The 57671-nt window shown below is 36.6% G+C and carries 44 protein-coding genes (2 of these 44 cut by a window edge); 29 read left to right on the plus strand and 15 right to left on the minus strand.

Features of this window, described 5'->3' with window-relative positions; translation table 11 throughout:
* The 6 genes from IPJ83_05810 to ftsZ all read left to right on the plus strand — a co-directional run.
* A protein-coding gene (locus tag IPJ83_05810; protein MBK7880059.1) for an FtsW/RodA/SpoVE family cell cycle protein crosses the window boundary here: on the plus strand, positions 1–897 show its 3' portion. Its footprint begins 291 nt before the window's first position; only the last 897 of its 1188 coding nucleotides appear in the window; its start codon lies off the left edge, out of view; it ends in the stop codon at positions 895–897.
* Positions 890–1981, plus strand: a complete 1092-nt coding sequence (gene murG / locus IPJ83_05815) for an undecaprenyldiphospho-muramoylpentapeptide beta-N-acetylglucosaminyltransferase (GenBank protein MBK7880060.1) — start codon at positions 890–892, stop codon at positions 1979–1981. The genes IPJ83_05810 and murG overlap by 8 nt, the downstream gene beginning before the upstream one ends.
* A 10-nt stretch (positions 1982–1991) precedes the next feature.
* Complete coding sequence (locus tag IPJ83_05820; GenBank protein ID MBK7880061.1) at positions 1992–3341, plus strand: UDP-N-acetylmuramate--L-alanine ligase; 1350 nt, start codon at positions 1992–1994, stop codon at positions 3339–3341.
* A gap of 1 nt (position 3342) precedes the next feature.
* On the plus strand, positions 3343–4134 hold the full coding sequence (locus IPJ83_05825) for a hypothetical protein (protein MBK7880062.1): 792 nt from the start codon (positions 3343–3345) through the stop codon (positions 4132–4134).
* A 25-nt stretch (positions 4135–4159) separates the two neighbouring features.
* Positions 4160–5515: a cell division protein FtsA gene (gene ftsA, locus IPJ83_05830; GenBank protein MBK7880063.1), complete on the plus strand. Its 1356-nt coding sequence runs from the start codon at positions 4160–4162 to the stop codon at positions 5513–5515.
* A 94-nt stretch (positions 5516–5609) separates the two neighbouring features.
* Positions 5610–7004, plus strand: coding sequence for a cell division protein FtsZ (ftsZ, locus tag IPJ83_05835; GenBank protein MBK7880064.1), 1395 nt, complete (start codon positions 5610–5612; stop codon positions 7002–7004).
* Between the two features lie 475 nt (positions 7005–7479).
* On the opposite strand, the gene IPJ83_05840 is transcribed toward ftsZ, so the two are convergent.
* From IPJ83_05840 to IPJ83_05850, 3 genes are all read right to left on the minus strand, one after another.
* Positions 7480–10146 carry a S9 family peptidase gene (locus IPJ83_05840; protein ID MBK7880065.1) on the minus strand — a complete coding sequence of 889 codons (2667 nt, stop codon included), beginning with the start codon at positions 10144–10146 and terminating at the stop codon, positions 7480–7482.
* Positions 10147–10231: 85 nt separating this feature from the next.
* Positions 10232–10930, minus strand: a complete 699-nt coding sequence (locus IPJ83_05845; GenBank protein ID MBK7880066.1) for an alpha/beta hydrolase — start codon at positions 10928–10930, stop codon at positions 10232–10234.
* 214 nt (positions 10931–11144) lie between these two features.
* Positions 11145–12383 (minus strand): 1-acyl-sn-glycerol-3-phosphate acyltransferase, encoded by a 1239-nt coding sequence (locus tag IPJ83_05850; protein ID MBK7880067.1) that lies wholly within the window; start codon positions 12381–12383, stop codon positions 11145–11147.
* A 117-nt stretch (positions 12384–12500) separates the two neighbouring features.
* Here IPJ83_05850 and miaA point away from each other — a divergent pair, with 117 nt between their 5' ends.
* The gene (miaA, locus tag IPJ83_05855) at positions 12501–13409 is read left to right on the plus strand and encodes a tRNA (adenosine(37)-N6)-dimethylallyltransferase MiaA (GenBank protein ID MBK7880068.1); all 909 of its coding nucleotides are present in this window, start codon (positions 12501–12503) and stop codon (positions 13407–13409) included.
* 10 nt (positions 13410–13419) lie between these two features.
* On the opposite strand, the gene IPJ83_05860 is transcribed toward miaA, so the two are convergent.
* From IPJ83_05860 to IPJ83_05870, 3 genes are read right to left on the minus strand one after another with little or no spacing between them, the layout of a single operon-like run.
* Positions 13420–14163 (minus strand): hypothetical protein, encoded by a 744-nt coding sequence (locus IPJ83_05860; protein MBK7880069.1) that lies wholly within the window; start codon positions 14161–14163, stop codon positions 13420–13422.
* Positions 14164–14172: 9 nt separating this feature from the next.
* Positions 14173–15312 carry a hypothetical protein gene (locus tag IPJ83_05865; protein ID MBK7880070.1) on the minus strand — a complete coding sequence of 380 codons (1140 nt, stop codon included), beginning with the start codon at positions 15310–15312 and terminating at the stop codon, positions 14173–14175.
* Positions 15313–15353: 41 nt separating this feature from the next.
* Positions 15354–17102, minus strand: a complete 1749-nt coding sequence (locus tag IPJ83_05870; protein ID MBK7880071.1) for a hypothetical protein — start codon at positions 17100–17102, stop codon at positions 15354–15356.
* A gap of 94 nt (positions 17103–17196) precedes the next feature.
* On the opposite strand from IPJ83_05870, the gene IPJ83_05875 reads away from it, so the two are divergent.
* From IPJ83_05875 to IPJ83_05890, 4 genes are all read left to right on the plus strand, one after another.
* Positions 17197–18420, plus strand: a complete 1224-nt coding sequence (locus IPJ83_05875) for a hypothetical protein (GenBank protein MBK7880072.1) — start codon at positions 17197–17199, stop codon at positions 18418–18420.
* A gap of 46 nt (positions 18421–18466) precedes the next feature.
* Entirely contained in the window at positions 18467–19066 is a 600-nt protein-coding gene (locus IPJ83_05880; GenBank protein ID MBK7880073.1) for a hypothetical protein, read from the plus strand.
* 1 nt (position 19067) lies between these two features.
* Positions 19068–21707, plus strand: coding sequence for a valine--tRNA ligase (locus IPJ83_05885; protein MBK7880074.1), 2640 nt, complete (start codon positions 19068–19070; stop codon positions 21705–21707).
* A gap of 309 nt (positions 21708–22016) precedes the next feature.
* On the plus strand, positions 22017–24611 hold the full coding sequence (locus IPJ83_05890) for a fibronectin type III domain-containing protein (GenBank protein ID MBK7880075.1): 2595 nt from the start codon (positions 22017–22019) through the stop codon (positions 24609–24611).
* Between the two features lie 290 nt (positions 24612–24901).
* Here the strand turns inward: IPJ83_05890 and IPJ83_05895 are convergent, their stop codons facing one another.
* Both IPJ83_05895 and IPJ83_05900 read right to left on the minus strand, forming a co-directional pair.
* Positions 24902–25564: a hypothetical protein gene (locus IPJ83_05895; protein MBK7880076.1), complete on the minus strand. Its 663-nt coding sequence runs from the start codon at positions 25562–25564 to the stop codon at positions 24902–24904.
* Positions 25565–25687: 123 nt separating this feature from the next.
* Positions 25688–27181: a polysaccharide biosynthesis C-terminal domain-containing protein gene (locus IPJ83_05900; protein ID MBK7880077.1), complete on the minus strand. Its 1494-nt coding sequence runs from the start codon at positions 27179–27181 to the stop codon at positions 25688–25690.
* Between the two features lie 77 nt (positions 27182–27258).
* On the opposite strand from IPJ83_05900, the gene rffA reads away from it, so the two are divergent.
* Complete coding sequence (rffA, locus tag IPJ83_05905; GenBank protein MBK7880078.1) at positions 27259–28404, plus strand: dTDP-4-amino-4,6-dideoxygalactose transaminase; 1146 nt, start codon at positions 27259–27261, stop codon at positions 28402–28404.
* 77 nt (positions 28405–28481) lie between these two features.
* Here rffA and IPJ83_05910 read toward each other — a convergent pair whose 3' ends face one another.
* From IPJ83_05910 to IPJ83_05920, 3 genes are all read right to left on the minus strand, one after another.
* The gene (locus tag IPJ83_05910) at positions 28482–29750 is read right to left on the minus strand and encodes a metal ABC transporter permease (protein MBK7880079.1); all 1269 of its coding nucleotides are present in this window, start codon (positions 29748–29750) and stop codon (positions 28482–28484) included.
* A gap of 141 nt (positions 29751–29891) precedes the next feature.
* On the minus strand, positions 29892–30392 hold the full coding sequence (locus IPJ83_05915; GenBank protein ID MBK7880080.1) for a hypothetical protein: 501 nt from the start codon (positions 30390–30392) through the stop codon (positions 29892–29894).
* A gap of 4 nt (positions 30393–30396) precedes the next feature.
* Entirely contained in the window at positions 30397–31014 is a 618-nt protein-coding gene (locus tag IPJ83_05920) for a PorT family protein (protein MBK7880081.1), read from the minus strand.
* 152 nt (positions 31015–31166) lie between these two features.
* Here IPJ83_05920 and IPJ83_05925 point away from each other — a divergent pair, with 152 nt between their 5' ends.
* The 10 genes from IPJ83_05925 to IPJ83_05970 all read left to right on the plus strand — a co-directional run bounded on the left by IPJ83_05925 (position 31167) and on the right by IPJ83_05970 (position 41203).
* Entirely contained in the window at positions 31167–31412 is a 246-nt protein-coding gene (locus IPJ83_05925; protein ID MBK7880082.1) for a hypothetical protein, read from the plus strand.
* A 306-nt stretch (positions 31413–31718) separates the two neighbouring features.
* Positions 31719–31994, plus strand: a complete 276-nt coding sequence (locus IPJ83_05930) for a hypothetical protein (GenBank protein MBK7880083.1) — start codon at positions 31719–31721, stop codon at positions 31992–31994.
* Positions 31995–32009: 15 nt separating this feature from the next.
* Positions 32010–32777 carry an MBL fold metallo-hydrolase gene (locus IPJ83_05935; protein MBK7880084.1) on the plus strand — a complete coding sequence of 256 codons (768 nt, stop codon included), beginning with the start codon at positions 32010–32012 and terminating at the stop codon, positions 32775–32777.
* Positions 32774–34765 carry a thioredoxin domain-containing protein gene (locus IPJ83_05940; protein MBK7880085.1) on the plus strand — a complete coding sequence of 664 codons (1992 nt, stop codon included), beginning with the start codon at positions 32774–32776 and terminating at the stop codon, positions 34763–34765. Before IPJ83_05935 ends, IPJ83_05940 begins: the two co-directional genes overlap by 4 nt.
* A complete protein-coding gene (locus IPJ83_05945; GenBank protein MBK7880086.1) occupies positions 34765–35718 on the plus strand; it encodes a type IX secretion system membrane protein PorP/SprF in 954 nt (317 codons plus the stop codon). Before IPJ83_05940 ends, IPJ83_05945 begins: the two co-directional genes overlap by 1 nt.
* Before the next feature lie 229 nt (positions 35719–35947).
* On the plus strand, positions 35948–37186 hold the full coding sequence (locus IPJ83_05950; GenBank protein ID MBK7880087.1) for an SUMF1/EgtB/PvdO family nonheme iron enzyme: 1239 nt from the start codon (positions 35948–35950) through the stop codon (positions 37184–37186).
* Between the two features lie 63 nt (positions 37187–37249).
* On the plus strand, positions 37250–37840 hold the full coding sequence (locus IPJ83_05955; protein ID MBK7880088.1) for a gliding motility protein GldL: 591 nt from the start codon (positions 37250–37252) through the stop codon (positions 37838–37840).
* A gap of 47 nt (positions 37841–37887) precedes the next feature.
* Positions 37888–39459, plus strand: a complete 1572-nt coding sequence (locus IPJ83_05960; GenBank protein MBK7880089.1) for a hypothetical protein — start codon at positions 37888–37890, stop codon at positions 39457–39459.
* Between the two features lie 14 nt (positions 39460–39473).
* Positions 39474–40346: a gliding motility protein GldN gene (gene gldN / locus IPJ83_05965; GenBank protein ID MBK7880090.1), complete on the plus strand. Its 873-nt coding sequence runs from the start codon at positions 39474–39476 to the stop codon at positions 40344–40346.
* Positions 40347–40438: 92 nt separating this feature from the next.
* A complete protein-coding gene (locus IPJ83_05970; protein ID MBK7880091.1) occupies positions 40439–41203 on the plus strand; it encodes a hypothetical protein in 765 nt (254 codons plus the stop codon).
* Between the two features lie 27 nt (positions 41204–41230).
* Here IPJ83_05970 and IPJ83_05975 read toward each other — a convergent pair whose 3' ends face one another.
* Complete coding sequence (locus IPJ83_05975; protein ID MBK7880092.1) at positions 41231–42793, minus strand: hypothetical protein; 1563 nt, start codon at positions 42791–42793, stop codon at positions 41231–41233.
* 108 nt (positions 42794–42901) lie between these two features.
* The gene (locus tag IPJ83_05980) at positions 42902–44185 is read right to left on the minus strand and encodes a hypothetical protein (protein MBK7880093.1); all 1284 of its coding nucleotides are present in this window, start codon (positions 44183–44185) and stop codon (positions 42902–42904) included.
* A gap of 195 nt (positions 44186–44380) precedes the next feature.
* On the opposite strand from IPJ83_05980, the gene IPJ83_05985 reads away from it, so the two are divergent.
* Together IPJ83_05985 and IPJ83_05990 are read left to right on the plus strand one after the other, a co-directional pair.
* Positions 44381–45850 (plus strand): proline--tRNA ligase, encoded by a 1470-nt coding sequence (locus tag IPJ83_05985; GenBank protein MBK7880094.1) that lies wholly within the window; start codon positions 44381–44383, stop codon positions 45848–45850.
* Between the two features lie 19 nt (positions 45851–45869).
* Positions 45870–46124 carry a hypothetical protein gene (locus IPJ83_05990; GenBank protein MBK7880095.1) on the plus strand — a complete coding sequence of 85 codons (255 nt, stop codon included), beginning with the start codon at positions 45870–45872 and terminating at the stop codon, positions 46122–46124.
* Positions 46125–46374: 250 nt separating this feature from the next.
* On the opposite strand, the gene IPJ83_05995 is transcribed toward IPJ83_05990, so the two are convergent.
* The gene (locus IPJ83_05995) at positions 46375–47379 is read right to left on the minus strand and encodes a superoxide dismutase (protein ID MBK7880096.1); all 1005 of its coding nucleotides are present in this window, start codon (positions 47377–47379) and stop codon (positions 46375–46377) included.
* A 184-nt stretch (positions 47380–47563) separates the two neighbouring features.
* Between IPJ83_05995 and IPJ83_06000 the strand changes: the two genes are divergently transcribed.
* From IPJ83_06000 to IPJ83_06015, 4 genes are all read left to right on the plus strand, one after another.
* Entirely contained in the window at positions 47564–48466 is a 903-nt protein-coding gene (locus IPJ83_06000; GenBank protein MBK7880097.1) for a hypothetical protein, read from the plus strand.
* A gap of 756 nt (positions 48467–49222) precedes the next feature.
* A complete protein-coding gene (locus tag IPJ83_06005; protein ID MBK7880098.1) occupies positions 49223–53134 on the plus strand; it encodes an HYR domain-containing protein in 3912 nt (1303 codons plus the stop codon).
* Between the two features lie 224 nt (positions 53135–53358).
* Positions 53359–53721 carry a DUF3127 domain-containing protein gene (locus tag IPJ83_06010; GenBank protein MBK7880099.1) on the plus strand — a complete coding sequence of 121 codons (363 nt, stop codon included), beginning with the start codon at positions 53359–53361 and terminating at the stop codon, positions 53719–53721.
* Position 53722: 1 nt separating this feature from the next.
* Positions 53723–54253: a hypothetical protein gene (locus IPJ83_06015; GenBank protein MBK7880100.1), complete on the plus strand. Its 531-nt coding sequence runs from the start codon at positions 53723–53725 to the stop codon at positions 54251–54253.
* A gap of 27 nt (positions 54254–54280) precedes the next feature.
* Here IPJ83_06015 and IPJ83_06020 read toward each other — a convergent pair whose 3' ends face one another.
* Positions 54281–56869 (minus strand): LPS-assembly protein LptD, encoded by a 2589-nt coding sequence (locus tag IPJ83_06020; GenBank protein MBK7880101.1) that lies wholly within the window; start codon positions 56867–56869, stop codon positions 54281–54283.
* Positions 56870–56966: 97 nt separating this feature from the next.
* Here IPJ83_06020 and IPJ83_06025 point away from each other — a divergent pair, with 97 nt between their 5' ends.
* On the plus strand, positions 56967–57671 hold the 5' portion of the coding sequence (locus IPJ83_06025) for an N-acetylmuramoyl-L-alanine amidase (protein MBK7880102.1). It continues 132 nt past the right edge of the window; only the first 705 of its 837 coding nucleotides appear in the window; the start codon lies at positions 56967–56969; its stop codon lies off the right edge, out of view.

The raw sequence follows: 57671 nt of genomic DNA on the forward strand, positions 1-57671 counted from the left end.
TTTGGCGTAAATATAAATCAGGCGAAACGATGGATCCAGGTTCCATTTTTAGATATTTCATTTCAAGTTTCAGATTTTGCAAAATTGGCTTTAATTGCATTCGTGGCTAGGAGCATTTCGGCAAAACAGGATCATATTAAAAGTTTTAAGACCGCGTTCGTACCGATTATGTTACCCGTTCTATTAATTTGTGGATTAATAGCGCCATCCAATTTTTCCACATCTGCTATTTTATTTTTGTGTTGCATAATGATGCTTTTTGTAGGAAGGGTATCATTTAAATATATTTTTATTTTAGGATTATTTGGGGTGTTGATGTTTGCATTTTTGATTTATTTGGGACAATTTTTACCTGACGCAATTCGGGTAAATACATGGGTAAACAGGGTGAACGAATATCTCAATGTGGAAGGAGGCGGGTATCAAGTTCAACAAGCTAAGATTGCAATTGCTCGTGGTGGATTATTCGGAGTAGGCCCTGGAAATTCCATGCTAAGAAATTTTATACCATATTCTTATGCTGACTTTATATATGCTATAATTTGTGAGGAATGGGGAATTTTACTTGGAGGGATAGGATTAATTATTTTATACCTGATGTTATTGGGCCATTGTGTAAGCATGGTAACTAAATCACCAAAAGCGTTTGGTGCGATGCTGACAATTGGTATTGGATTTAATATAGTTATGCAGGCATTTGCTAATATGGCAGTATCTCTTGGTCTTGTGCCGGTAACTGGATTGACACTTCCGTATATAAGTATGGGTGGTACTTCATTACTTTTTACCAGTATGGCTTTTGGAATGGTGATTAGTGTAAGTAAACATATATCCGGATTAAAATTAGAGCAAGACAGCGATTCATTAACCGATAATAAAGTTGAGCTGGATGATTAAAGTGCTGATTAGTGGAGGAGGAACAGGGGGACATGTGTTTCCTGCTATTGCCATTGCCGATTCTATTAAAGAAATTAGTCCACTTGCAGAAATTCTTTTTGTTGGTGCATCAGGCAGGTTGGAAATGGTTGAGGTGCCGAAAGCTGGATACAGGATTGAAGGATTAAATATTTCAGGATTTCAAAGAAAATTTAGCCTGAAAAATATAATGGTTGTATGGAAGTTAATCGGCTCAATGTTTAAGGCATTCAAAATCGTAACACGATTTGCACCCGACGTTGTTGTAGGTGTTGGAGGTTATGCCAGTGGACCGGTTATGAAAGTGGCAGCATGGAAAGGGATCCCATATTTGATACAAGAGCAAAATTCTTATCCAGGAATTACAAATAAATTAATGGCATCAAAAGCAAGTGCTATTTGTGTTGCATTTCCAGATACAAAAAAATATTTTAACAATCCAAAAATAGAAATAACAGGAAATCCGGTAAGGAAAACCATGAGAACTCCTGTGAAAAAAATTGAAGCTTATAAATATTTTAATTTAGATCCGAATAAGAAAACACTATGTTTTCTAGGTGGGAGCTTAGGGGCAAAAACAATAAATGAAGTTGTACTTTTGGAGAAGGAAAGTATCTTAAACAGGCAAGATATTCAAGTCTTATGGCAATGTGGCAGACAATACGAGGAACGAATTAAAGAACATGGAATAGCAAAACTAGAACAAGTTCATATTTGTTCTTTTATTGATAGAATGGACTACGCTTATGCTGTCGCAGATGTTGCAGTTACAAGGGCTGGAGCATTAACTATTTCAGAATTAGCCATAACTGAAACAGTTTCTATTTTAGTACCTTCTCCCAATGTTGCTGAGGATCACCAAAGAAAAAATGCTGAAGCCATGACAAATATACATGCTGCAGTAATGATTTTGGATGTGGACGCACCTTCGATGCTTTGGAAAACCGCGGTGGCTTTATTGGATGATTATGAGCAACAAGAATTGATAAAAATAAATTTACATAAAATGGCAAAACCAGATGCTGCAATGAATATTGCAAAACGGGTTTTGTCTCTTGCAGTATAAAATGGAGGCATTGAAAAAAGTTTATTTTCTTGGAATTGGTGGCATTGGGATGAGTGCCCTGGCCAGGTATTTCAATGCGCGCGGTACTGAGGTTCACGGATATGATAAAACCAGAACGCCATTGACGGTTGAAATGGAATCTGAAGGAATGTTTATACATTATGAAGACCTTCCGCTTGCCATTCCTGAGCAATTAGATCTAGTGGTGTGGACACCTGCGATTTCAAAATCACTTCAGGAGTTCCAGTTGCTTTCTGCATCAGGGATTAAAATGTTAAAAAGATCGGAGGTATTGGGTAAAATAACTGCCGAAAATAAGAATATCGCAATTGCCGGAACTCATGGAAAAACAACCACAAGCTGCATTTTAACTTTTATCCTTGTAGAATCAGGCGTAAAAACATCTGCATTTTTAGGAGGCATACCAAAGAATTATCATTCCAATTTTATAGATACGGGACATGATTGGATTGTTGAAGAAGCTGATGAATACGACCGTTCATTTCTTCAATTATTTCCTGATATTGCAGTAATTGGATCCTTGGATGCAGACCATTTAGACATCTATGGGGATAGATCTAAAATGGTATCCAGCTATTTAGATTTTGCTCATCAAATAAAAAGACCGGGCCTCCTTCTGATGTCAGCAAGTATCCAGGAATCAGATTTGAATCGATTCAGGCAATTAAATAATGTTAAACTGTTGACCTACGGAATTGATTCTGGTGATGTAAAAAGTAAAATTTTATCCATCCATGAGGGCTGGACTACATTTAATTATCAGGATGAAAAGGGTAATTTATTTAATGAATTAAAATTAAGATTACCAGGAAAGCATAATTTGCAAAATGTAACAGCTGCCATTCGCATTGCGGTTGAACTCGGAATAAATGAGTCAGCCATTAGAAAAGCATTAATGTCTTTTCAAGGAATAGTCAGAAGATTTGAATGGTTGTTTGAAGGAAATAGTCAGGTGTACATTGATGATTATGCCCACCATCCAGAGGAGTTAAGGGCTGCAATAGAAGCGACAAAGAGTTGTTATCCAGGGAGAAAAATATTGGGAATTTTTCAACCTCATTTATATACAAGGACCAGAGATTTTGCCAATGATTTTGCGAAGGTGCTTGATATGCTGGATGAAGTAATATTAGTAGAACTATATCCGGCTAGAGAAGAAGCCATAGAAGGAATAGGTTCGCAAACCATCCTTGATTTGATGGAATTGGAGAAGAAGAGTTTTGTTCTGAAAAGAGATCTGATTGAAGATTTAAAAAGTAGAAAATTGGATGTGATTATAACATTAGGTGCAGGGGATCTTGACTTGATGGCCGATCAAATTGTTAAAATTCTGAATTGATATGAATACAAAAATGAAGGTCGGATTGGTAATAGGGTTGTATATTGTTACAATGCTGGCGGTGGTATTCGTATGGCTGAATTCCATCAGGGAGCAACGAACTCAAAAGTCAGGCCAATTGAAAATTCTGATCATTAAACCATCTGGAGAAAATCAATTGCTTGAGGAAAAGGATGTTCGACAGGCAGTGGCTAGTTTTTATAAAAAGGATTGGAGAAAAATTCCAATCTATGCGCTTCGCACCTCTGATTTAGAAAGGTATCTGGAGAGTCAGGCAGTAATACATCATGCAGAAGTATTTATTGATTCAAAGAAGAATCTTCATGTTGAAATGTATCAGCGAGATCCCTTAATGCGAGTGGCTGATATTCTAGGGAATCAATTTTATATCGATGTCGAAGGAAAGAGAATTCCAAATTCAAGGAATTATTCTGCACGAGTTCCTGTTGTAACTGGTATTTCCCACCCTTTTAAAGGACATGACATTTGGCAAAAGGAAAATGTTGAGTACAGGACTGTTTATCAACTCGCAAAAGAAATTGTAAAAGAACCATTTATAAGGTCACTTGTTGAACAGATAGATTTATTACCATCCGGGGAATTGGTACTTGTTCCAAAGATAGGAAATGAAAAAATTCATTTTGGCGGCATTGACAATATTAATGAAAAACTTGAAAAACTTAAATTTTTTTACCAGGAAGGATTAAGATATGAAGGATGGAATGTCTATCAGACTATTGATTTAAAGAACAAAGATCAGGTAGTGTGTCGGAAAAATTCTTCTGAAATTTAATTTTAAAACTCAAACTTATCAGCATATGGAATCACATAATAATCAAAACCCGGAAATTATTGCCGCGCTTGATATTGGCACCACAAAAGTATGTGTGGTCGTTGGAAAGCGAAATATTCTGAACAAAATTGAAGTACTTGGCTATGGCAAAGTGAGTTCAGAGGGGGTGATCAGAGGAGTGGTCTCAAACATTGACAAGACTGTAAAAGCGATTAGTGATGCGATAGATCTTGCAGAGAAAATGAGTCGACATGAGATTCAGAAAGTCCATGTCGGAATCGCAGGTCAGCATATCAAAAGTCTCCAACATCAAGGAGTATTGTACAGAAATAATCCGCAGGAAGAAATTACCCGTGAAGATGTGGAAAAACTAGTCCAGGATATGTATAAAATTGCCTTGCCTCCGGGTGATCAAATTTTACATGTGATACCTCAGGAGTTTACCGTAGATGACGAAGAAGGAATTATGGATCCGGTAGGAATGTCCGGCTCAAGGTTGCAATCCAATTTTCATATAATAACCGGTAACACATCTGCTGCAAGTAATATACTAAGATGTATTGAAAAAGCAGGATTGGTAGCTGAAAGTATGACACTTGAGCCTCTGGCTTCTGCAGAGTCAGTGTTGTCTAAAGAAGAAAAGGAAGCCGGAGTAGTGATGGTTGATATTGGCGGAGGCACCACGGATGTTACCATCTATAATGAAGGCATCATTCGGTACACGTCTGTGATACCTATTGGAAGCAATATGATCACAAAAGATATTAAAGCAGGATGCTCCGTTACTCAAGAACAAGCTGAAAAATTAAAGGTCCGTTTTGGGTCTGCATTAAGCGAGGAGATTGTTGACAATAGGATTATCACAATTCCAGGATTAATGGGTAGAGAGCCAAAGGAAATTTCAGAAAAAAATCTGGCAAGAATTATTCAGGCAAGGGTAGAGGAAATATTTGAATACGTGATGTGGGACATTCACAGAAGTGGTTATGAGAATAAATTAGTTGCCGGAATAGTGCTGACAGGTGGAGGTTCTTTGCTTAAGAATCTTGAACTTTTGGCCGAGTATCAGACTGGATTGGCTGCAAGAATTGGCTATCCAACGGAGCATTTGTCCTCACATTATATGGATGAAGTATCTAATCCAATGTTTTCAACCAGTATGGGACTTGTTTTTGAAGGAATGAAGAAAATGGCTCCAGTAAAATCAGAACCAAGGAAAATAGTTCCTGAAGTATTTGATTTGGTTGAAGACAATATTGAAACTACTGAAGAATTAGAAAGACAAGAAGGAAAACGAGAAGGTTGGTTGGGTAGGTTTGTAAATAAGGGTTATTCTTCCGTTAAAGAATTTTTTGAAGCAAGCCCTGATTCTGAATTTTAATTAAAAATATATATAATTTTTTTTATAATTTATTTTTATTTATAATATATAATTATATATCTTTACGTCATAAACAAATATTAAAAAAGATTATATGAATCAAACCTCTATAATCAAAGTTATCGGAGTCGGAGGAGGGGGGACTAATGCAGTTACTCAGATGTATAATCTGGGCATAAGAGGTGTTGATTTTGCAGTTTGTAACACGGATCAACAAAGTTTAGACATTAGTTCAGTACCCACTAAAATTCAATTGGGCCCATTGCTCACTGTTGGTAGAGGTGCCGGAAATAATCCTGAAGTTGGAAGACAAGCATGTCTTGAATCCGCTGAGGAGCTCCGAAGATTTCTAGAAAAAGATACAAAAATGCTGTTTATTACAGCAGGTATGGGAGGAGGAACAGGTACTGGTGCTGCGCCCATCATTGCAAAGGTTGCCAGGGAACTTGAAATATTAACTGTAGGTATTGTTACTCTCCCATTTCAATTTGAAGGTCCCAGACGCGGTAGATTAGCATTTGAGGGACTTGATCAACTGAAGCAAAATGTTGATTCACTGATTGTGATTTCAAACAATAAGCTTCGCGAGATGTATGGCAACTTATCTATGTCATGCGCCTTTTCCAATGCAGACAATATTTTAGCAACCGCTGCCAAGGGTATAGCTGAAATCATTACAGTCCCAGGCTATATAAATGTCGATTTTGAAGATGTTAATTTTGTAATGAAGGATAGTGGTGTGTCCATCATGGGTAGTGCTTTGGCAAAAGGTGAAGACAGGGCAAGAAAAGTAATTGAGAGCGCTTTAAATTCTCCGTTGCTTGAAGATAATGACATCAGAGGAGCCAAACATATTTTGTTAAACATTACGACTGGAAGAAACCCTGAAATCACGATGGATGAGGTCGGTGAAATAACCGAATACATACAACAAGAAGCAGGTTATGATACCGATTTGATTTGGGGCTCATGTGTAGATGAAAGTCTTGAAGATCAAATTAGTGTGACCTTAATTGCGACTGGTTTTGGTCAGGGTTATAAGAATCGATCAAATCAGGAAGCTGTTAAAAAAGTTGTTATTGATTTAAACGAAGATGAGCTTGAGATTGCAAGGACCGATTCACCCGAATCTACGTCAGCACAAACGGTAGAATTTGAGGATGAGTTTATTGCTCCTGGGTCTAAAGATAATGGGTTAAATACTTTGAGTTTTTATTATCAGGAAAATAGTCCTAAGAAAGAAGAAATTAAATCACCAGAAATAAAATCACTTTTTAATAAGCCATTAACTGGAAACAAACCTTTAACTGAAGGCAAGAATCTTGCTGATGCTGAAAACACACCTGCTTACGAGCGAAGGAACGTAAGGCTAGACAGGATAAATTCTTCTGCGGAAACAACAATTTCCCGCACCAGAATCTTCATGGATGAAGAAAATAAACTTGAAATCCGGGAAGAAAACTCATTCCTTCACGACAATGTTGACTAAAGAAGCTTCGTCTTTTCATACCTTTTCATGAGATTGGTTTATTATGACCCGGGGTGGTTCCCGGGTCTTTTTTTTTGTTTGAGTTAATTTACAGAATCCATTCAAACTTTAACCCAATTTGTGAATCAATATTTATACTTTAGTAAAATTTAATTATTACAAAATGCTATTAACCTTTGATGTCAGGTTTTCAAAATGTAGAAATTTTTCTTTTCCGACAAGATAGATGGATAAATATTAATCAGTTTTTTATATACTAATCCTGGATTTAATAATTTTAAGGTAAGTTCTTTTTTACTGTACAATAATTTTCGAGTTTTTTTACAAACTCCGGTTAACCAAATTCAATTGGAATCTTGATCATTCGAAAACAAAAATTCCAGAGTATAATTGTAGAATCAAATAATTGTTGCTTGATAAAAAACAAAAAAAAGGCCACTCAAAAAGAATGGCCTTTAAGTTTATGTTTCTAAAATTATTGTAGCATCCCTGTCATTAGAGCTCCACCTAATTCAGGTATAGTTATGCTATATTTCAGAGCTTTTGGAGCTGAAGTCTTTGCAACCCATACTGTCAATACTCCAGGATCTGCATTTGCAGGTTTAACTTCCACTTTAAAGCAATCGACATTATTAATCATCTCTGACCCAACCACCTCTAAGCTCATTAGTTTTTGTTCCATTTTTTGGAGATCCGAATTAACGATAAGGGTTTTGTAATCACTTGTTAGCGGAAGGCAGGCAATATACATATATGGTGCAGGGCCATCCGCGAATACCGGATTATCAATTTTTATATTCAGTTCTGATTTATTTCCGCTCATATTCATTTTTCCGGAAATGGCATTTTCATGATAAATCAAATCCATGTTTATAGGACCTTGATCTATATATCTTGAAATTTGATTTAAATTTCCTTTCTGAAATTTACCAAAATCTTTTAAGCTACCGGTAGGCATATCCATATTGCTGGAGACCAGCCAATGTTTACCTTCATCCTTAATATTAATTTTTTCTTCGAAATCCATTTTTTGTCCCATCATTTCCAAATTGACTAAATAAGTATAATCACCCGGAATTAAATCTTTTGAAGCGATAGCTGCAGTGATCTGTGAAGCGTCCAATTTTTTTGGCATGGTTACAGTGCGCACATCGACTGTAATTTCTTGTAATCTTTTGGCTACTTCAGGCTTAATGTCTTCTTGATATCTTCCTCCTAAGTGTTTGGCTAAAAATTTTTCAGCTGCCGCAACAAATGCCATGTTGTTCACTGGACGTGCAAAACCATGTCCTTCATCCGGGGCACAAATGTATTCCACCGGAAGATTCTTATCTCTCATGGCAATTACAATTTGGTCGGATTCTGCTTTTTTTACTCTTGGGTCATTCGCTCCCTGGACTATTAAGAGTGGAACTTTAATTTTGTCTACGAAAAACAAAGGGGATTGTTTTTTCAATTGAGCCTCACCCTCAGGATTTGTTGGATCTCCCATCCTTTCATGGAAAACTTTTCTTCCTGCCTCCCAATATGCAGGAATTGATTGTAGTAATGTAATCAAACTTGATGGTCCAACAATCGACACTCCACATGCATAAACATCCGGTGTAAAAGTTACCCCAGCTAAAGTAGCATACCCACCATATGACCCCCCAAGTATTCCAACTCTCTTTGGATCAACAATTCCTTTTTTTATTAAATATTGCACACCGAATGTAATATCATCCTGCATTTTTTCACCCCATTGTTTGTTGCCTGCATTGATAAATTTTTTACCATAACCTGTGGATCCTCTAAAATTTGGTTGGAGTACAGCGTATCCACGATTAGACCACAATTGAGCATAAGCATCATATCCCCAGGAATTCCTGGCCCATGGTCCACCATGTGGATTTACAATAAGCGGTAAATTTTTTGAACTAAGTCCTTTTGGTAAGGTTAGGTAAGCCGGAATTTCTAATCCATCTGAGGACTTGTATCGAATTACAGTCATTGGGGAAAGATCTTCAACAGGCATTTTTGGTCGTGGTCTATATTGAAAAGTTGTCTTTTTTGATCGTCTGTCATATAAATACTTTGCTCCCGGATCAGTATCAGAATAAACGGACAATAACCAAGTCATTTCATCTTTTGTACTGTTGTCAAAGGAAATTTCCATACCCTTGAATTGTTTCTTTAAAAGCTTATATTCTGCTTCATATTTTTTGTCCTTCCAGTAAATTCTTGTTTTATCATCCTCATAAAATGTTGCAATTAGATTTTGTGTAATATCAGAAAATGAAGCGTTGCCAAAATCCACTTTTTTTTCTGGGTCAGATTCAATTACATTCATTTTTAAGGTATTGATGTTAAAAAGTACCAATCTAGATAAATTAATTTCGTTCCCAACATCTGTAACCATGTAAATCTGTTGTCCATCCGGATGAAAATTAACAGGGTAGTAACTTTCTAAAATATTACTTGAATAAATTTTAGTAAAGCCACTATTATCTAACCTAAGCAGATCTGTAGAGCCATCAGGATTAGATTTCATGGAAAGGCGCAATTTATCTTTATGATCAAATATCCATGCAACCATCCTGTCTTCATTTTTTCTGATCAGTTTTTTTTCACCAGTGGAAATTCTTACCTCATATAAATCATGCCATGCAGCATCCCGATCATTCAATCCAACATAAATTAAATCGGGATTGCTTTTTGGAACTGAGTAAATCATTGCTCTGACATTTGGCATATCTGTAAGGTTTCTAGAAGTAGGCACATCCATTCCTTCTGTTAATTTTTCAGCAGGATTAACTGCATAAATATGATAATTTTCGTTTCCACCTTTATCCTGCACATATAAAATATATTTACTGTCCCTTGACCAAAAATAAGATCCAAGAGGCCTTAGGGTGTCTGCAGTAATAGGTTTTGCAGCGGTAAATTCTTCTGAAGCCTTTTTTACCCAAATATTTCTAGTCCCTTTATATGGTTTGATAAAACTCATGAACTTGCCATTTGGTGAAAGTTGGGCGCCTGATATTTCAGGATCTCCAAAAAATATTTCACGATCTATAAGCGGAGGTTGTCCGGATTTTTTTTTCTGTGCCTGTAAAGTAAGGCCTGTTATACAAGATAAAAACATTAACAAAGCTATTTTCATATGATTAAAATTGAATTTCAAGGAAGATTTTTAAAGTTTGATTTTTCGTAAATACCAACAAATAAACGGAAAGTTAAGTTTAATGTTATACAGTTTCCAAAAAATCATTGATAACCAAAGCAAGGGTTTCCGGATCCACTCGTTCTATCATATGGGGTGTGGCAGGAATTTCAACATATTTTCCATTTGGCAGAATATCTGCAATACTGCGGGACTCGGCTTCAAATACAGTTTTATCCCTATCGCCCCTTGTGATTAAAACTTTCAATTTTAGTTTGAGTAATACAGCAGGGTCCAGTCTTGGATTATTTCCAAGATCTATCAAAAAATCTTTGGTGTAGCTAACCAATGTGTTCCAATTATCTCCGTGTAAGTCCATCAACGATTCAACTACCGCCGGATACTTAGAAAGTAATACTTCAGAATCCACAAAAGAAAATTGTTCCATATATGTTCTGTCCGTCCAGTCAAATTTGGTTCCTAAAGTTATGACACTATTAAACGGAACAGGACTTATGGTTGCAGCATAAAGGCCCACATATCCACCTAAGCTGTAACCAAAAATATTTGGATCCAAAATTTTATGCTGTTCGATAAAAGAATTTAATTCTTGACCGAGTTTATCGATGCTTATACTTTCGGGTGGGTTTAAAAATTTTCCATGTCCTGAAAAATTTAAAAGAAAAACATTAAATTTATCCTTCAGTAATTCCGCCAACTTTTCAAGTTGTGTTGATGAACCCAAGGCCCCATGCAGAAGGATTATGTTTTTTAAACCTTTCATTTATATTTTGAGTTGAAATTTTACTTATCTTAAAATAGGTTTAATTTATTGCTTAATTTTCAACCTAGATTTTTCCCTAATCATGGCAATTTAAATTTTTGATTGGTAGTAAATATTTCTGTTTTTAAAGCAGAAAATTGGAAAATAATTCAAGCAAAGTTTAATCACTTTAAGAACAATTTAAAATTTAAGTGCAATATTTTAAAATTAATGCCTAATTTGAAAGAATGGAAATTATTTGGTTTCTGATGGATAATAAATATCTTTTTTGCAGATATAATCTTCTGTTAAAAAGGTATCTGGAAGATAGTGAAAGGTTTAAGAAATGATTGAATATGTATAATGAAAAAATAATTCCGACAACCAATATTAATGTTGAAGCAATTCCAATATAAATCACACCTATTATCCCAACTGCCAGTATGGTGAGAATTGTTAAAACAAGACTTAGCGCGAGCCTGACAGGTGGCACGAATTCAATATGCTTAATTTTTTTTAGTGTAAATATTTTTGCTCCCATCAAAGGTAAGCCCAGGGTAATTATTCCTGGAATTCCCAAGATAAAAGAGATGATCAGTTCAACTGATCTCATAATTGATTTCAAAAATGAGCTCTGAACAGAGAATTCAAGGGAATCTATAGATGTGAATTCTCTGGAATAATCTGCAGCCAAATCATTTAAAATTTGTTTATGTTCTGCTACTTTAGTCAGTAACTTTTGATGGATTTCAATTTCTTGAAAGGATTCCGGTGATATGGAATTTCGATATATTATTTCAAGAGTTCGAAATCTATTTTCATTAAATTCGTCAGGTGCAGACAAAACCACTTTATCCAAAGCCTCATAGAATTGCTGGGTAAGAAGACCTAATTTGTCTCCATTTATGGGTATATTTTTTAGAAATTCTGTAACCGACATCGGTGGTCCCATAAGAATTCGTACTTCACCACCACGATGCAACACATTTGAGTAATTCATGCCACACGGCACCACCGTGAGGTCTTGGATTTTTTGTGCTTCCAATGAACCAATTGCAAGTCTTGCAGCGCCTTTCTGCAAGGGTCTTAAGTTACGAGTCATTAGTGTGCTCCCCTCAGGAAATATTAGTATGACATGCCCTTCAGATAATTTATTAAAACAAATCTCAAATGTGCTTATATTATTTCTCAGTTTTTCAAATCCATCTCTTGATCGATAAATTGGAATCTGATATGTAGATTCTAGAATTGGTTTTAACCATTTTTTTTCAAACATATCGCCACGAACAAGAAAATGCAATGTGCGATGTTGAAAACAAGCTAAAATGATTGCTTCAAAAAATGAACTTGGGTGATTGCAAATAAGTAAAACCGGACCTTTCTCGGGAATGTTCGTACTTCCCTGGGTGACTATCTTTTTAAAATAGAATCTTGAGGCAAGACTGACAAGAAAATGAAAAATCCTGTAAACCATAGTACGCAAAGATATTAATATAGTGATTTGAATTTTACTTATTTTTCAAGGGTGTTTTAAGAATAGGCAGGATAGTCTATAATTCTTTCTAATTTTGAATTATTTTGAAAGAAAACCGTGAAGTCATTAATTGTTATTTTGGGACCTACAGGTATTGGTAAAACAGCATTGTCCCTGATATTGGCTAAACAATTCCAAACAAGTATCCTTTCCGCGGACAGCAGGCAAGTGTACCAAATGCTCAATATTGGAACAGCCAAGCCCTCCCAAGAGCAATTGGCTTCTGTAAAGCATTATTTTATTGATCACATTACCCCAGATTCTGTCTATAGTGCCGGTCAATTTGCCTTGGATGCAAAAGATATTTTGAATGACTTGTTTCTGAGACACGAACAAGTGGTTCTATGTGGGGGAACCGGCCTCTATATAAAAGCCCTTTTAGATGGATTGGATGATTTTCCAGAAATTGACCCTGAGGTTCGCAAAGGTTTATCCGATCTGTATGCATCCATAGGAATAGGAGCTTTGCAAGACGAATTGTCCGTATTAGATCCATCCTACTATGGTTTGGTGGATCGGAATAATCCACATCGTTTAATCAGGGCATTAAGTGTAATAAAGTCAAGTGGAAAACCATATTCTTCTTTTTTAAATAAGTCAGTTAAGGAATTGCGCAATTATAAGGTTATTGAGATACATCTTGGAATGGCAAGAAGTGATTTGTACCAAAGGATAGAAATGCGGGTGGATAAAATGCTTGATTCTGGGTTGCTCCAGGAAGTAGAAAGTTTAATACAGTACAAGGATTCACCTGGCATGAATACAGTAGGGTACAAAGAAATTATAGAATATATGAGCGGTCATTATAATTTGGAACAAGCAATAGATAAGATTAAGCAACACACACGCAACTACGCCAAAAGACAAATTACTTGGTTTAATAAATACTGTTCAACGGATAGGTTTCATCCTGAGGATTTTGAAGGAATTCAGGACTATGTAGAACAAAGCTTATTGTCTGACTAGTTAGTTATATTTAAAAATCATCTCGCCCCTCTAATTTCCGGTTGTATATGGCAAGTCTTACACCTGGTACTTTCCTCAATAATATCAGCATTTCATAACTTTCAATCATTTTAGTGTCGTAATTAAAAAGAAAAAAATTCATATATTCTGAAATTCGCTTTTTAGATTTCAAACCATAGGCTGCAAATTTTTCCTCCAGCATGTCCTTGGTTAGACTTGAGTCCATATCTACCTGGATTTCAGAAAGAATGAGATTTGGATTTGTTAAATCTTCTTTTTTTAAGATTTGTGTCCATTTTTCAGACTTAATTAAGTTGGCTAATTCAGACTGGATAGTCTCTATTTCCTTTGGCAGTAATGTATTTGAAGTAATACTTTTGATTATACTGTCGGTAGCTCCATAATAAATTAGTTCTGTAGAAGGCAAATCAGGAATATTTCGGAAATATGAGTTTTTATAAGATTTCCAATTTAGTGTGTTGATTTCTTTGTAAAATTTTTCTTTTGTTTCTTTATTTAGTTGACAAAAATGAACTCCTGTTTTGTCTAAATTCTCCTTACCTTCGAGAATAACCATCCCGTCTGTATAAAGACTCAATCTGTAGACCTGACATTTTCCAAAACACGGTGACTTTCTGAAACTGATTAATTTTTCTATTCGTTTATCCGGTTGGGAAATAATACCATGACCGGTTTTGCAGGATGTTCCTACAACAAATAGCAATAGGCTGAGATATGCAAATAAATATTTCATTTTATTGGATTATGGTATGGAAATAACCTTATATGTGTAGTTTATTTCTTGATTTAGAATTTGAATCAAATAAATTGAAGACACTAAGTTAATAGAATTTCTTGGAAAAAGGATTCTTTGATTTTCCAAAAATTCTTCTTCGATAATAACTTTGCCTTCAAGGTTTATAAGTCTTATCTTTGAAGACCAACTAGTCATATCTTCAGATTCTATGAGCCATTGGTTTCCATTATTTGAAAGATACTTAATTGTTAATGTTTTGGCTAGAGTTGAATTACAGTTTGTGTTGTCAAGATCAGATCGGTAGGTATCCAATTGTTGATGCATTCTTGTAACTTGTCCCTGGGTAAATAATTGCATACATGGGTCATTTACAAGACTCATAAAATTCATAAACATACTTGAACTGCCGCAGGAAAATTGTGGGTAATCAGGACAATCAAAATAATTGGACGATTGAGGTGGGGTGTCACTCACCTGATCATCTTGAGTGCAGTCATCAGGATTGGAATTAACAGCCAGATGTAAAAGACCAGCATAGTGTCCAAATTCATGTACCAAAGTGTAACCTAAGTGAAATGGAAAATTTTCCGGGTTGAGGCCTATATAATTAGGATCTATAATTATACCATCTTGACTGGAGGTGGCTTGCCAGGGGAAGATGGCTTCACCTGGAGGGCAATTGGTCCGTGAACCAATAAATACATTGATATATTTTTTTGGATCCCAAGGATCGATTCCTCCTAAGGCTGAGGTCATGATATTTTTCCTACCAAATTCACTTCGACAACCTATATCATCTATCATAGTTTTTGTTCGGGTAATACCTGTAGTTCTTTGTCCTTTAGGATCAGTGGAAGCAAGACAAAATTTGATTTCGGGAGTTTTGCCAAGTATTCTAAATTCCTTAGGTATACCATTATTTTGGCCGGGATCATAGTGTTTGAAAATTCGATTCAGGACTTCAAGCTGAGAATAAACTCTGGAGTCAGAAATATTGTCTATTTCATTTTGAAAAACAATATGAAACACAATATTATATTCTCTTAAAGTCCTTTTGTTAGCCTTAATTTCAAAACTTTCTTGTTCGTTCAAACATTTTAATGGGTTTTGCAATCCGCATCGCTGTCCAAATGCAGATTTAGACAACCATGTTGACATTAAAAATACTATCAATAAAAAATCGCATTTCATTTGGTGAAACTAAGTTCGATGATTTGTTCCTCATTCGAATTGCTTTGGAGAGTACTATTTCTATCGATGCCAAAAGAAATTCTTTGCGCTTTAATTCCCATAGCCAAAAAAAGTTTACTTATAGTGGAGGTTCTTAAAATATTTATTTCTTTAGTTTCAAATTTAGATTTATCGCCATTTATTGTAGAGTTGATGTTTATAATTAAATCTTTTTCGCCAATTAAGGCTTTGATTACATCCAATAATATATCTGAACCTGATTGATTTAGAGCAATGTTTTTTGAATCGAATAAGACTTCGTGTGGGAATGAAATTCGAATTAAATCGCTATTGGCAGTAAGTTTAATCTTGTTATTATGTTTTTTTATTATTTCACTTATTTTTTTTATTGAGTTTTTTCCAAAATTGCTTGTGCCACTTGAAGAAAATTTATTCTTCTCTGTCATTACTTCGTTTTGTACTATTTCTTCTTTTTGGTCAATTGGCGTATTTTTATTTAGGGTGGTTTGATTAATTGAATCCCTTGTATAGCAACTTATCAATTTAGTATTAAGTGTGTGAATTTCACTTTCTTTTAATTTGATGCTATTTTCAAATTTATTTAATTTTGATTGCAACCTGGTATTTTCTTTTTCAGTTTTAATTTTATTTAAATCGTTTATCCTTTGAATTGAATCTGTGGCTTTGTTTAATTTTTTGGAATACTCCATAAAAGCTATTTTGTTTAATGAATCAATTGCTTTTTTATTTATAACATCTTTTTGTTTGTAATAATTTTGTTTTAAAATTTCAATTTCATTTTTATAAGAGTCCCGATCAAGTTTTAAATTTTCAATTATTATTGCATTGGAATTTAATTGATTTTTGCAAGATTCGTGTTCCTTTGAAATCTCTTCTTTGGATTTTTCAATTTCTTTTAATTTTGATTTTATTAAGATGGATTCTTCAAAAACAAGATTTGTTTTATTTTTTTCAAAATTTATGGAATCTAGATTTTTTTGCAGGATAAACAATTTGTCATTTTTAGATTTTATTTCAATCTGAAGTTGGTCCATTAATGCATTATTTTGTTCATTCAAGTTATGCTGTTTCACAGCTTCTAAATCTTCTAATATTTTCTTTTTTTCTTCTTCCAACTCAGTTTTTCTTGATTGGATTCGAACCAATTCATTTTGACAAGCAATTAGTTTTTCTTCCGTTTGCGGTGTTGTTGATTTTTCGTTCTGTTGAAATTTTAGTTTCTCTATTTCTGAATTAAGATCAGCGATATAAAGGTTTTTTGAGGAGAGTTCGTTGTTAAGCTCTTTTATAGTAAATAAGGCATTATTTTGCTTTTCGTTAAGACTATGGTATTCTTTTTTAAATTGAGTTAATTCTTCTTTTATCGTTTTAAGTTCAGATGAAAGGTTGTTAATTAACCTATCTGATTCTAGAGTGGTTTTTGATTCTCGATTTATCTCCTTATCATTTTTTTGAAAGGCGACAGAATCACTTTTAAATTGGATGTACAAACTAGACAGGGCGTCTTCTGTTTTTCTCAATTGAGATTTAGTATTTTTTAATTCTTCAGCAAGTTGCTCATGGTCTTTAAAATCAGATTTTAAATGGGAAAGCTCGTCGCGTAGCTTTTTATTTTCATTTAGACTTTTTTCTAAAGTCATGCCGGACTTACAACCAATGGTAACTAATGCCAGTAGTACAGCTATGTTTAAGGAAATATTCTTCCAAATGACTGATCTTATCATAATTTGCTGTAAAATTACGTGTTTTGTAACAATTTGTCTTTTTGTGGGTTGATGTATGTTGGAATCGTAATATTTTATTAGCTGGTTTAAGTCCATGATAAAACTAAAAAACGCTCATCTACAGTTTAAAGTAGCTTCTAGATTGGACCAATTGGAGGGCGAATGGTTCTTGAATAGCCCTCTTCCGTTTTTTTTTAACCCCGGTTATTTAAAAGCTTTAAGCGAGTCAAGCCCTTTGGGTATATCATTTTTGTATGGGATAGTTTATAAGGGTAATCAAAAGGTGGCATTGTTTTGCTTTCAAACCTTCTACTTTGATGCAGAACAGCGATTAAAGTTACACACCCATGAAAATCAGGCTGGTGCTTACTTGGATAAAATTGCTGTGGCAATCAAGAAATATGTCGCTAGAAAAGTAAGCATGAAGGTTATCGTGGCAGGAACACTTATGGCTCCCGGCCCATACGGGTTTTTGTTTCAAAATGAACTGGATATTTCGGACCGTCAATTGATTATCCAACAGCTGGCTGCCTATTTTCTTAGAGCTGGGGAAGAAGATTTTGGGGTTAATATGTTTATCGTTAAAGATTTGCCTCAGGCAGAAAGACTAAAAGGATTATGCGCATATACATTCCCTTCATTTTATGAGTTTACCATCCAGCCAACCATGGTCCTCAATCTGAATTCAGAGTGGAATTCCCTGGAAGATTATATGGCAGATTTGCAAAGTAAGTACAGAGTAAAAACAAGAAAAGTAATTAAGTTGGGCGAGGGATTAGTTGAGGAGGCTATGAACCGGAACAGTTTTCAGGCATACAAAACGGTTGTATTTGATTTGTACCAACAAGTTTCTGTAGCGGCCGGTTTTAATTTGATCGAATTACATCCCGATTATTTCGAAACTTTACTTGACCGTTGTGCTGACAACTTTGGTTTGAAAATCATTTTTTATCAGTCAAAACCTATAGCTTTTTATAGTTATATCCTTGATGGGGATGTGTTTCAGGCACATTTTATCGGTTACGAAAGGTCCCTTAACAATAATTTAGAATTGTACCATAATATTCTTTTGAAATTATTGCAAACAGCCCTAAGGGTTGGCGCAAGGGAAATTAATTTTGCCAGAACAGCTTTGGAAATAAAAAGCTCGGTTGGAGCAGAGCCACAGGATTTATATTGTTATATTGCACATAAGTCTAAGATTATCAATAGTGTAGTTCCACATATCCTCGAATTTTTAAAACCAAAAGATAATTGGGTTCAAAGACGCCCGTTTAAAGAATCAAAACTTGTCGTTAATCCCTTGTTAAAAAGTTAATAGCAAGCTTAAGGCAAATTTTTGACTGTTAACTTTGTCATTAACCATGAATTTAAGAATAATCTTTGTTTCTCTCCTGCTTGCTATTTCCATGACATATACCGGTTATACACAGGATGAACCTCCTGTCCTTTCTGGAATAAGGGGGAGTTATCTGATTTTAAATGGTGGAATGGACTCTATGAAATTGAAAGGGTTGGAAAGTTCAAACCATCAGTTCATTTTCTGCATGTTTCATGCAGAAGAAGATCCCATCGGTCTGGATCCGGGATTGAGTACAGATGGCAGATGGAGAGCCATTAATCTTTTAAAAATTCTCAAGAATTTAGAATTCAAGGCCTTTTTTACGACCCCGTTCCGTAATAATATTCTCACCCTGCAACCACTTACGGAATTTAAAGGCATGGAGCTTACGTACTATGATCAGGCAGATTTGATTAGTCTATACAATCAGGTAGAATATCAGAATCCTGGGAATTTATTAATGATGATTCACCATTCCACCTTTCCAAAGATATTCAAGCATTTCACAGGTAAAGATTTAATGGAAGACGTAAGTTTAGAACCCGCAAATAGAATCTACATTATCCACAGATCACCTAAGTCAAATCCAGAATTTTTTATTTTCAGGTACAACATCAGATAACATGGAACTAGATAGCAGATATTCCCCACATGAAATAGAAGATAAGTGGTATTCATATTGGGAGTCACGTAAATATTTCAAATCCGAGCCGGATAACAGGAAACCTTATAGTATCGTGATTCCGCCTCCAAATATTACTGGAGTACTTCATATGGGTCACATGCTCAATAATACAGTCCAGGATATATTGATCAGGAGGGCAAGGTTGTTGGGAATGAATGCATGTTGGGTGCCGGGAACAGATCATGCCTCTATAGCAACCGAGGCAAAAGTGGTTCATATGCTTAGGGAAAAGGGGATTAAGAAATCTGATTTGAGTAGAGAAGACTTTCTAAAACATGCTTTTGAGTGGAAGGAGAAATATGGGGGGATTATTCTTCAGCAATTGAGAAAGTTAGGTGCTTCCTGCGATTGGGACAGAACTGCTTTTACTATGGATCAGGTGCGATCAGAGGCAGTGATAAAAGTTTTTGTCGATTTGTATAGAAAAGGTAAGTTATACCGTGGAAACAGGATGATCAATTGGGATCCGGAGGCAAAGACGGTATTATCCACTGAGGAAGTTTTGTACAAGGAAGAATCAGCCCAGCTTTTTCATATTAAATATGTGCAGGAAGACAATCCTGAAAATTACATAATAATTGCTACACAAAGACCGGAAACAATCATGGCGGATAGTGCTGTGGCTGTGCATCCTGAAGATGAAAGGTATGCCAGTTTTCATGGGAAAAAAGTTATCATTCCATTGATCCAAAGGGCTGTTCCAGTGATCGCTGATGAGTATGTTGATCGTGATTTTGGAACCGGGGCATTAAAAATTACGCCTGCTCATGACCAAAATGACTATGAATTAGGTATAAAACATCAACTTGAAATAATTAACATACTTAATGAGGATGGAAGCCTTAACGACAATGCTAAAATTCTTATTGGAGAAGATCGGTTTATAGCCCGAAAAAAAATTCGAAAATTACTTGAAGATCAAAATGTTTTAATAAAAGTTCAGGATTATAAGACCAATATAGGTCGGTCAGAAAGAACCAATGCAGTTGTAGAACCAAGACTCAGTCTGCAATGGTACGTGGACATGAAAGCACTTGCTGCTCCCGCCCTTAAGGCGGTTAAAGACAACGAAGTTGAATTTTTGCCGGACCACATGAGAAATACTTACAACCATTGGATGGAAAACATCAAAGATTGGTGTATTTCCAGACAACTTTGGTGGGGGCATCAAATTCCGGCATACTACTATTTGGATGAGATAATTGTTGCTGAAACCTTGGAAGAAGCGGTTCATCTTGCCAGAATCCAATTCAACAATCCATCCATTCAAGCTTCCGATCTAAGACAAGACGAGGACGTGCTGGATACCTGGTTTTCTTCATGGTTATGGCCTATTTCAGTTTTTGATGGCTTCAATAATCAAAAAGAGATTGATTACTATTATCCAACCGCAGTTTTAGTGACGGGATGGGACATCATTTTTCTTTGGGTTGCAAGGATGATTATGGCGGGGTATGAATGGAGAAATGAAAAACCATTCGAGAAAGTTTATTTCACCGGCATGGTTCGGGATAAGCAAAGAAGAAAGATGTCCAAATCATTGGGTAACTCTCCCGATGCTCTGAAACTTATAGAAGAGTATGGCGCAGATGGCGTGAGGTTTGGAATGTTGGCCTGTGCTCCGGCCGGAGGAGATTTATTGTTTGATGAAAAGTTATGCGAACAAGGAAGGAATTTTGCAAATAAAATTTGGAATGCTCTTCGATTGGTGAAAGGGTGGCATTCCAGTGGTGGAATTTTGAATCAAAGTGGAGAAGAATTGGCCATAAGCTGGATGGAAAGTCGATTTCAGGAGGTTCTGAAGGAGACCCATCAACAAATGGAAGACTTTCGATTATCAGAGTCACTAAAAAATATTTATTCTTTCGTTTGGGAAGATTTTTGCGGATTCTACCTTGAAGCAGTTAAGCCAAAAAACGGACATGATGTTTCTCATTATTGTTATGAGAAAACCTTATCCTTTTTTGAACAAATTTGCATTCTATTACATCCCTATATGCCTTTTATTACAGAAGAAATTTGGCATTTGCTTAGGGTTAGGGAGAAGGGAAAAGATTGCATAAATGCTAAATATCCTTTGCAAACTGATTTCGATATGGATTTGTTGCAATCCATCACGGAAACTCGCAGTGTAATAACTCAAATCAGGGAGCTTAGAAATAAGCATCAATTAAAGATGAATCTTGCACTGCCTTTGGCAGTTTTAAAATCAGATATTAAAGGAATATATCAGATGGAAGGCACATCAGAACTATTGATTAAATTGGCTAATGTTTCTGAATTTGTTGAGGTGGATAGTGGAATGGAACATGGTCAATCCTTCATGGGCATGAGGCATAAATATTTTTTGGATTTACCTGTCCACCAGAACATTGGAGAAGAAGTAGAAAAACTCACCAAGGAAATTGAATATTCAAAAGGATTTATTCAATCCATCCAAAAAAAGCTGGAAAATGAGCGATTCGTAGAAAGTGCTCCAAAGGAATTAGTAGAAAAGGAAAGGAAAAAATTAGAAGACGGACTTACTCGACTTGGTGCTCTGGAGGAAAGCTTAGCACAAATGCACAGGAAACAATAGGTTTCAATAAATTTTAATTTCATTATAATCCTAATTGAGGATTTGATTTTTCAGATGGCACAAACAATAAATATTTAGAAAATGTGGTTTATAAAATATTGAAAGTGTGCCATTTGCCGTATTTAATTTTGATTTCTAACAAAATAGCCTTATTATTTCGGTGAAAACCCTTAATTTTAAAAAATCAGGGTTTACCCTTAGTTTTGGTCTGATCTGAGTTTTGTATCTTTGTTCTGTCAAATATCCCCTGTGACATCTCTTGTTTTCGGTTTTCTCCGGAATTGTTTCATCATATTATAAATCTTAAATATGCAGCCCATCAAAAACCTAGCGCTTTTAGGCGTTTACATGTTGTTCTTCTTTAGTTCGTTTGCTCAGGTAAATGATAATGTTTATGTATCTGGCGTCCGTCCTGACAGAATTGGCACCATTTCCCAAAATATCAAGAGTGCTAAAGAAGCTTCCGTATTATTTCAACCCTTCAGTAATGCATTAAAAACGGAAGATAAGTTTGAATCCCTTGCAAAATACAATCTGCGCAAAGCTGAGTTCTTCTCCATTAATCCTCAAAGTTTAGAGGTAATTAGGTTAACTCAACCTGCAGCCATTCAGATTTCCATTCCATTGGCTTCCGGATCTGAAATAAAAATGGATTTGATCAAAGTGGATCTTTTATCTGAGGGATTTAAAGTAACTACTTCCGATGGTAGTAATGAAGAATATGTTCCTGGGATTTTTTATCAAGGGGTAGTCAGCGGTGCAGAAGAAAAGTCGCTGGTTGCTTTGAGCTTTTTTGATCAGGAAATAATTGGAATGTTTTCAATTGATCAGGACAACTTTGTTCTTCAGCCATCTAAGGATTTTCCCGGAAAGCTGATTTTGTATAATGATAAGGACCTTATTAAATATTCCGAAATGGAATGTATGACAGACCATTTAGAATCGGTTATTAGAGAGCCGACTACGCCTACAGAAATGGCTGCGGGTGACTGTATCCGAGTTTACATAGAGTGCGACTATGCGTTACAACAAAACAAAGGAGGAGTTACAAACACTGTAAATTGGATTACCTCTGTTTACAACAATGTGAAAACTTTGTACACAAACGAGAGTATCAATACAACCGTTTCAGAAGTATTTGTTTGGACCACGCAAGATACTTACAGCAAAACAAATTCTGTCACTGCTCTAAATCAGTTTAAAACTGCAAGGCCTACTTTTAATGGTGATCTTGCACACCTGGCTGCTCTAGGTGGTCAAAATATAGGTGGTGTGGCTTGGGTAGATGCTCTTTGTACTTCTTATAAATACGCCTACAGCAATATTTCATCCACCTATGCTGATGTGCCGACATACTCTTGGACCGTTGAAGTGATGACTCATGAAATGGGCCACAATATAGGTTCTAATCACACCCAATGGTGTGGATGGACTGGCGGAGCTATTGACAATTGTTACACTACAGAAGGTGGGTGTCCGCCTGGACCAGCCCCAACCAACGGCGGAACCATCATGAGTTATTGCCATTTGACATCATATGGTATAAATTTCAACAATGGTTTTGGACCTCTTCCGGGAGATAAAATCAGATCTAGGGTTGCCGCAGTGACTTGCCTCGGAACAAGCTGCAGTGGAGGCTCTTGTAATGCACCAACCGGATTGCAAATCAGCAACATTACAACAAACTCTGCTACCGCATCCTGGAATGCAGTTTCAGGAGCTAATTCCTATACCTTTGAATATAAAATTTCAACCTCAGGAACCTGGACTATTGCTACGGTCACAACGACCAGTTATAACATGACTGGCTTGAGTGCAAATTCAACCTATAATACACGAGTTAAAACTAATTGTACCTCAGGATCAAGTGCATATTCAGCTCAGGTTAATTTTACAACTTCATCTGGCGGTTCCTGTGGCACGCCTACCAATTTGTCAGTCAGTAATATTACTACAACAACCGCTACAGTTTCCTGGAGTGCAGTAGCAGGAGCAAGTTCTTATAATTTTCAGTATAAATTAAATACATCTGGGCAATGGAATCAAGTTAATGTAACCACCACATCTGTGAATATGACTGGAATGACTCCTGCGACAAAATATGATGTAAGAGTTCAGGCAAAATGTGGTTCAACTTTAGGAGCTTTCACAAATGTGTTAAGTTTTACGACTTTAGCCAATGGTTATTGTACATCGAAAGGCAATAATGCAAGCTATGAATGGGTAAAGAGAGTGAAAATCGGTACTATAGACAGAACCTCCGGAAATGATGGGGGCTATTATAACGGAACCGGATTAACTACAGATGTCAATAAAGGAACCACTTATACCTTAAATTATCAGGCTGGTTCAACTGGTGGATCCGGCACACTATACTGGAAAGTATGGATAGATTTTAATAAGAATAACTCTTTTACAGATCCTGGTGAAGAAGTTGTTTCAGTTGCATCTTCCAGTTTGACTTTACTTGCTTCAAATATCACTATTCCAGCTGGAGCAGCAACAGGTTCCACCCGAATGAGAGTATCTTTAAAATACAATGGATTTGCTACCTCATGTCAGACTTTTGCTTATGGAGAGGTGGAAGATTACAGCATAAATATTAAAGCTGCAGGCACGCTGATATCAGGAGAGAACGAATTGGTAGAAGAAACGCCTTTTCAGGTATACCCAAATCCATTTACAAATGATTTGAATGTGGAATTCTTTGCTCGGGAAGATGGAAAATACTCTTGTAAAATGATAGATTTGATGGGCAGGGTGATCCTCAATCAGCAAGTAAATGTGCGAAAAGGAACGAATAATATTTCATTATCCGTGGAAGGATTACAGCCTGCAGGATACCTTGTAATCTTATCGGACGGTGAAACCATAAAACAAAAGAAAGTATTCAGAATAGATTAATAGGGTTTGGTTTTAGAAATGATTTTGATTGTAAAAATGTCCGTCTGTTTTCAGGCGGACATTTTTATTTACTCCTTTAGTCCATTGTATACATTTAGATTTCGTAGTGAAAGGCAAGAGCGCATTGTTGACTAGTGTTCCTATGATTGAACCATCCTTGATCAATAAAGTATCAATGAACAAAAGTTGATCAAATGATTTGTCTTGCAGGCAGCCCCGAGAGCGAAAAATTTGATATTTATAAATATTTTGGCTTGGAATAGAATTCTAATGTATCAATTGGGTTCCATTTATGGTTGTGAAAACGTTTTACAATTACAATCGGGATGCTTAAAGAGAATCATTTTACTTTCTGTATGATTGTATTGAACCGTGGGCTTGTTTTTCAAGCCAACAACTAAAAGAACTAACCCAACGATAAATATAGGAATGGCCATAATTGTAAAACAGCCTGCACTAATTGAATCTGATACACTGCCATTGTTGTTTCCATTTTCTGCAGAGGCCCCAAGTAAAACTATTCCCCCCAAAATAGATAATATAATTCCTGCAATCCCTAAGCCACTCAATTTATTTTTTTTAGGATTCGCAAGTTGAATGGGATCGATTTTTCCAATTCCTTTAAATTCTTTAAGAGGAAGAGTATACTGGTAACCTTCTTCGGAGGTTAGAGATATTTGATTGGTGTCTATGGCATTCAACTTAAATGGCTTTTGCATTTGAGCCTTATGGATTGGGCTTTTTCGACCGTCCAGAAACTTTATCCATACCGGATCATTCTTGTAAAACCTTTGAACACTGGAGTCCTTAAATACACACTCCAATAGCAATGGGGGGGGTGTTTCCTGTGCTTGTAGCAGGAGTGAACTTAAGCTTAGACAAAATGCTAAAGTGATTAATTTTCTGCTTGCAGAAAAAATGAATGAAATACTTAAATCATACAAAGCTTGCATAATAGTGGTGTCTTTTAGTTAAAAAAAATTTATATAGTGTCGAATCTATATAAGATCCTAAATCAAAAATAGTATAAAAATTTAATTTTCCTTCAATTTAAATAAAATTTTACTGGAAGATTATTAGTTGCTCTTCTTTGTAAGAAGTTTAACTATTTTCTGGTGTGCCAAATTTTTTAGTTCCATGGACAGATTGAAATGCCATATAGACCAAATAAATACCAGGCTGATTAAGGATCCTTTAACTGGTATAGAAACATAAGCCGGCAAATTCCAGTCAATATTTGAGACAAGTATACATAGGATCAGCCCAAGTGCGATGATTTTCAACCATTGGCTATCAAAAGGATTTAACTTAAGAAAATGAATAATTAGAATGGATTTTGAAATATTATAGATGCATACTGAGATCAATGTACCTAGAGCAGCACCCAGAATTCCAAATTTGGGGATGAAGAAAAAATTAAGACTAATATTTATAACTGCAAGACATAGCAATAGAATAGTTTCTAAACGATAATGTTTGGAATAGTTAAAAATATGATGGTTAATACCGGTAGAAGCATCCACCACTCTGGCTAAAAGTAATATGCCGAGACAGTATTTAATTCCTTGCATTTTATGAGAATTTGGCATGATGCCGGTTAGGTCATCCATGCAGGCCCATAAGCACAACCCAAGCCAAAGGGTTGGGATCAGCATATTAATTACTGACTTTTTATAATATTGATTTAATAGGGAAAAATCTTCTGCTTTGGATGCTTCCGAAACAAAAGGATTTAAAATTTCAGTCAGTGAAAGTGCGGGTATGTATGCAGCATTACAAATAAATGAGGCCAGTACAAATTTTCCAGTTTCTTCTGCATTCAACAAACTTGAAATCATCAGGGTGTCTATTCTTAAAGCCAATACTGCACTTACACCTCCTATAATGTTGAACAATGCAAATGTGATCATTGAACGCTTTAGAGGCGTTTTGAAAATTTCTGAATTAAAAGAAAAAAACGAAGGGTTTTCACTTTTCAATTTTAAAAAAAGGAAAATCGTGATGCCTAAATAGTAGCTAAGGATACAAAAAATGAATTGGGATACATTTAAATAATCTTTCAGAGACAATATGAAAATAAAAGGTAAAATTATTTTCATCAGATTCTGAAGTAAAGCTGGTAAGGCGATTTGTTTTTTATTTACAGAACAAATTCCCATAAGATCAAACAAAACATAAAGCAGTGTAAGGGGCAATAGGAAAAAAGAATAGTTTGCAATCGTATCTGAATGTGCTTCAATTTGTCGAATGTACCAGGGTTTGATACTTAGAAATAGTAAAGTAAAGAAGATCATTCCAATCCCATATCCTGCCAGAATAAAATAAAAAAAGCCGGATTTTTGGTTTTGTTTATCCTTAAAAAATGGAGAATATCGGATTAATACAGTCCCGAATCCTAAAGTAATAAATGGCGTAAAAAGAGAAGCTGTATTGGTTAGAAAACCATACAGTCCATATAGTTCAAGATTCCTGGGATAAATAAAAAGAGTGCTAAAAATCCCTATAGCCACTCCAATATAACTTATGAGTGCAAAAAAAAAGCCTTGCTTACGGATGATGGTTTGGCTCATGGGGACAAAGAAAGAAATAATTCCCTATTTAAAGGAGACTCCCAATCAAAATCAGTTACTTTGCAAAAAACAAACTCATGTTTTCTAATGATTTAATTAATATAACATTGAGTAAACCATATCGTGCAACCAATGAACTTGAGTATTTAAAAAAAGTATTGGACTCGGGGCAAGTAGCCTCCTTAGGTGAGTTTTCTCATCAATGTGAATCTTGGTTTGAGCTTCATTTGAAATGTAAAAAAGCATTAATGACGCATTCCTGCACCGCAGCATTGGAAGTCATTGCATTGATGATTGAGATAAAACCCGGAGATGAAGTCATTCTACCTTCTTTTACATTTGTTTCTACTGCAAATGCCTTTGCTTTAAGGGGAGCCCGGATTAGATTCGCAGACAGTCTGCCACATCACCCCAATGTACATCCTGAGTCTATCCTCTCCTTGATTTCATCCAGGACTAAAGCAATTGTAGTCGTTCATTACGCAGGAATGGCAGTTGATATGGATCCATTACTGGAAGTTTGCAAAGAAAGGAATATTTTCCTTATAGAAGATGCTGCACAAGGAATGCAATCCACTTATAAGAATAAACCTGTTGGAACAATTGGCGATTTTGCGACATTTTCATTTCATGATACCAAACCTGTTTCCTGCGGAGAAGGAGGGATGTTGGTCATTAATAGATCAGAATATATTTCTCTGGCTGAACAGATACTGGAAAAAGGTACCAATAGAATTGAATTCAAAAAGGGAGGAATTCGATCGTACGATTGGCAATGTTTAGGATCTTCTTATGGTGCTTCACAACTTCAAGCCGCTGTGCTTTTTGCACAGTTGGAAGAAATAGATTTAATATTTGAAAGCCGTAAAAAGATATGGCAGATTTATTCTGATGAATTGAATTTTGGAAATTCAAGTATAAGATTCCCATACTTATTTAACTATTCAGAATACAATACTTCAATTTTTTATCTAGAAGTATTGCGACCCGGTTTTCGGAATTATTTAATTCATAAGTTTGAAGCAAAAGGCATTCAAGTGTCCTTTCACTACAAATGTCTTCATTTAAGTCCTTTTGGAAAACAATGGAAAGAAGGGGATTTGCCAAATGCTAAATATTGGGAAGAAAATATTCTCAGACTTCCATTACATCCGTTTCTAACAGGTGGAGATGTAAAAAAGATTGCCAGTCTTTTGGAAGAATTTCTAACGGCTTTTGAATAAAGACTAATTTGTGCATTCGCTCTTTTGCTATTGCGATTTCCACTCGTTTATCAACGGGAGTTGTTTTTATGCAACCATCACCTTGGAATAGGAGATCCATGTGGATCGGTTTTTGGATATCCAAGATTTCGATCCACTTCATTTATTTCTTCTTCTGAAAGATGGTGTTCAAATCTTTCTGCTTCCTCATGAATTTGATCTGGTTTTAAACCTAATTCTTCCACAAGAAAAGTTTCCCAAAGTCTGTGTGCCCGCACTAAGTGGTTAGCCTTTTGCTTTCCACTCTCAGTGAGTTGTATTTCCCCGGATTCAAACTTGATCAATTTTAGTTGAGCCATTTTTCTAATCCATTTGGTCAGAAGTTTACGATCATGAACCATGGTATCTTCCAATTTTTGGTAGGGTATGGGTTGGTTGTTTTCTATTCTGTACAATTGTTTGAGAATGTCTTCTACTACAACTCTCATTTGCTGTTGTTTGCGAACACGCCATCTGATGATCAAACCTCTCTGTGGAGCAAACAACATGACAAGCAGGTATATTAGTGTGGTTACTACGGCCATTGACGGACCTGGTGGTGTATCTAATGAAATGCTCAACAGCAAACCGGTTAATGCTGCAATCATGCCAAGGATGGAGGAAGTTGCCAATACTCTGGGGAGGCGATCGGAAATCAACAAGGCAGCTGAAGCAGGTGTAATCAGCATCGCGACCACCAATATTACACCCACGCTTCTAAGAGAAGCAACAACCGATAACGATAACAATAGCATAATCAAATAATGAATCATGTCTTGGTGATAACCTAAGGTAGATGCCAGATCAGCTTGAAATGTAGTCGTAAACATGGCCCTGTAAAAGATAAGGATCGCACCACAGACGATTACACACATTCCCAGAGTCATCCAGACATCTTCATTTTGAACTGCAAGTATATTTCCAAATAAAAAATCCTTAAGATCGAGATGCACTCCATCATGATGACTGAGCCAACTTATGCCAATGACGCCAATGGAAAACATAAAGGTGAAAATAATCCCGATGGCTGCATCATTTTTGATCCTTATGGACCTTTGTAACCATGTAATTAATAATGCGGCAATTATTCCTGCAAGAACGGAGCCTCCAAAAAAAGCGGAAGTAGAATATCCGAAAAACACAAAAGCCACAACTATCCCCGGAAGAATGGCATGTGACAGAGCATCGCCAATTAATGACATGTTTCTTAAAACAATAAAGCTACCCAGCAATCCACATAAACCTCCCACCAGAACCGAAGCAACTAATGCCCTGACACCTGATTCAAGTAAAAAAAACTGCTGTATAGGATCTAAGATAGATTGCATATCAAGATAATTGTTATGCAAATCTAAAATATAATTTAGATTAATCTAAATTATCATCAAGAAATTTAAATAAAATACACAAGCCTGCCCAATTGCTTGAGTAATGCGATAAAATCAAAAACAATAAATGGGACTCTTGCTCTATTTAATATTGGCTTTCACTAAACTGTCGCTGAGGGGTTCTGCTCTGGGTTTTAGGAAATTCTTAAAAAACTCAACTCCCTCTGGACTGATATTGTTGACAAATTCAATTTTACCGCCTTTTGTCCAAACAACTGCATTGCAGCCTCCATTAAAGTAAATATCTGCTTCATGTGTAATTTCTCCATTTTTTTGAAACATCAGGTGACCATCTGGATTACAAGCAGTTAGAATACCCTTGTCGTCACCGATGAAGGAAACCACATATTGGATGGCACTTGGATTGCTGAAGCTCATGCTTGCGTTAACTTCCTTCTTGAGAGAGATAATGTCAATGCTTGTGCAACTTTTATTGAGCTCTGTCAACACTGCCGGGGAAATGGGTTGGAATTCGGCAGCGCGGTTATTGCCTGGTTTGTTAGACGCTGATTTAGAATTTGAATCAGTCTTACAAGAGCTGATGAACAACAATAGCCCGGCCAGAATAAGTAAATTTTTCATCGGATTAATTAAATCTATAATTCAGACCCAAAGATATAAAATAACTGATCATTTTGATTTCCTGATCATTAATTGTATATCGGTAAAGAGGGGTAAAGGACGAAGTATATCGGCAATTTAAGGCCAAATTGTAATTGAAATAATAATTAAACCCTAACAACCAACTAAGGTCATTTTTTTCGAATTGTTCATCCCATTTATTATAACTGGAGGACCGGAACAATCTCCCAAACGAAAGACCTCCCTGAAAATGAATCCTGTAATACCGATATTGATCATCTTCAATCAGCCAGTCCTTAAAACCAAAAATCAAGGGAACTTCTATGTACTCAAGATTGTACTTAATGGGCCTAAGATCCCTCTTCGTATATTTTGATCCCCTCAGACTGTACAGGAACTCTAGCTGAATCTCACTTGTTTTGCCAAGGTGAAAACCGGTAAAAAAACCACCGGTATAAGCCAATTTGTCGAATCCCAGAACACTGTCACCATCTATCTGGCTCAGATTCATGCCGAGTTTAAGCCCTCCATAAAATCTCTTTTCCTTTTGGGCAATACCATCTTGCGAATGTCCAAAAAATAGAAGTAAAGCAAACAAAAACCAACCAAACCTGCTAATCATAGAATGTCATTTAAAGTATATTGCTGAACGAATCAGACCCAAATATGCGTCTTTTAGATGAATTTAAGTTTCCAAATAATTTGAAGAGGAAGTTGTGCTAATCTGCATTGAAAACACTAATTTTGGAAAGATTTTATTTTAAAACCTAAAAGATGACCCCAAACAATGTTTATCGAACCCTAAGTTTCGTAGTCCTCGTAATCATTATCCATTTCAGAGAGCATGTGTCTGGGATTATTTTTTATCCACTGGCATTAACCTGCACGGGAATCTACTTTTACACCTTGCGAAGAGAATATCTGCAATTGGCTCCTTCAGATCAGCAAGAATATCGATTTATGGGAGTCATTGTAGGGATTATAGGTTTAATTGCTACAGGACTTATTTTGTTCGTTTGACAATGAAGTTTTCTATAAATGAGAGCCATGTGCTATTAACTATACCTTTTGAAGCATCTCATGTAATTTCTAACCAAATAAAGAAAATGAAAAGATGCGCATATCAACATTTTTGAGATAATTCAAATTATTTTGTCCTTTGGTTAGTTATAAAAGCCCCTTTGAAAAAATGGAAATGTCTAACATTCAGAAACTCAAGGAGTTTTTGTAATACATTAGGTACACTCAAAGAATATTTAACATATTTATTTTTTTATCATGAATTATTCCCTTTAATTTGCAGTTGTAATTTTTGTCAACCAAGCGATGAAGTATACCAAAACCAATCTTAAGAAACTCGAGAACCTTTGTCATGATCTGGGGTATAAGGTAAGATATGAACAGGGCTATTTTCAGTCCGGTTACTGCAGAGTGGAGTCACAAAAAGTGCTGGTGATCAATAAGTTTTTTGATGTTGAAGGCAGAATGAATTGTCTGTATGATCTAATTCCCGAGCTGCCAATGGACAGCAGCACCCTTAGTGAAGATTCCATGAAAAATTACCGCAACATTATCGATCTTAGAGCCGCAGAACCATTATAATCCTGCTCATTTTAATTGAAAATTACTTTTCTCGGCACAGGCACCTCTCAGGGAATCCCAATCATTTGTTGTGATTGTAAAGTTTGCCATTCAAAAAATCCCAAGGATCAAAGACTGCGGACTTCCATATACATTCAAAAAGAGGAACAAAGCTTCCTCATTGATATAGGTCCGGATTTTAGGCAACAAATGCTTACAAATGGGTTTCAAAAAGTGGATGCCGTGTTACTTACTCACCAACATGCAGATCACACTGCAGGAATTGATGACATCAGACCAATATACTTTAATCAAAGAGCAGAAATTCCTTTTTATGCAGAAAAAATGGTTCTTGATGACCTTAGAGTTAGATTTGGATATATTTTTGGAGAAAATGATTATCCTGGAATACCCGAAGTTGGACTTCATGAAATTTATGCAGGTAAAGAGTTTGGTATTGGCAACACCAAAATTTTACCTTTAAGAATTTGGCATGGTCAGCTGCCAATAGTTGCTTTTAAAATAGGCTCTTTGGCCTACATTACCGATGCTAAAAAAATTGATCAGGAAGTTATTCAGCAGCTTTATGGGGCGGATTGCCTGGTGATTAATGCACTTAGATACAAAGAACATCACTCCCATTTGAATATGGAGGAGTGTCTACAAAATATTAAACTAATCAATCCGAAAGTTACCTACATCATCCATTTATCGCATCAAATGGGACTTCACTCAGAAATTGAGTCTACTTTGCCTGACCAGGTGTTTTTGGCTTATGATGGATTAAGTATAGATGTCTTATGAATGAATTAAGCCAATCCCATTCCCCCTATTTATTGCAACACAAGGATAATCCTGTGCAGTGGAAATTGTGGACAGCGGAAACTTTAAGATTAGCAAAAGTACTTAATAAACCAATTCTGGTTAGCGTTGGATACTCGACATGCCATTGGTGTCATGTGATGGCCCATGAGTCTTTTGAAGATATAGATATTGCAGCGATCATGAATGAATTTTTTATCTGCATCAAAGTAGATAGAGAAGAAAGACCCGATATTGACCAATACATGATGAATGCCGTCCAATTACTCGGCGTTTCCGGTGGCTGGCCTTTGAATGTATTTTTAACGCCGGATTTAAAACCCTTTTATGGCGGGACTTATTTTCCCCCCGTTAGAAAATATGGAAGAATTTCCTGGCCAGAACTCCTTATAGCCATACATAAAGCATTCATTCAACGACCAAAGGAACTAGAACTGCAAGGGCAAAAACTAGTTGAATCACTTGCCCCCAAATCAAATGAGAACAAAACAGAAGTTTTAGAATCTATTCATTTTAAAAATTTACTCATTGATGCTGCAAATGGACTTGTAGCAATTATGGATGGTGAATTTGGAGGGTTTGGTTTCGGTCAAAAATTTCCCAACACTTTTGCTCTTGAATTTCTTTTAAGGAATCGTAATTTGTATGATGGTCATACAGCAATTAATCATGTTCATTTATCCTTGAGGAAAATGTGTTTAGGAGGCATGTTTGACCATCTTGCCGGTGGATTTTGCCGATATACGACAGATAGAGCATGGAAGGTCCCTCATTTTGAAAAGATGGCTTATGACCATGCTCTGATTTTACAATTGTTGGCAAAAGTAAACCAAGATTACAAGGAATACGGGTATTCCTATTTTATCCATAAAAGCCTTCATTTTTGGGAACAGGAAATGCAATCGTCTTCTGGTCTTTTTTATGCAGCTATGGATGCAGACAGCGAGGGACAAGAAGGCAAGTACTATGTTTGGACTGATTCAGAAATTGAGCGTTGTCTTGGGGATAAGTATAAAAATGTTCGGCCATACCTCGAACTGGAACCCATGCCTCATGGGGAAGAAAGTGTACTGCTACTGAAGGAAGAAAAATTAACCAAGGAAGGAAAGATTTCTGAGGAAACACTAAGGGATTTGGATGCTGCCTTTTCCCGGATGAAATCTTGGAGAAGTCTCCGCACCAAGCCTTCTTTGGATACAAAATTAATTCTTGGATGGAATTCTTTAATTGCAAAGACTTATGGTAAAATATACATTAGCTCGCAGAATAATAATTACAGATTAAAGTCCATTGATTTAGTGGAACGTTTGTGGGAAAATTTTAGAATTGGTGGAGAGGAAAATAAGTTTTACCGTTATAAATCTGGTGAGATCGGGGTGGGGCTTGCTTTTTTAGAGGATCTGGCTTATTTGATGGATGCTTTGTTATGCGCTCATCAAATTAGTTTTAATGTGGTCTATCTTTCAAGAATTGAAAAAATATTTATTCTACTTGATCAAGAATTTAGGGACGAATCAGGATTTTACAATCTTCATTCAGAAAATCATGTGGACAGTTTAAGTCAAGGGGTTGATCTTTATGATCATTCCACTCCAAATCCAAATGCTGTAGTGGCAGCAGTATCATGGGCTATGTACCAGATCACAGAGCAACATGAATATCGTCTTCGTGCGGAGTCTATGTTAAAAAAAGCTTTGGTTCGGATAAAAGGATCTCATTTTTCGACCATGAATTGGATTGAACTTTCCCAACAGATTTATGGAAACCAACTCATTGTGAAATGCAGGAATGTAGATTCTGTGTATCTTTACCTAAATGGTCATGTAAACGACGGTTTCATAGTTTGTGAAGATCAATCTATGGATGAAGAGGAGTTACAGTTTTGTACCAACCAGATGTGTTTTGCAAAAGTGAAAGGTCAAAATGAAATCAAAGAAGCTTTGGGTCAATTAAAAGCTGACAATAGATAATGAGGTTCATCATTCACATAGGATTAATTCTCTTTGTTGGTCTCCTGAATGCTCAACAACAGGCACCATCATTGGCTAATTATTTAGATCCATACAGGATGAACTTGGCCAATTGTGGTCTTCAAAGTAAATATCAGGCATGCCTAAGTTACAGGGATCAATGGACTGGTATTGAGGGGCGGCCAGTTACTACCATGTTTAGTTTGAGTGGTCCGGTAAAGCAATTTCAAGGTGCTGCAGGTTGTTTTATCACCCACGAGCAGCTAGGTTTGCATCAGGCCACAAGTATGATGTTCTCCTATAGTCAAGTCTTTCCAATGGACTTTTTATTATTAAGCGTTGGCGGAGGATTAGGCTATGAGTATGGGAAATGGGGTGGAAGGGATATCAGAACGCCTGATGGGGTTTATGATTCGGGAGGATTTGATCATAAGGATCCAAATTTAATTATCGGGTCGTTGAATTCCAACACGGTTTCCTTTCAGCCTTCAATTTACCTCCAGTCTAATTGGATTGAATGGGGCATAGACTTAAACCTTCCTTTGTTACAATTCAATCAGCCGGTACTAAATTTTTATAAAAAAAATTATTCACTGAGAAGTGTGTTAATCAAAGAATTTAATGTTAAGAATTTTAGTTTTTATAGTCATTTCTTTTTTATTTCTGATTTTGTGCAGTTTCAAACTGAAATTATGTCACGTGTTATTATTAATGGCAATGTTTTTGGAGGCATAAACTTACGTGGGTATAATTCGAGTGCTTTTGATGGAATTGGATTATTTTTTGGGTTTAAGCTAAACCAAAAAATTTGGCTCAATTATGGTATCGAATTGCCATTAAACGAGTTAAAAGATCAAATTTCCGGTTTAAACCAGGAGTTTGGATTGAAATATGAGTGGAATTCAGGATACCGGGATAAACGTAAACCGGTCATTTACAACCCAAGGTGGTGATAAGATATTAATGAACAATTATTTATACATATAATTTTGTACTAGATAAATAAATAAAATAATTTTTGAGTTTTATATAATAAGCTTAATTTTGAACTCGTTTTCCAGTTTAACTCTTGACTTAAAAATCAAGGTTGAATAAAATTTCGAAATTAAATTTGTGCAGTAACTATAACAACTTTATATTTACGCACTTTTTTTAAAGACATAGTAGGTAAATCTGAACCAAATGAGGAATTTGAATCTCTCTCTTTTAGTTTTGTTAGCTCTTTTTGCAGCATCGTGCGGAAAAAAACAGCAAGACGGACAATTAACTGGTGTATTAGAAAGACCAAAATGGGGTGGGATTAACCCCTTCGGTATGGTGTATGTTCCTTCAGGAACATTGACCATTGGTCAGAATGATCAGGATTTTTTCAACACCAACATCCAAAAGGCCAAAACCATTTCTATTTCGGGGTTTTACATGGACGATACCGAAATCACCAACAATGAATTTCGTCAGTTTGTGTATTGGGTGAGGGATTCCTTGGCCCATACAGCGTTAGGGCATTTTCAGGAAAGTGAAGATGGCACAGGTGAATTAATTGACTGGGAACAGGAGATTGATTGGGAGGATGAAACTCTAAAGGACATGAACTTTCAGGGTGCTGACGCTTTCAAAGGCATTGTGGAGCTGGATACTCGTAAATTTGTTTACGAGTGGGAATGGAAAGACTGGCAATTGGCTGCACATGGAAAAGACCTGAAGAGAAGCAGCATCATTCACAAGGAAAAAACAAACATTTATCCAGATACTTTATGCTGGATTAGAGATTATACCTATTCTTATAACGAACCTTTTACAAGAAATTACTTTTCTCACCCTGCTTTTGATGACTATCCGGTTGTTGGTATCAACTGGAAGCAAGCAAGAGCATTTTGCTATTGGCGGACCATGTTATGGAATACCTATAAGGGTGAAGATCAACCAAATTCAGAAGAATTTAGGTTGCCAACTGAGTCTGAGTGGGAGTGGGCTGCAAGAGGAGGAAAGGAAATTGCTATGTTCCCATGGGGATCTTATTACCTGAGAAATGCTAAAGGTTGTCTACTTGCTAACTTTAAACCAGGAAGAGGTAACTATCCTGAAGATGGAGGACAATATACTGTTAAAGCAGATGCCTATTTTCCAAATGAGTACGGGCTTTACAATATGTCTGGAAACGTAGCGGAATGGACAGAAAGTGCGTATTATGACAATGCCTATAATTTTGTCCATGATATGAATCCGGATATTAAATATGATGCTAAACCAGAAGATCCTGAGGCTTATAAGAGAAAAGTGGTCAGAGGAGGTTCATGGAAAGATATTGGATATTACCTGCAGAATGGAACCAGAAATTGGGAATTCCAGGATACTTCTAAATCTTATGTAGGTTTCCGTACAGTATTGACTTTCCTTGGTAGATCAGTTAATGATTTCTAGTATAATTTTGATTTTCACATTTAACAAACAATATTCTTTCACTTAATCGTAAAACTTCAAACAATGTCCTTCATTAAATCAAACACTTTCAAATACGCGAAGAATTTCTTAATCGGCGTGGGAGCGTCCGTTGTTATGATCGGTGCGCTTTTCAAAATCCTTTCCTTGGAAGGTGCTGATATTATGATCACCGTAGGTCTGGTTACAGAAGCTATTTTGTTCTTAATGCTAGGTATACTTCCTCCGGAAAAAGATTATTACTGGGAAAAATTATATCCAGGATTGGATGATTATGCTTCTAGAATCAATCCTTTAACTGATGGACCAACCAAAGGTGGTGTAAGACCTTTGAATGGGGAAGCAGTAGAAAACCAATTGGGTGGAATGCTTGGTGAGTTACAAAGCATGTCTAAAAGTCTTGGTTCACTGAAAGCACTTCAGGAAGTTGATTTCAGCAAAACCGGCGATCAAATTAAAAGCATGGGTAACTTTTATTCAAAAATGAATGAAGCCATGTCTGAATTAGGAGCTTCCTTAGACGATACAAAAAAATATAAAGATCAGGTTGCAGCATTGAACAAGAACCTTACAAGTCTTAATTCTGTGTACGGTAATATTCTTGGTGCTTATAAAACCATGGGTGGAAACCAATAATCCGAAATCTATTTATTCACAAATTATATAACCATAAATAGAAAAAAATGTCAATACCTAAGCAGCCGCGCCAGTTGATGATCAATATCATGTACCTGGTGCTCACGGCTCTTCTGGCGCTAAACGTTTCAGCGGAGATATTCAATGCCTTTAAAATGGTTAACCATGGGCTGGAGGAATCAAATCATGCTTTGGACAAATCCAATCAGGATATTCCACAGCAAATTATAGATGGTTCCAAGAAGAAAAAGGAATATGAAAAATATGGAGCAATTGCCAAAGAGCCTTCAGTAGTTTCAAAAGAGTTTACAACTTATGTAGAGGCTATGGTAAACGACCTAATCGATAAGTCTGGAAATAAAAATGGTTCTGTAGATGATGGTGATTACCTGATTAAAGGAACCAAAAAGGAATTGAAGGGCAAAAAAGATAAGGATGTAACTACCAGAATATTGATTAAAGGTGGAAAAGGACTCGAGTTGAAAAACAAAATTATGGAGGCTAGAAATAAGTTTCTTACCTTCATAGATGATGCCGATAAAGCAAGTTTTGCCAATGAGATTACTTTGAACATTGATGATGAATCTTGGAAACATTCTACTAAAAAAAGTTGGGAGGAATTTACTTTCAAGCAAATGCCATTGGGCGCTTGTCAGCCGATATTCACTAAATTCATCAATGATGCAAAAAGTACTGAGAATGCAGTGTTAAACTATTTGCTTTCTAAAGTAGGAACGGATAAAACTGTCGTATTGGATAAGTTTACAGTGGTGTCTGCTCCAATCAAATCTTATGTAATAAAGGGAGAGAAATTTGAAACAGATGTATTTATGTCTGCCTCTGCTTCTGCAGCTTCCAATACGGGAATTAACATCTCCGTAAATGGTGCAAACCTTCCGGTAAATGCGGATGGTGTGGCCAAATGGACTACAACAGCAGGTGAGGTAGGAATGAAAAAATATTCTGCCACAGTTTCCATGAAAAATCCAGTAACCGGGGAAGTTCAAAGCTTCAAAAAAGAATTTGAATTTGAAGTAGGTGAGAGATCATGTAACGTCTCTGCTGAAAAAATGAACGTATTCTATATTGGAGTGGATAATCCAGTAGCTATCTCTGCTGCCGGAGTTCCTTCAGCTCAATTAAAAGTGGACGCAGCTGGTGCCGGCATCAGCCTGAATAAACTTGGTGGTGGAAAATATACAGCTACTGTTTCGCAGCAAGGTGAGTGTACCATAACTTTAAGTGGTGGTGGTCTTCAAGCAACTGCTTTCAAGTTTAGAGCTAAAAAAATCCCTACACCAACGCCGATGCTTTCTGATAAGAAAGGTGGTCAAATGCCTAACGGAACATTTAAAGCCCAGCAAGGAATTATACCTGCTTTGGAAGGATTTGATTTTGATGCAAAATGTCAGATCACTGAATTCCGTTTAGTAAGGGTCGCTCCTCGTCAGGATCCTGAGATTAAATTAAATCAAGGTGGAAGATTCGTTGGTGAGGTTGCGGGATTAATCGCAAAGGCAAAACCGGGCGACCGCTATATTTTTGAAGAGATTAAAGCAAGATGTCCTGGAGATCAAGCCGCAAGGATTTTGAACGAGATGTCTTTTCTAGTTAAGTAAAAATTATGAATTCCATGAATAAGTTAAAAGTTTCTTTACTCCTCCTCATCCTTGGTCTTGGTTTTAACAACCTTAAGGCTCAGATTGATGAAGAAGAAGTTACTGAATCATCCATTCTTGAAGATACTTCAGGATATCTTGATGACATCATTGAGCGTAAGAATGTTATTGAGCAAAGGATGTTGGCCTATGAGCCGATTCGCGAAGCGGATATCGTTTGGCAAAAGCGTATTTGGAGAGTACTGGATGTCAGAGAGAAAATGAATCAGACTTTTATGTATCCTTCCAGACCATTTTTCAAAATCCTTATCGATGCTGCGGAGAATGGTGATGTGAAGATATTTGGAGAGGATGATTTTAAGAAACCTTTGGTTGGTGATGCCTTGCAGAAAATGCTCCACTCAGTGGATACTGTTCCTGTTTGGAATCCTGACACTTATGTGGAAGAATTGAAAATCGTTGTAAACGATATAGACTTTAATGACATCAAAACATTCAGGATTAAAGAAATGTGGTACTTCGACAAGGAATCGTCCAGACTGAATTGTAGAATTCTGGGGATTGCTCCGATCAAACAAGAGGTCGATGAGTCTTCTGGTGTGATCAAGTATGAAGGTCCGATGTTTTGGATTTATTATCCAGAGGCTAGGAAATTGCTCTCCAAAGAGCGAGTTTTCAATGAAAAGAACGATATTTCTCCAGGTACTTGGGCAGATGTTTTTGATGGAAGATTTTTCTCCAGTTATATTTTTAAAGAATCTAACGTAGAGGAACTTCGATTGAAAGATATTTTTGCCGGGGAAAATGATGGGGTAAAACTTCTTTTAGAGTCTGACAGGATCAAAAATGAATTGCTCAATTTTGAGCATGATCTTTGGGTCTATTAAAATAATACTTAAATTAATTTGGAGCCGGTAGAATTTTCTACCGGCTTTTTTATTGTAATCCAATTAAGCCTGACTTTTGTAAATTAGCGTTTGTGAAGAGAAAGTATTTCCAATTTACTGCGCATCCAAGGTTGAATTTCTTTTGGATGGTCAATTTCGTTTTGTTTTCTTATAATCTAAGTGCCCAACAAAATTTGAATTCTCTTTTTCAGAAAGCACCTTTGATTCCTCAGACTATAGGGGCTGCGTTTACCACTTCAAAATTGGAATATCAAGTAGAAATGCTTGAAGATGGGAAAGAATTTAAGAGAGTGGTAAGTTGGGATATGAATTCCGAGTTGAAAAATTTTGACCAGCAGGTTGGGGATTATTTAGCCAAATTGGAAAGGAAGGCTCAGGATAATAGTTTTTCACTTACTTATAGTCCGGACAACTCCCCGGAATCAAAGGATTATTTGATGAAATTGGAAAAACTGGCAGATTCCACATTAGAATTGTGGAAACCATACATATCCAAGGTTCGAGATGTGAATCCGGATTTTATGGCTTTGAGTGAATTGGATTATGGTTGTGATGAAATTAAGGCTTCAGCGAAGAAGCTCAATGAAGCAGCTGCACTAAAAAACAAGTATCTTTTGGCCGGTAAAGAAAAGATAAGCCCACACATTGAATATTTTCAAAGAATATTTAACCGATTAATTTTGATTGAAGATGCAATGATGAATAATCAGGTTATTTATCAAATGACGAGGATGATAAATATTTTGCAAGAATGGAATCTGGCAGTAATCTCTGCCAATAGTCAAATGGTTGATACAGGAGTCTCACTCAATAATGGACTCTGTAAGGCCAATTAAGCAGCTACCATTTTTATGGCTCATGGTTCAAAACTTAAAACCTATGGTAGCCAACAGCATATTTTGGCTGACATTGTTGGTTACAAGTGATGTGACAGCATCAGGCTTCCCATCTCCATTGAAATCAGAATTCCCAGTACTGAAAGGGATATGGCCCACTTCTTTTCTAAGCAATTGATATCCCAAATCCATAAAAAATCGTTTAAATCTCAATCCAATTCCTGCGCTTAAGCTATGTGAGAATTCATCCACATTAGCATAGGGACTGCTGAGTAATCCGTATCCAGCACGAAGCCTTAGCTTGTCCAAAGCGATTTCACCACCCAAACGAAACTGAAGGACAGATTTGTATTGTTTTTTAATGTCTTGATTCAGTTGGTTTTGATAAACCAGTTCTGCGTTATTGTCAGTATCCGCTGTAAGATTAAATTTTGCTTCTGATGGATTAAAATAGTCTACATCCAAATTTATAAAACCATTTTTACCAACAAATGCCAAACTTCCGATCCACTTCATAGGGGTTGTTAACCTATAGGTAAAATATCCATCCGGGGAAAAACTTTCATAGAGTTCTTCGCCTTTGTTGTCTTTAAAGGCATAAGCCATGGAAGTATAAAACTGGTCAGAAAACCAATGATAAGTGGGCGTGTGCCAAGCAAGTCCTATCCTGAAAGAATTCACCGGCTTTATGATTATTCCAAATCGACCCTGAATACCATTGTAACTACTGCTGACGTTTTCATTAAATTCTAAGGATTTAAAAGGCAGTACTTCGTCAGTTCGACCCTCTTTTTCTTTGTAAACTCTTTGTAAATTATATTCACCAAAAGGCATGGCAAGAGACAATCCAAAAGAAACAAATTCTGAATAATTTCCGGCAAGTGACAAGGAAAAATCCTGAGCCTTACCGGTTTCTCTTATAAATTCACTTTTGGGCAAAGCATAGGATTTATACCCTGCAAGATCAGTGCTGTAAACGAATTTATTTGGGTCTGGATCAATATCATAGATCGCTCCAACTTCATAAGCCAGCCCGGCCTCAAATCCATCCAGATCATCCTTATGAATTCCTCTTCCGTCATCGTAATTATTATCTCTTGCTAATTCTAAATACCTATTCAATATAGAGCCCTGACTTTTCCCTTCAAAGAAAAACTTCTGATCAAACGAAGCTGTTTGATGCAATCCCATAGAAAAATTTACATTGGTCCATTTTGAAAATTTAGGTTTACTTGTTATCACTAATCCAATACCACCTAAACTGAATTGATCAGAAATTCGTTCACTCGAAATGTTACCAGGGTCACCTGTTAAAATTGAATTTACTTTTGAAACCTGGTAGAATCCAGTGACGGTAAAGTCTGATTTTCTAAAGAGCCCGAGTCCAGCCGGATTTAAACCAATGGCATTGAAATCTGCGCCAATTCCACCTACGGAACCATTTAGGCCGGCAGCCCTTCCAGTGGAGAGTGGCCTTGTGGTCGAGTATCGCAACGCATCAGAGGTTAATTGAGCAAAAAGTGGATTACATATCGAGCAAACTATAACAAATAAACTAATTGTCAGCTTGTAATTGAGAAACTTTTTCATTGGCTTCAGTATTAATGAGTAGGCTAAAATTCTATTCAATAGTCAAATGTAGGATTGTAACCAATCCATCTTGATTACCTTCATTTCATGTTGTACTTAATCATCCAACTATCGTGGTGATTTACGGCCACCGGTTGAATTACCTGAATTTTGATAATTTGAATTCGGACCACTTGAGGAACGTTCTGAAGGTCTAGGACTGTTTTCAAAACTCCGACTCGGTCTTGAATTCTCCATGCTCCTTGATGACCTGCCCTCACTTTCTGCTGGCTTCCAATTAGATCCAGAGGATTGGTCCATTTTACGATCTTGCCTTTCAGGTTTTACCTCCCGGTTTGGTTTTGGTGCCGTTTCACGAGGTTTTACATCAGTAGGTTTATCGTCCCAATTGAATTTTCTTGGTTGTTTCCTTTCCTTGTCCATCTCAGGAGATGGAGATTTATCTGGTTTATCCTGTGGAGTAGGAGGTGAGAATTTATCCCTTCTGGATTTTCTTTCTTCATTTTGTTTTTCTGAAGGAGAAGGCTTAATGGTTGTTGAACTTCCATCATCGACCTTGTAATATCTTTTGGTGGCTCTTTCGTTCGGAGCTTCTGAACGATTGTTGTTGTTTAATCTTTCTGATCTTTCCAGTTTTGTTTTATCTACACTCGGAGAACCACCAAGTCTTACCGGGCCATTTCTGGAGGTGGTTGTAAATCCAGACCGACGGCTACCAAAAACCGTTCCCTTTGGATTTTTTGGATTATTTACCCAGCCACCATTGTTGTTGTTGTTGCCATGACCTGAGTACCATCCACCATTGTCCCATCCATAGTATGGGTAACCTCCCCAGCCCCAATTATTATACCCGCCACCCCAGGCTCCATTCCAACACCATGGATCGTAGAACCCATAATTATAGCGGAAGGCAGGATTGTAGGGGGCATATCCGTTGCACCAGTCCCAACTGTTCCAAAATGGGTTAAATCTATTATACCGGTTCCATCTTCTATATCTGAAGGGGTCATAATATCCGCCATAAGTAAAAACGATGCTGTTACCCCAAAGGAAGGGATCATTCAAATAAGGATCATAAAAGCCCAAATTCACATAGTATGGATCATAAAAATCAGTAACAATATAATTTCTGTGAAATCTTCTGATTCTTGAGCTGTAGTAATAATCATAATCTTCTTCTTCGATGAATTCATCATCATACTCGTTTTGATTGAGCTGACTTTTCTCATATACCTCACTGTTGTATCTTTCTTGTTCTGTTTTATCAGAATAACCAGTGGAGGTTTTTTCCTTGGCTGGATCATAGTACACATCGTCGTACTGACCATTGACCATAGTTGAAAACATCAAAAAAGTAAAAATAGACGAGCTTAAAATTAATCTTGTTTTCATGAGGATTATTTTATTTATTGTCAGACAGAAATCCATATAGACCGCAATTTATTACTTTTGCAAAGTGTTAGTGGTTAAAATCTTATTAAATTACACACCATTCAATGTTAAAGTTTATTAACTTGAGTCCTACATTAGTAAGATACATTCCATTTGATTTAGTTTAAAAGTAATTTAGTTAATTAAAATTTAAGAATGGCTAAGGCAATTACAAGCAGGGAAGAAGACTATTCTCAATGGTATAATGATCTGGTTTATAAAGCAGGATTAGCAGATACCTCTGCTGTAAGAGGTTGTATGGTGATTAAACCACATGGTTATGCTTTATGGGAAAATATGCGGGATGTTTTAGACAAAATGTTTAAAGATACAGGACACGTTAATGCTTATTTCCCATTGTTTGTTCCTAAGAGTTTATTTGAAGCAGAAGAGAAGAATGCTGAAGGATTTGCTAAAGAGTGTGCCGTAGTCACCCATTACAGACTCAAGACAGACCCTAATAATAAGGCTAAGTTAATAGTGGACCCTGAGGCAAAATTGGAGGAAGAGCTCATTATCAGACCAACCAGTGAGGCCATCATATGGAATACTTATAGAGACTGGATTCATTCCTATAGAGATCTGCCTTTATTGATTAATCAATGGGCAAATGTCGTCCGATGGGAAATGCGGACAAGGCCATTTTTACGTACTGCTGAGTTTTTGTGGCAGGAAGGTCATACCGCACATGCAACCGCTGAGGATGCGGTAGAAGAGGCGCTTAAAATGCATGAAGTTTATACGCGCTTTGCAGAGGATTATATGGCAATGCCCGTAATTAAAGGGGCAAAAACTGCGAATGAACGATTTGCCGGGGCGGAAGAAACTTATACCATTGAAGCAATGATGCAAGATGGAAAAGCCTTGCAAGCGGGTACTTCGCATTACCTGGGCCAAAATTTTGCCAAGGCGTTTGAAGTAAAGTTTCTGAATCCTCAGAATAAAGAAGAATATGTTTATGCTACTTCCTGGGGCGTATCTACCAGATTGATTGGTGCGTTAGTCATGTGTCATTCCGATGATGATGGTTTAATTTTGCCACCGAAATTGGCGCCCATTCAAGTGATTCTTGTTCCAATTCCAAAACCAACTGATGAAATTGATCAGGTAGGTGATCGGATCATGAAGGAGTTAAAAAATAAAAATATTCGTGTTCAATACGACAGAGACGAGCGCAACAGACCCGGATTTAAATTTGCCGAATATGAATTAAAAGGTGTGCCGATTAGGATTGGTATTGGCGCAAGAGATTTGGAAAAGGGCGTTGTAGAAATTGCCAGGAGAGACACCAAAGAAAAGGAGTTGGTGGCTGTGGATCAAGTTGTCCAATACGTTTGTGATTTGTTGGACAACATTCAACAAAATTTATTTGAACGTGCAAAATCATTCAGGGCTTCAAATACACATTATGCAGATACCTGGGATGAATTCCAAAAAATTCTAGAAGAGAAGGGTGGATTTATTTTTGCACATTGGGATGGAACTTCTGAAACTGAAGAATTGATAAAAGAGAAAACCAAGGCAACAATCCGATGCATACCAATGGATGTTGTTGAGGAGGCTGGAAAATGCATCCTAACCGGAAAGCCTTCAAAATGTAGAGTTCTATTCGCAAAAGCTTATTAAACTAAAAATTACTATCCTGATGAAACCATACTTTTTTTTAATTTCATGCACATTAGTTATTTTTTCTTCCTGTAAAGAAGTTAAAAAGGAAGAGAATTCATCTCCGGTTATTCAAAAGGTAGACCAAAGTGGGCCAGAGTTTACATCAGCCTATATTTGTCCAATGAATTGTAAAGGAAGTGGTTCAGACAAACCTGGCGTTTGCCCTGTATGTGGAATGGATTACGAACAAAATCCTGCATTTGTAAATGATACTTTGTCCAATCCGAAATAATCAAAGAACAGGACTTGATTCATCAATTTTATAAAAGAACCGAATAAGAAATTCTAATTCTAAGTTTATAAAATTAGATGAGTTCATTATCCAATGTGAGGAATTTGCCTCCACTCAGTATTGCATGGTTGAATTGTAGTAGGAACTTTTTCACTCCTAAGTGAAATCCTGACAATTGTTAATCTTGGTTTTCTTTGGGCAATTCAAATTGAAACTGGTATATTCAGTATTGAGTTTCAGCAAATGGCAATTATTCTTTGACCACACATTTGTCAACAATTAAATGAAAGATATCATGAAGTTGGTGAAGAGATTTGGTAATTGCCTTGTCGCTTCCTTTTTTACGGACAATTTTGTCCAGTGCTTTGGATCCTGATTCAAGTTTTTTGATTGCGTCAGTAATTGCTTTATTGTTGAATTCGTTTGGTATTTTTGATTTGGATAAAGTGATGGCTTTTTTAACCATTTCTCCGCTTCTGGTTCGAATAGGTTTTAAATCACCTTCTTCACTAGGGTGAAAAGTTTCAGATAAAGTTTTGTGGAAATCTTTGATTTCAGGCCATTCATCGAATTTGCCTTTTTTTACCGGAATGACTTCATGATATCTTTTGCTGACTTCTTGCCAATTGATTACATTCCAGATTGCTGCCAAATAATCCCCTCTTTTATTTTGGTATTTGAGATAATAAGCGTGCTCCCAAACATCAATTCCGAGAATAGGAATACCTTTTTGTTCAACAACGTCCATGTAGGGATTGTCTTGATTTGGTGTTGAAGAGATGGCTAATTTTTTATTCGAATTGATGTAAAGCCAAGCCCATCCCGAACCGAATCTGGTAGCAGCAGCTTTGTTCAACAGAGTTTTTAGGCTGTCCATACTGGTAAACTGATCGATAATAGCCTCCATGAGGTCCTTAGAAGGTTGGGTATTCTTTTCCGGGGTAAGAATTGTCCAAAAAAGGCTGTGGTTAAAATGGCCACCAGCATTGTTGCGAACAGCCGGAGAATATGCAGAAATATTTTTCATTACATCGAGGAGAGGTAAATTTTCTGCATTTGTTCCTTTTAAAGCAGCATTTAAATTATTCACGTAGGCTGCATGATGCTTTGTCAGGTGAATCTCCATGGTCATTGCGTCAATATAAGGTTCCAAAGCATTGTACGTAAACCCCAGCTCTGGTAACTTATAAGGAGATTGAGAAAAAGTCAGGGTCTGACAAAAAATCATCAGGAATGATAAGAAAAAAGTTTTCATATATTTATGATACTTATGGTGTGCGCTAATTAAAAAGGCTAAAAAAAAACTAAAACTAAATAAGATTACACAAATATACGGCTTGATGAAGATAATCTTGTAAAGATCAAAGTATTTAAGTGCTTAAATTAAACGAATAATAGAAGTTAAAGTCAAAGGAATAATTACTAAAAAAATTGATAAAATGAAAACTTACTTAATTTTAGCATTTGCACTGATATCCTTTGCGGTTCGTTCACAGGATACAGAGATCGATCAGAAAGAAACAGGATTACCCGGTGATCACTTTAGCTTGCAGGGAGCCTTGGACTTGTTTAAGAAATCTTCCAGTCCTGAAGAATTTGAGAAATTGTTAAACACCGAGTCCAACCAAGTAAATAATTTGGATTTGAACGGGGATGGTGAAATTGATTATATCCGTGTAGTGGATCAAACAGAGGATGATGTACATGCGCTGATTTTGCAAGCGGTTGTAAACGATAAAGAATCTCAAGATATAGCAGTCATAGAAATAGAAAAGGATGGATCAGAATCTGCGGTTCTTCAAATTATTGGAGACGATGAGATATTTGGAGAATCTTTCATGGTGGAGCCATACGAAGAAGAAGCAAGTGGAGGAAAAGGAGGTCCGGATGCAGCGTTGTCGGTCAATTATGTAGTAGTGAATGTTTGGGGTTGGCCTTGTATAAGATTTATGTATGCACCAGTATATAGACCATGGGTGTCACCATGGAGATGGGCAACTTATCCTGGTTGGTGGAGGCCATGGAGACCACTTGGTTGGGCGGTATGGAGACCTCATGTGAGAGTGTACAGACCAGGGTACAGGGTAGTTACAACACATAGGGTAGTCAGGGCACATAGAGTTTACAGTCCAGTAAGAGTTCATTCTGTAACAGTGAGGACGAAAAATTCCGGTAATGTCAAACATTATCGTACAACTAAAAAAACAACGGTGATTGGAACTGGTCCTGGCGGAAATAAAGTTAAAGCTTCCAGAACAAAAACCACGACTGTCCATCAGGGGCCAAAGGGTAATAAGGTAAAAACAACACACACTAAAACTAAAGTGAGTAGAAAAAGGTAAACCAATAAGGTTTAAATTTTAAATAGTTTAATTATGAAGGAAGATGCTAAAGGCGTCTTCCTTTTTTTATTGGTTTATCAAATTATAAGGTTGGCTAAACCCATTTTATGCACTTGAACTTTTATTCCAAGTCAAGATACCTTTACATACTTAATTTACTACTGGTGCACCAAGCTTGTTGATGCTGTTAAGCGGGCATAATCAAAGAATATATTGTATGGATGGAATTGATGGGAATCAAAGTTCGAACTTTCAGGGATTGATTTTCTTTAATGGTCTTATGTCTTTCAAAACACAATCCTATTGCACAGAATAATCTAAAACAAGTGTAGTGTACACATTACGGTCATAACTTTCTAATTTCAAAAATACCTGGTACGGATTGTATTTATCCAGATAATTCAAACTATCATATATATTTTAACTTATTAAATAAAAAAATAAAAATTACTTAAAATATAGATAATCAATTAATTAAACATATAAAAAATAAATATTAAAAAATAATTTATATATAATTAGGATTTTTGACAATGCCTGTTCTATATTTGTGCTGTGAATTGCCGTGAGGTGTTTACAACCCAACCATGAGAATTCAGCGATTGCTGAATGGATACACCTGTTAATAGTTTCATACTCAAAGAATTTGTCCAATAGAAAAGTTTGAAGCCTTTTCTTTTTGGTTTCCCTGTAATATGATTTTAGATTTTAGGATGTAACAGTCCGAGAATCCTAACCTTTTTAACCTTGTTGCATATGTTACCGACAATTAATTATTGCCTCGGAGTAAGAAAACTATGCCCTTCGGGGCCTTCTTTCCAATCCTTAGTATTCGCCATTTTTATGGCAGCCTTTGGCATATTTCATCAAGTGGATGCACAGTGTGTATTGGCTTGTCGGGGTAAGGGAAATCTATCTTTAGGTCCCAACTGCGAGGCTAAAATTTTACCTACCATGCTTTTAACTGATGGCATAAGGTGTCCTGATGCCAGATACCGTGTGGATGTAATGGATTACAACATGAAGTTGTTGCCTTATAGTCCCTATGTAACGGAGAATGAAGTAGGGATGCATGTTACGGTCATGGTTTATGATTCCGCATCAAAAAATTCTTGTTGGGGAAAACTATTTATCGAGGATAAATTTGCTCCAGTGATTTTATGTCATAACGATACTTTGTATTGTAACGATACCAGTTTTAGGCTACCGCCATATTTTTTCGATTACTGTGATGTGAATCCCACGATTGAGTTGGTAAATGAAGAGCTACTTCCATATACCTGTGATCCACTTTTTGTAAAAAGAGTAGTGAGATCATGGGTGGCTACAGATAAGTATGGAAATAAATCAAGAGTATGTACAGATACCCAGTGGTTGAAGAGGATTCCGATTGATTCTGTAGTTTACCCTAAGCATTTTGTACATTCAAATAACTGCCATATAGAATGCAGCGATACCTATCCGGTAGATGCCAAAGGAAATCCACATCCGGATTTAACTGGTGTACCGACTGTTGATGGATATCCATTGTGGCCAGATTTTAATTTGTTTTGTAATTTAGGAACAAGTTATGAGGATCTGGTTGTGGTGGACAATTCCTGTAAGAAAAAGATTATCAGAATGTGGCGTGTGGTAGAATGGTGGTGTGGAACTGCTATGATAAGATCATTTCCTCAGACTATTGAAATTGTGGATACCAAGCCACCGCATGTGCATTGTCCTTATGATTTTACAGTAACTACCAATGGGTCATACGAATGTACATCCACATTTTATCTTCCACCTGCAGTTGTATTTGATTCTTGCCAAGACAGTATACATGTGGATGTGTTTTATGGTGGAGGAATATTGCTTAATCAAAATGGTGGTTATATTAAATTACCTATTGGCGAGCATCATGTTACCTACAGAGCTTATGATGCATGTTATAATCTTGATTCGTGTAGTGTAAAGATTACTGTAGAAGATAAAAACCCACCAACAGCAGTTTGCGACCAGGGTGTTGTGGTAACCCTAACGAGGGATGATGAAATTCATGTACAGGCCGAAGTTTTTGATGAGGGTAGTCATGATGATTGTCATCTGGACAGTTTTCTGGTTAGGCGAATGGATCTGGGCGAGCCATGTGGTATAAAAGATTATCAATTCAGACAGGAGGTTGTTTTTTGTTGTGAGGATGCCGGTAAAAAGGTGATGGTTGTATTCAGAGTAAAAGATCAAAGTGGAAATTTTAATGATTGTATGGTTGAGGTGGAAGTACAAGATAAAACACCCCCAGTAATAAAATGTCCTCATGACTATAGTATTGCCTGTAACCCACATTTGGATACAGTGGATTTATCCAGGTTTGGCAAGCCAGATTATTACGATAATTGTATTGTTCACATGCATGAATATGTGGACACATTTTTGAATCAATGTGGTCTTGGGTATTTAGCAAGGAATTTTGTAATCCGAGACAACATGGACAGGTTAGACACCTGTACTCAAAGAATTTATGTAAACCCAATTGATAGTTTTGGTGAAGAGGATATTATTTGGCCAAGGGATACCATTCTTTATGTATGTGGTGCAGATGTGGAACCAAAGAACTTACCTGATGGGTATAATTTTCCAAAATTTTTATCCGTTGATTGTTCCCGTCCGGGTGCTAGTTATGAGGATCATGTTTTCAATTACATTCAGGACTCTTCACTTTGTTTTAAGCTGTTAAGAAAATGGAAAGTCATTGATTGGTGTCAACAAAGTTATGATGCTCAGGGTAATGTTATTCTTCCTCATTGGACACATGAACAGATCATAAAAGTATCCAATAAGCTTCCTCCTAAAATTGGAGATGATTGTGATACTATCATGGTTTGTCTAAGCGGGGTGGATTGTTTGAAGGAGCGAGTCAGAATAAGCCATTATGGTGTAGATGATTGCACTCCGAATCAGCTTATCCGATCTAATTTTAAGTTGGATTTATACAATAATGGTTTAATAGACAGTACACATTCTGAGCAGGGCAATACCATAAGTTGGGATGGGGATTTACCTGTTGGAGAGCACCGATTTATCTGGGTTTTTGAGGATCAATGTGGTAATCGGGAGGTTTGTTTTCAAATTGTGCGAGTCATTAATTGTAAACTTCCGACTGCTTATTGTTTGACAGGCGTTGCGATAAACTTAAATGGCATAGATGTAGATGGAGATGGAGATGTGGAAGGAGTGGTGGATGTTTGGGCTACTGATTTGAACAGAAATAGTTACCAGTTGTGTGGAAATCCAATTACATTTTCGTTCAGCAGAGACAGTTCCGACAAGTTCAGAAGGTACACTTGTGACAGTGTAGGCCAGAGAAGAGTAGAGATGTGGGTTACGGATCAATATACCGGATTGCAGGATTTTTGTGTATCCACTGTTATTGTACAGGATAATAATAAAATTTGTCCGGGGAACCTTACCAGGGGAAATATAGCAGGTTTAATTCAAACGCCGTATGGAAAGCCTATACCTGAGTCAGTGGTTCTGGTGGAAAATTTATCCGGGACGGTAGAAGCTGAGTTTGATGGTAAATATGTTTTTCCTGATTTATTGCTCGGATATGATTATCAGGTAAAAGTAAAAAAGGAGAGAAACTATCTGGAGGGGATCAGCACACTGGATATCTTACAAATTCAAAAACATATATTAGGATCTAAAGCATTAGGTTCACCTTGGAAAATGTTGGCTGCAGATGTAAACGGAGATAAGGTAATTACTGCGAGTGATATGTCTGCATTGAGGAAATTAATATTGGGATATGATTATAAATTCAGAAATTCAACATCCTGGAAATTTATCCATGCGATGTATCAATTTCCGGATCCTGAAGATCCATGGTATCAGAATTTCCCGGAGGAATACAGGATTCAATCGATGGCTGGAAATATGAATTATGTTGATTTCGTCGGATTTAAGATAGGTGATGTTAGTCAGACAATCTGGGACAGCATCGGCGGGATAGCTACCAGGACAACACAGCCTGTAGATCTGTTCAGTGGATTTGGATCAGGAACTAATCTTTTAAATGTATTTACTGAACGTAAACAGGTTGCGCAGGGAATGCAGTTTACGCTTAAGTTTGATGCCAATCAAAATCAGTATGTAGGCATAAAAACCGGAAAGATAAATCTTCAGGATGTACACATCAATGAGCGATTTGCGGATGATGGAATATTGTTGGTTTCCTGGACATCCGATGATGCTGTGACTCTTGAGCCAGGACAAGCATTGTTTAGTGTTGAATTCCGTGCGGAACTTAATACTTCTTTTGGGCAGACCGTAAGAATTTGTTCTGATGTTTTGCAAGCGGAAATGTATGATCCGGAATTCAAGGAAATGGATATCAGATGGGGCAATAAAGTCATCCAGCAGCAAGATGAAGTTGTGTTTGGCATTCCGATACCAAACCCATTTGTGGAGCTTACAAGTATTCCGATGGATGTGAAGGAAGAAATGAATTATACTTATAAGATTTTTGATATTAATGGTGCGTTAATTTCTCAGCAAACTGAGCACGCTGTTAAAGGAAGAAATTTCATCAAAATCAAGAGAAGTCAAATGCCACTTGCAGGTATTTATACCCTAAGGGTTGAGGCTTCCGGATTTGCCAAGAGCTTTAAATTGGTGATGATGAATCAATAATTGGCTTCAAGGTTAATATCATATTTACAGGAGCCCTCCGTTGTTATGCAATGGAGGGCTTTTTATTTTAATTTACTAATCCTGTTTTGATTAGCAGATGGCCATGAAGAATTTGTAAGGGTTTTAGAGGAAGTTTGGATGTTGGTTGGTTAATTATTTTTAAAGAGGTCCAACAAAGTGGCTTGACCTTTGGCTAATTTTGTACTTTTGTATAAATTTTATATATGAGTTTTAACATTAGCGGTAAGTTGCACAAGGTTTTCCCAATGGAAAGCAAGTCCGCGAATTTCCAGACACGTGAATTTGTAATTGTTACGGAAGAGCAATACCCTCAATATCTTAAGTTCCAATTGGTTCAGGATCGCTGCAGTGTGATTGATAAGTTTCAAGCTGGTCAACAAATTACGGTTCATTTTGACTTAAGGGGAAGGGAATGGCAGGAAAAATTTTTCACGAATTTGCAAGCCTGGAAGGTAGAAGCCCAAGACCAGAGTCAATCCAAGGCGGGAGAGCAAATTGTTTCCGGGGATTCTGAACAGGATCCATTTGCTACGGCTTCGGAGCAATTTGACGATCTGCCTTTTTAGGATGTCAAGACTTTTAATTATTTTGTTTGCACTTGCTTTAACCTATGTTGAAGCACAGAGTGTCTACTATGGAAGGTCAGTCTATGAAAATGATTTAGGCGAATGGAGTCTGCGGGATTCAATAGATGAAGAGATAGGATTTCTAAGGATTCGGTTTATGAATCAAGACAGGCTTGCCGGATGGGATTGCAGGATTTTGGAAGAGTCCGGAAGCATTCGTTTGCGCTGGGCGGACAAACCCGATGAATGGACATTGCAGATGTCAGGTAAAACCTTTACCGCTGTACCTGTTTGGCCTGGGCAGTATGATCATTGGAGAATAACAGATAATCAGGAGGCATTTACCTTGTTTGCAAAAATAGACGAGGAAGGAATAGATTGGCGACTTAAGGATGGGTCAAACAATAGTCTGGTTTCTATCTATAATGAATACAGGAATGATAAGAGGGATTGGGTATTTGAATATGATCCTGATAAAATTACAAACCCATTTATCGTGTTGAGTTTTTTTATCATCGTGAGATACTTATAAATCAAAGCGCTGGCGGTTATTAATTTCTTAGCGCCCTCCTGTAATATTTTGGTTGTTTGGAATTTTTATGAAATCCAGAGACCCTGGTCTGACACCAATGAAAAAAGAAAATGCTCTGGATTGCGGGTAATATTGAAATTCCATTGTCCAGCAGTGCAGGTTACGCACCAATCCAAAATCAGGATATGTGGGTGCTTTTCTTAAGAAATCATAGCCAATTTGTCCAATTCGCGCACTCCAATTTTTGGTGATGGGAATATTTCCTGAGGTGCTTATACTGTTATAGTCAAGTTTGATGGTATCTCTGCCATTCGTTTGTCTAACGAATGAGTATTGCATATTATGGTTGAGGCTGAAAGTTTCCAACATACTTTCCAAGGACGGAAGACCATCCGCAACCGGTTTTTGTTTTACGAGCAGTCTGAAAATCTGACCTACAGTAGCAGAGTTAACAATCCCAAATGAAGCAGAAACAACGTTGAACAATTTTTTATCCGTATTTAGCAAGTAGGCATTCTTTCTTACCTCGGTGTTGCCAACCAAAATTCTTTGATAAGGATCCACAGTTATTGAATAAGTGAACGTGGTGAGTCCTTTAAAAATGGAGTTTCTCCCTACTCCGCTGATGTTGCTTAGTTTGAAAGAGTCTGCAAAAACATTATAGTTCCCACCAAAGGAAAAATTTTCAATGATTGGTATTTTTTTAAAACTGGAATCTTTTTTAGAATAGTATTTCAATTCAACTCTATTGTTTACACTATAATTAATTTGAAAATTTTCGGCAGGAGGATTACTTGTTCCAAAAGGACTTCCCTGATAAATCAAATATTTTTTTGGAATATTTTTTTCAGCTCTTGTATCTGTATCCACATATTTGGTATAGTTAAATGGTGCTTTGCTGTAGTCCGGTGCAAAGCTCGCATTTAAGCTTGGTGCAATTACGTGACGAATTCCGCGGAACCAACCTTTTTTTGAAAGAACCTGACCATAGATTTGGGTGCTGAGATTTAGATTAGCGGAGATGTTACGGTATGCATAAAAACCTCTCTGCACTTTATTTTGTTCCAAACCGAAAATAGTATCGATAGTATTTCCATTCGCATCCTTGCGGATAATTAGGGTATCCAGGAGCGTTAATTCTCTTTTTTTATTAAACCACTCTTCATAATAATTTAAGCCAGGAGTTAGACTGAAGTACTTTAATATCCTGAATGAGGCATCCATGTTTGCGGTATGTTTTACCCCATATTGCATAGTGTCCAGTGTACTTTGTTTAAAAAGATTAGTGTCCAAAGTGCTGAATCGATTTGAAAGACTTGAGTTATAATTGAGGTTGATGCGTTCATACCAATTGGGTTCTGCACTAATTTTTTTATTATTTTTAAAGGGAGTAATCGGTCTCATTCTTACGTCTAATTGAGGTAAGGTCATGTTGATGATTCCGGTATTCAGGTTTTGGTCATGATTGAAGGTGGCTATCAATGAAAAAGGTGAATTAGGAAATTGGTAATTGTAGGTAAGATTGGATCGGAGCTGGCTGTTCAATCTGTTTCTTGCATCCTGAAATACAACACGGTCAAATGATCCCGTTGAAATATTTACATCACCCGAAAAGCTTCTGTAAGGATGAGCAGTTTGTGCCTGTGCGTGACGCCATGTGAGGCGCAAGGGCATTTTTGTAATTGTTCTGTAATCATTTGGAATTCTCTCTTTCAAATTAGAATATTCCAAGCTAAAACTCCCATTGTATTTATATTTTTTGTTGTAGTTGCCGGATGTTAAAATTCTCAATGAACCCTTAAACCAAATGTCCGTAAGTAATTTTAAATCAAGGAAATCATTTATTGGAAAATAGTAACCGATTTCTCTCAACCCAAATCCATATCGAGGATCATAATCATAATTTCTTGGAAAAATTAAACCTGAACTTCTGTCTTTGGAGATTGGGAAAAAACCAAAAGGCAACATAAATGGAGGGGTGGGTATTCCTTTGATTTTAACAATGGATGGACCAATGATAATGAGTTTATTCGGAATGATTTTTTGTTTATTGCTGTAAATACCAAAATGAGGCTCAGGACTGTCACAAGTGGTAAAAATTCCATTTTTATTGTAGATTATATCGTCTCCATTAGATCCAGCAGATTGTTTTGAAATAAACTTTGTGGTTTCTCCATGGATATAAATATCTGTTTCTTTTGTAACGATTTGCGTAATGATCCCTTTTCTGGATTTGAAATTATAACGAATTTTTTGAGCATCAAAAGATTGACTGCCGTCTGCAAATTTTGGTATCCCTGTTTTTTGTCCCAGACTGTCTGTGAGCGGTTCTGCATAAGCTATACTTGAGTTCATGTCAATTCGGATGTAATCCGCCTTGAGCGTCATGGTTTGGTATTTTACAGAGGCCTCACCATATAGGTGAATCCATTTGTTGTTATAGTCAAAAACGATGCTGTCTTTGGCCTGATAATCCACGGGTTCCTCAATAGAATCTTTAGAGACAGAAAATAATTTAAAGTCTCTGAGAATGAGAGAATCCGCACTGCTTGAATCAATCTGTAGAGGTTTTACCCGGCTATCCTGGGCAGAGATAACGGAGAGTAAATAAAACATGAAAAAGAAGATTCTTAGACCCAAATCAAAAATTTAATTCAAATTATATATAAAATTGTTTAATATGTATATCTTTGTTTAAGAAATAAGAACTCAAATGGAAAACTACGTAAAGCAAGCTCATTGGGCTAGCTATGTCCTCTTATGTGGGCTTATTCAGCTCATACCATCAGGGATCATCGCAAATAACGACCCAAAAGTACAAATTATTGGCAGGCATACCATTGTTTTAGATGCCGGGCATGGTGGAAAAGATTGTGGGGCAAAAGGTCGGATTGCGCAAGAAAAAGACATAACATTAGCTGTCGCCAGGAAACTATCAGAATTGTTAAGTCATTGGATGCCTAACACCGATGTTTTGCTTACGAGGGAAGAAGATAAATATCTTGAGTTGCATGAAAGGACAGCAGTGGCCAATAATCTGCGGGCGGAATTGTTTATTTCTCTACACTGTAATGCTAACTCCTCACCACATGCACATGGTACAGAAACCTATATCATGGGATTGCATAAGTTAAAGGAGAACCTGGAGGTTGCGAAGCGGGAGAACTTATCCTACAATAAGGATCCAATCATGACTTTCGGGCATGACAATGATGCAGATTTTATCATGCTTTGTAATTTCCAAGATGCTAACCATGAGCAAAGTAACCAATTGGCAACACTATGTGAATCTACATTTAGGTATAAGCATCCGGGAGGGAGCAGAGGGGTAAGACAGGCCGGATTTATGGTCTTGCACCAGGCTGCCATGCCAAGTGTTCTGATAGAAATGGGCTTTATTTCTAATCCGGAGGAAGAA

This window comes from Candidatus Vicinibacter proximus (assembly GCA_016713905.1).
Classification (GTDB): domain Bacteria; phylum Bacteroidota; class Bacteroidia; order Chitinophagales; family Saprospiraceae; genus Vicinibacter; species Vicinibacter proximus.

Excerpts from the sequence above, each read along its gene's own strand:
- gldN (MBK7880090.1), top strand. The coding sequence starts at position 39,474 with ATGAATAAGTTAAAAGTTTCTTTACTCCTCCTCATCCTTGGTCTTGGT.
- IPJ83_05845 (MBK7880066.1), bottom strand. The coding sequence starts at position 10,930 with ATGAAAGGTTTAAAAAACATAATCCTTCTGCATGGGGCCTTGGGTTCA.
- IPJ83_05980 (MBK7880093.1), bottom strand. The coding sequence starts at position 44,185 with ATGAAAACAAGATTAATTTTAAGCTCGTCTATTTTTACTTTTTTGATG.
- IPJ83_05850 (MBK7880067.1), bottom strand. The coding sequence starts at position 12,383 with ATGGTTTACAGGATTTTTCATTTTCTTGTCAGTCTTGCCTCAAGATTC.
- IPJ83_05995 (MBK7880096.1), bottom strand. The coding sequence starts at position 47,379 with ATGAAAACTTTTTTCTTATCATTCCTGATGATTTTTTGTCAGACCCTG.
- IPJ83_06005 (MBK7880098.1), top strand. The coding sequence starts at position 49,223 with ATGTTACCGACAATTAATTATTGCCTCGGAGTAAGAAAACTATGCCCT.
- IPJ83_06015 (MBK7880100.1), top strand. The coding sequence starts at position 53,723 with ATGTCAAGACTTTTAATTATTTTGTTTGCACTTGCTTTAACCTATGTT.
- IPJ83_05840 (MBK7880065.1), bottom strand. The coding sequence starts at position 10,146 with ATGAAAATAGCTTTGTTAATGTTTTTATCTTGTATAACAGGCCTTACT.
- IPJ83_05955 (MBK7880088.1), top strand. The coding sequence starts at position 37,250 with ATGTCCTTCATTAAATCAAACACTTTCAAATACGCGAAGAATTTCTTA.
- IPJ83_05975 (MBK7880092.1), bottom strand. The coding sequence starts at position 42,793 with ATGAAAAAGTTTCTCAATTACAAGCTGACAATTAGTTTATTTGTTATA.
- IPJ83_05875 (MBK7880072.1), top strand. The coding sequence starts at position 17,197 with ATGATAAAACTAAAAAACGCTCATCTACAGTTTAAAGTAGCTTCTAGA.
- IPJ83_05885 (MBK7880074.1), top strand. The coding sequence starts at position 19,068 with ATGGAACTAGATAGCAGATATTCCCCACATGAAATAGAAGATAAGTGG.
- IPJ83_05870 (MBK7880071.1), bottom strand. The coding sequence starts at position 17,102 with ATGATAAGATCAGTCATTTGGAAGAATATTTCCTTAAACATAGCTGTA.
- IPJ83_05930 (MBK7880083.1), top strand. The coding sequence starts at position 31,719 with ATGAAGTATACCAAAACCAATCTTAAGAAACTCGAGAACCTTTGTCAT.
- ftsZ (MBK7880064.1), top strand. The coding sequence starts at position 5,610 with ATGAATCAAACCTCTATAATCAAAGTTATCGGAGTCGGAGGAGGGGGG.
- murG (MBK7880060.1), top strand. The coding sequence starts at position 890 with ATGATTAAAGTGCTGATTAGTGGAGGAGGAACAGGGGGACATGTGTTT.
- IPJ83_05960 (MBK7880089.1), top strand. The coding sequence starts at position 37,888 with ATGTCAATACCTAAGCAGCCGCGCCAGTTGATGATCAATATCATGTAC.
- IPJ83_05860 (MBK7880069.1), bottom strand. The coding sequence starts at position 14,163 with ATGAAATATTTATTTGCATATCTCAGCCTATTGCTATTTGTTGTAGGA.
- IPJ83_05880 (MBK7880073.1), top strand. The coding sequence starts at position 18,467 with ATGAATTTAAGAATAATCTTTGTTTCTCTCCTGCTTGCTATTTCCATG.
- IPJ83_05985 (MBK7880094.1), top strand. The coding sequence starts at position 44,381 with ATGGCTAAGGCAATTACAAGCAGGGAAGAAGACTATTCTCAATGGTAT.
- IPJ83_05945 (MBK7880086.1), top strand. The coding sequence starts at position 34,765 with ATGAGGTTCATCATTCACATAGGATTAATTCTCTTTGTTGGTCTCCTG.
- IPJ83_05895 (MBK7880076.1), bottom strand. The coding sequence starts at position 25,564 with ATGCAAGCTTTGTATGATTTAAGTATTTCATTCATTTTTTCTGCAAGC.
- IPJ83_05925 (MBK7880082.1), top strand. The coding sequence starts at position 31,167 with ATGACCCCAAACAATGTTTATCGAACCCTAAGTTTCGTAGTCCTCGTA.
- IPJ83_05915 (MBK7880080.1), bottom strand. The coding sequence starts at position 30,392 with ATGAAAAATTTACTTATTCTGGCCGGGCTATTGTTGTTCATCAGCTCT.
- IPJ83_05825 (MBK7880062.1), top strand. The coding sequence starts at position 3,343 with ATGAATACAAAAATGAAGGTCGGATTGGTAATAGGGTTGTATATTGTT.
- IPJ83_05940 (MBK7880085.1), top strand. The coding sequence starts at position 32,774 with ATGAATGAATTAAGCCAATCCCATTCCCCCTATTTATTGCAACACAAG.
- rffA (MBK7880078.1), top strand. The coding sequence starts at position 27,259 with ATGTTTTCTAATGATTTAATTAATATAACATTGAGTAAACCATATCGT.
- IPJ83_06020 (MBK7880101.1), bottom strand. The coding sequence starts at position 56,869 with ATGTTTTATTTACTCTCCGTTATCTCTGCCCAGGATAGCCGGGTAAAA.
- IPJ83_05950 (MBK7880087.1), top strand. The coding sequence starts at position 35,948 with ATGAGGAATTTGAATCTCTCTCTTTTAGTTTTGTTAGCTCTTTTTGCA.
- IPJ83_05920 (MBK7880081.1), bottom strand. The coding sequence starts at position 31,014 with ATGATTAGCAGGTTTGGTTGGTTTTTGTTTGCTTTACTTCTATTTTTT.
- IPJ83_06010 (MBK7880099.1), top strand. The coding sequence starts at position 53,359 with ATGAGTTTTAACATTAGCGGTAAGTTGCACAAGGTTTTCCCAATGGAA.
- IPJ83_05910 (MBK7880079.1), bottom strand. The coding sequence starts at position 29,750 with ATGCAATCTATCTTAGATCCTATACAGCAGTTTTTTTTACTTGAATCA.
- ftsA (MBK7880063.1), top strand. The coding sequence starts at position 4,160 with ATGGAATCACATAATAATCAAAACCCGGAAATTATTGCCGCGCTTGAT.
- IPJ83_05890 (MBK7880075.1), top strand. The coding sequence starts at position 22,017 with ATGCAGCCCATCAAAAACCTAGCGCTTTTAGGCGTTTACATGTTGTTC.
- IPJ83_06000 (MBK7880097.1), top strand. The coding sequence starts at position 47,564 with ATGAAAACTTACTTAATTTTAGCATTTGCACTGATATCCTTTGCGGTT.
- IPJ83_05900 (MBK7880077.1), bottom strand. The coding sequence starts at position 27,181 with ATGAGCCAAACCATCATCCGTAAGCAAGGCTTTTTTTTTGCACTCATA.
- IPJ83_05990 (MBK7880095.1), top strand. The coding sequence starts at position 45,870 with ATGAAACCATACTTTTTTTTAATTTCATGCACATTAGTTATTTTTTCT.